This window comes from Leisingera thetidis, from assembly GCF_025857195.1.
In the GTDB taxonomy this organism is placed as follows: domain Bacteria; phylum Pseudomonadota; class Alphaproteobacteria; order Rhodobacterales; family Rhodobacteraceae; genus Leisingera; species Leisingera thetidis.
The window spans coordinates 3,303,762-3,356,784 of record NZ_CP109787.1 but is presented as its reverse complement, the minus strand read 5'-3'; the positions used below and the strand labels follow the sequence as shown (position 1 = coordinate 3,356,784).

At 66.2% G+C, this 53,023-nt stretch carries 61 protein-coding genes (2 of these 61 only partly in view); 39 read left to right on the top strand and 22 right to left on the bottom strand.

Going from position 1 to position 53,023, the window contains the following annotated elements; genetic code table 11:
- From ccoN to OKQ63_RS16170, 5 genes are all read left to right on the top strand, one after another.
- On the top strand, positions 1–1,120 hold the 3' portion of the coding sequence (gene ccoN / locus OKQ63_RS16190; RefSeq protein ID WP_264211076.1) for a cytochrome-c oxidase, cbb3-type subunit I. The gene continues 491 nt to the left of window position 1, outside the view; the window shows 1,120 of its 1,611 coding nt (coding positions 492–1,611); its start codon lies beyond the left edge, outside the window; its stop codon occupies positions 1,118–1,120.
- A 14-nt stretch (positions 1,121–1,134) separates the two neighbouring features.
- Entirely contained in the window at positions 1,135–1,863 is a 729-nt protein-coding gene (gene ccoO / locus OKQ63_RS16185; RefSeq protein ID WP_264211075.1) for a cytochrome-c oxidase, cbb3-type subunit II, read from the top strand.
- Positions 1,864–1,873: 10 nt separating this feature from the next.
- A complete protein-coding gene (locus tag OKQ63_RS16180) occupies positions 1,874–2,086 on the top strand; it encodes a cbb3-type cytochrome oxidase subunit 3 (protein WP_264211074.1) in 213 nt (70 codons plus the stop codon).
- The gene (gene ccoP / locus OKQ63_RS16175) at positions 2,083–2,952 is read left to right on the top strand and encodes a cytochrome-c oxidase, cbb3-type subunit III (protein ID WP_264211073.1); all 870 of its coding nucleotides are present in this window, start codon (positions 2,083–2,085) and stop codon (positions 2,950–2,952) included. The genes OKQ63_RS16180 and ccoP overlap by 4 nt, the downstream gene beginning before the upstream one ends.
- Positions 2,953–3,099: 147 nt before the next feature.
- A complete protein-coding gene (locus OKQ63_RS16170) occupies positions 3,100–3,918 on the top strand; it encodes a class I SAM-dependent methyltransferase (RefSeq protein WP_264211072.1) in 819 nt (272 codons plus the stop codon).
- Between the two features lie 116 nt (positions 3,919–4,034).
- On the opposite strand, the gene OKQ63_RS16165 is transcribed toward OKQ63_RS16170, so the two are convergent.
- Both OKQ63_RS16165 and OKQ63_RS16160 read right to left on the bottom strand, forming a co-directional pair.
- A complete protein-coding gene (locus tag OKQ63_RS16165; protein WP_264211071.1) occupies positions 4,035–4,727 on the bottom strand; it encodes a DUF2270 domain-containing protein in 693 nt (230 codons plus the stop codon).
- A 257-nt stretch (positions 4,728–4,984) separates the two neighbouring features.
- Positions 4,985–5,164 (bottom strand): hypothetical protein, encoded by a 180-nt coding sequence (locus OKQ63_RS16160; RefSeq protein WP_264211070.1) that lies wholly within the window; start codon positions 5,162–5,164, stop codon positions 4,985–4,987.
- A 98-nt stretch (positions 5,165–5,262) separates the two neighbouring features.
- Here OKQ63_RS16160 and OKQ63_RS16155 point away from each other — a divergent pair, with 98 nt between their 5' ends.
- From OKQ63_RS16155 to ccoS, 5 genes are all read left to right on the top strand, one after another.
- Positions 5,263–6,141, top strand: coding sequence for a LysR family transcriptional regulator (locus tag OKQ63_RS16155; protein WP_264211069.1), 879 nt, complete (start codon positions 5,263–5,265; stop codon positions 6,139–6,141).
- A gap of 404 nt (positions 6,142–6,545) precedes the next feature.
- Positions 6,546–7,976 (top strand): cytochrome c oxidase accessory protein CcoG, encoded by a 1,431-nt coding sequence (gene ccoG / locus OKQ63_RS16150; protein WP_264211068.1) that lies wholly within the window; start codon positions 6,546–6,548, stop codon positions 7,974–7,976.
- A gap of 3 nt (positions 7,977–7,979) precedes the next feature.
- Entirely contained in the window at positions 7,980–8,444 is a 465-nt protein-coding gene (locus tag OKQ63_RS16145; RefSeq protein ID WP_264211067.1) for a FixH family protein, read from the top strand.
- A 5-nt stretch (positions 8,445–8,449) separates the two neighbouring features.
- Positions 8,450–10,627 (top strand): heavy metal translocating P-type ATPase, encoded by a 2,178-nt coding sequence (locus tag OKQ63_RS16140; RefSeq protein ID WP_264211066.1) that lies wholly within the window; start codon positions 8,450–8,452, stop codon positions 10,625–10,627.
- A gap of 30 nt (positions 10,628–10,657) precedes the next feature.
- A complete protein-coding gene (gene ccoS, locus OKQ63_RS16135; protein ID WP_264211065.1) occupies positions 10,658–10,816 on the top strand; it encodes a cbb3-type cytochrome oxidase assembly protein CcoS in 159 nt (52 codons plus the stop codon).
- Between the two features lie 237 nt (positions 10,817–11,053).
- Here ccoS and OKQ63_RS16130 read toward each other — a convergent pair whose 3' ends face one another.
- The 3 genes from OKQ63_RS16130 to OKQ63_RS16120 all read right to left on the bottom strand — a co-directional run bounded on the left by OKQ63_RS16130 (position 11,054) and on the right by OKQ63_RS16120 (position 14,045).
- Entirely contained in the window at positions 11,054–12,676 is a 1,623-nt protein-coding gene (locus OKQ63_RS16130; RefSeq protein WP_264211064.1) for a D-alanyl-D-alanine carboxypeptidase family protein, read from the bottom strand.
- A 262-nt stretch (positions 12,677–12,938) separates the two neighbouring features.
- Positions 12,939–13,265: a hypothetical protein gene (locus tag OKQ63_RS16125; protein WP_264211063.1), complete on the bottom strand. Its 327-nt coding sequence runs from the start codon at positions 13,263–13,265 to the stop codon at positions 12,939–12,941.
- Between the two features lie 66 nt (positions 13,266–13,331).
- Complete coding sequence (locus OKQ63_RS16120) at positions 13,332–14,045, bottom strand: HAD family hydrolase (RefSeq protein ID WP_264211062.1); 714 nt, start codon at positions 14,043–14,045, stop codon at positions 13,332–13,334.
- A gap of 88 nt (positions 14,046–14,133) precedes the next feature.
- On the opposite strand from OKQ63_RS16120, the gene clpS reads away from it, so the two are divergent.
- The 5 genes from clpS (at position 14,134) to OKQ63_RS16095 (ending at position 18,267) form a co-directional block, all read left to right on the top strand.
- Positions 14,134–14,475: an ATP-dependent Clp protease adapter ClpS gene (gene clpS, locus OKQ63_RS16115; RefSeq protein ID WP_264213941.1), complete on the top strand. Its 342-nt coding sequence runs from the start codon at positions 14,134–14,136 to the stop codon at positions 14,473–14,475.
- A 12-nt stretch (positions 14,476–14,487) separates the two neighbouring features.
- On the top strand, positions 14,488–15,477 hold the full coding sequence (locus OKQ63_RS16110) for a class I SAM-dependent methyltransferase (RefSeq protein ID WP_264211061.1): 990 nt from the start codon (positions 14,488–14,490) through the stop codon (positions 15,475–15,477).
- Between the two features lie 79 nt (positions 15,478–15,556).
- The gene (locus OKQ63_RS16105; RefSeq protein ID WP_264211060.1) at positions 15,557–16,363 is read left to right on the top strand and encodes an SDR family NAD(P)-dependent oxidoreductase; all 807 of its coding nucleotides are present in this window, start codon (positions 15,557–15,559) and stop codon (positions 16,361–16,363) included.
- Positions 16,364–16,378: 15 nt separating this feature from the next.
- A complete protein-coding gene (gene hemF / locus OKQ63_RS16100; protein ID WP_264211059.1) occupies positions 16,379–17,272 on the top strand; it encodes an oxygen-dependent coproporphyrinogen oxidase in 894 nt (297 codons plus the stop codon).
- 179 nt (positions 17,273–17,451) lie between these two features.
- A complete protein-coding gene (locus OKQ63_RS16095) occupies positions 17,452–18,267 on the top strand; it encodes a glycoside hydrolase family 25 protein (RefSeq protein ID WP_264211058.1) in 816 nt (271 codons plus the stop codon).
- 147 nt (positions 18,268–18,414) lie between these two features.
- Here OKQ63_RS16095 and hemC read toward each other — a convergent pair whose 3' ends face one another.
- Positions 18,415–19,374: a hydroxymethylbilane synthase gene (gene hemC / locus OKQ63_RS16090; protein ID WP_264211057.1), complete on the bottom strand. Its 960-nt coding sequence runs from the start codon at positions 19,372–19,374 to the stop codon at positions 18,415–18,417.
- A gap of 183 nt (positions 19,375–19,557) precedes the next feature.
- Between hemC and hemE the strand changes: the two genes are divergently transcribed.
- Both hemE and OKQ63_RS16080 read left to right on the top strand, forming a co-directional pair.
- Positions 19,558–20,592, top strand: a complete 1,035-nt coding sequence (gene hemE / locus OKQ63_RS16085) for a uroporphyrinogen decarboxylase (RefSeq protein ID WP_264211056.1) — start codon at positions 19,558–19,560, stop codon at positions 20,590–20,592.
- 114 nt (positions 20,593–20,706) lie between these two features.
- On the top strand, positions 20,707–20,844 hold the full coding sequence (locus OKQ63_RS16080; protein WP_209320222.1) for a hypothetical protein: 138 nt from the start codon (positions 20,707–20,709) through the stop codon (positions 20,842–20,844).
- 2 nt (positions 20,845–20,846) lie between these two features.
- Here OKQ63_RS16080 and OKQ63_RS16075 read toward each other — a convergent pair whose 3' ends face one another.
- A complete protein-coding gene (locus OKQ63_RS16075) occupies positions 20,847–21,944 on the bottom strand; it encodes a CaiB/BaiF CoA transferase family protein (RefSeq protein WP_264211055.1) in 1,098 nt (365 codons plus the stop codon).
- Between the two features lie 45 nt (positions 21,945–21,989).
- Positions 21,990–22,850, bottom strand: a complete 861-nt coding sequence (locus tag OKQ63_RS16070; RefSeq protein WP_264211054.1) for a helix-turn-helix domain-containing protein — start codon at positions 22,848–22,850, stop codon at positions 21,990–21,992.
- A gap of 105 nt (positions 22,851–22,955) precedes the next feature.
- Between OKQ63_RS16070 and pobA the strand changes: the two genes are divergently transcribed.
- Positions 22,956–24,137 carry a 4-hydroxybenzoate 3-monooxygenase gene (gene pobA, locus OKQ63_RS16065; protein ID WP_264211053.1) on the top strand — a complete coding sequence of 394 codons (1,182 nt, stop codon included), beginning with the start codon at positions 22,956–22,958 and terminating at the stop codon, positions 24,135–24,137.
- 200 nt (positions 24,138–24,337) lie between these two features.
- Here the strand turns inward: pobA and OKQ63_RS16060 are convergent, their stop codons facing one another.
- Complete coding sequence (locus OKQ63_RS16060; protein WP_264211052.1) at positions 24,338–25,012, bottom strand: NAD(P)-dependent oxidoreductase; 675 nt, start codon at positions 25,010–25,012, stop codon at positions 24,338–24,340.
- 214 nt (positions 25,013–25,226) lie between these two features.
- On the opposite strand from OKQ63_RS16060, the gene OKQ63_RS16055 reads away from it, so the two are divergent.
- The 11 genes from OKQ63_RS16055 to OKQ63_RS16005 all read left to right on the top strand — a co-directional run bounded on the left by OKQ63_RS16055 (position 25,227) and on the right by OKQ63_RS16005 (position 34,373).
- Complete coding sequence (locus OKQ63_RS16055; RefSeq protein WP_264211051.1) at positions 25,227–25,763, top strand: SRPBCC family protein; 537 nt, start codon at positions 25,227–25,229, stop codon at positions 25,761–25,763.
- A gap of 147 nt (positions 25,764–25,910) precedes the next feature.
- Positions 25,911–26,870, top strand: coding sequence for an ABC transporter ATP-binding protein (locus OKQ63_RS16050; RefSeq protein ID WP_264211050.1), 960 nt, complete (start codon positions 25,911–25,913; stop codon positions 26,868–26,870).
- Positions 26,867–27,628, top strand: coding sequence for an ABC transporter permease (locus OKQ63_RS16045; protein ID WP_264211049.1), 762 nt, complete (start codon positions 26,867–26,869; stop codon positions 27,626–27,628). The genes OKQ63_RS16050 and OKQ63_RS16045 overlap by 4 nt, the downstream gene beginning before the upstream one ends.
- A 366-nt stretch (positions 27,629–27,994) precedes the next feature.
- Positions 27,995–28,792 carry a S49 family peptidase gene (locus OKQ63_RS16040; protein ID WP_264211048.1) on the top strand — a complete coding sequence of 266 codons (798 nt, stop codon included), beginning with the start codon at positions 27,995–27,997 and terminating at the stop codon, positions 28,790–28,792.
- A 1-nt stretch (position 28,793) separates the two neighbouring features.
- A complete protein-coding gene (locus OKQ63_RS16035; protein WP_264211047.1) occupies positions 28,794–28,967 on the top strand; it encodes a hypothetical protein in 174 nt (57 codons plus the stop codon).
- Positions 28,964–29,914 (top strand): calcium/sodium antiporter, encoded by a 951-nt coding sequence (locus OKQ63_RS16030; protein ID WP_264211046.1) that lies wholly within the window; start codon positions 28,964–28,966, stop codon positions 29,912–29,914. Before OKQ63_RS16035 ends, OKQ63_RS16030 begins: the two co-directional genes overlap by 4 nt.
- Positions 29,915–29,947: 33 nt before the next feature.
- The gene (locus tag OKQ63_RS16025) at positions 29,948–30,724 is read left to right on the top strand and encodes an SDR family oxidoreductase (RefSeq protein WP_264211045.1); all 777 of its coding nucleotides are present in this window, start codon (positions 29,948–29,950) and stop codon (positions 30,722–30,724) included.
- Between the two features lie 311 nt (positions 30,725–31,035).
- Positions 31,036–32,916 (top strand): excinuclease ABC subunit UvrC, encoded by a 1,881-nt coding sequence (gene uvrC, locus OKQ63_RS16020; protein WP_434086015.1) that lies wholly within the window; start codon positions 31,036–31,038, stop codon positions 32,914–32,916.
- Between the two features lie 137 nt (positions 32,917–33,053).
- The gene (gene pgsA, locus OKQ63_RS16015) at positions 33,054–33,677 is read left to right on the top strand and encodes a CDP-diacylglycerol--glycerol-3-phosphate 3-phosphatidyltransferase (RefSeq protein ID WP_264211043.1); all 624 of its coding nucleotides are present in this window, start codon (positions 33,054–33,056) and stop codon (positions 33,675–33,677) included.
- On the top strand, positions 33,677–33,922 hold the full coding sequence (gene moaD / locus OKQ63_RS16010) for a molybdopterin converting factor subunit 1 (protein ID WP_264211042.1): 246 nt from the start codon (positions 33,677–33,679) through the stop codon (positions 33,920–33,922). Before pgsA ends, moaD begins: the two co-directional genes overlap by 1 nt.
- A 4-nt stretch (positions 33,923–33,926) precedes the next feature.
- Entirely contained in the window at positions 33,927–34,373 is a 447-nt protein-coding gene (locus OKQ63_RS16005; RefSeq protein ID WP_264211041.1) for a molybdenum cofactor biosynthesis protein MoaE, read from the top strand.
- Between the two features lie 331 nt (positions 34,374–34,704).
- Here the strand turns inward: OKQ63_RS16005 and OKQ63_RS16000 are convergent, their stop codons facing one another.
- Genes OKQ63_RS16000 through ubiA form a run of 3 tightly spaced genes read right to left on the bottom strand, consistent with a single transcriptional unit; the run spans position 34,705 to position 37,943 of the window.
- Positions 34,705–35,019, bottom strand: a complete 315-nt coding sequence (locus OKQ63_RS16000; protein WP_264211040.1) for a hypothetical protein — start codon at positions 35,017–35,019, stop codon at positions 34,705–34,707.
- Positions 35,016–36,920: an OmpA family protein gene (locus OKQ63_RS15995; RefSeq protein ID WP_264211039.1), complete on the bottom strand. Its 1,905-nt coding sequence runs from the start codon at positions 36,918–36,920 to the stop codon at positions 35,016–35,018. Before OKQ63_RS15995 ends, OKQ63_RS16000 begins: the two co-directional genes overlap by 4 nt.
- Positions 36,921–36,980: 60 nt before the next feature.
- Positions 36,981–37,943 carry a 4-hydroxybenzoate octaprenyltransferase gene (gene ubiA / locus OKQ63_RS15990; RefSeq protein WP_264211038.1) on the bottom strand — a complete coding sequence of 321 codons (963 nt, stop codon included), beginning with the start codon at positions 37,941–37,943 and terminating at the stop codon, positions 36,981–36,983.
- Between the two features lie 12 nt (positions 37,944–37,955).
- On the opposite strand from ubiA, the gene OKQ63_RS15985 reads away from it, so the two are divergent.
- The 4 genes from OKQ63_RS15985 (at position 37,956) to OKQ63_RS15970 (ending at position 41,772) form a co-directional block, all read left to right on the top strand.
- Entirely contained in the window at positions 37,956–38,681 is a 726-nt protein-coding gene (locus tag OKQ63_RS15985; RefSeq protein WP_264211037.1) for a 16S rRNA (uracil(1498)-N(3))-methyltransferase, read from the top strand.
- 156 nt (positions 38,682–38,837) lie between these two features.
- Entirely contained in the window at positions 38,838–39,698 is an 861-nt protein-coding gene (locus tag OKQ63_RS15980) for a GNAT family N-acetyltransferase (RefSeq protein ID WP_264211036.1), read from the top strand.
- A 110-nt stretch (positions 39,699–39,808) separates the two neighbouring features.
- Positions 39,809–40,336 (top strand): hypothetical protein, encoded by a 528-nt coding sequence (locus tag OKQ63_RS15975; protein WP_264211035.1) that lies wholly within the window; start codon positions 39,809–39,811, stop codon positions 40,334–40,336.
- 65 nt (positions 40,337–40,401) lie between these two features.
- Complete coding sequence (locus OKQ63_RS15970) at positions 40,402–41,772, top strand: glutamate--cysteine ligase (RefSeq protein ID WP_264211034.1); 1,371 nt, start codon at positions 40,402–40,404, stop codon at positions 41,770–41,772.
- Positions 41,773–41,822: 50 nt separating this feature from the next.
- Here the strand turns inward: OKQ63_RS15970 and OKQ63_RS15965 are convergent, their stop codons facing one another.
- The 4 genes from OKQ63_RS15965 to OKQ63_RS15950 all read right to left on the bottom strand — a co-directional run bounded on the left by OKQ63_RS15965 (position 41,823) and on the right by OKQ63_RS15950 (position 44,916).
- Positions 41,823–42,695: a DUF805 domain-containing protein gene (locus OKQ63_RS15965; RefSeq protein WP_264211033.1), complete on the bottom strand. Its 873-nt coding sequence runs from the start codon at positions 42,693–42,695 to the stop codon at positions 41,823–41,825.
- A gap of 85 nt (positions 42,696–42,780) precedes the next feature.
- Positions 42,781–43,596, bottom strand: coding sequence for a fatty acid desaturase (locus OKQ63_RS15960; protein ID WP_264211032.1), 816 nt, complete (start codon positions 43,594–43,596; stop codon positions 42,781–42,783).
- A 187-nt stretch (positions 43,597–43,783) separates the two neighbouring features.
- On the bottom strand, positions 43,784–44,320 hold the full coding sequence (locus OKQ63_RS15955; protein WP_264211031.1) for a GbsR/MarR family transcriptional regulator: 537 nt from the start codon (positions 44,318–44,320) through the stop codon (positions 43,784–43,786).
- Between the two features lie 122 nt (positions 44,321–44,442).
- Positions 44,443–44,916: a YHS domain-containing (seleno)protein gene (locus OKQ63_RS15950; RefSeq protein ID WP_264211030.1), complete on the bottom strand. Its 474-nt coding sequence runs from the start codon at positions 44,914–44,916 to the stop codon at positions 44,443–44,445.
- Positions 44,917–45,156: 240 nt separating this feature from the next.
- On the opposite strand from OKQ63_RS15950, the gene lfb1 reads away from it, so the two are divergent.
- A complete protein-coding gene (lfb1, locus tag OKQ63_RS15945; protein ID WP_264211029.1) occupies positions 45,157–45,510 on the top strand; it encodes an LIC10280 family protein in 354 nt (117 codons plus the stop codon).
- Here lfb1 and OKQ63_RS15940 read toward each other — a convergent pair.
- Genes OKQ63_RS15940 through OKQ63_RS15915 form a run of 6 tightly spaced genes read right to left on the bottom strand, consistent with a single transcriptional unit; the run spans position 45,500 to position 49,552 of the window.
- A complete protein-coding gene (locus OKQ63_RS15940) occupies positions 45,500–45,772 on the bottom strand; it encodes a hypothetical protein (RefSeq protein WP_264211028.1) in 273 nt (90 codons plus the stop codon). The two genes, lfb1 and OKQ63_RS15940, sit on opposite strands and share 11 nt — an antisense overlap.
- Entirely contained in the window at positions 45,769–46,374 is a 606-nt protein-coding gene (gene plsY, locus OKQ63_RS15935; protein WP_264211027.1) for a glycerol-3-phosphate 1-O-acyltransferase PlsY, read from the bottom strand. The genes OKQ63_RS15940 and plsY overlap by 4 nt, the downstream gene beginning before the upstream one ends.
- Positions 46,374–47,684: a dihydroorotase gene (gene pyrC, locus OKQ63_RS15930; protein ID WP_264211026.1), complete on the bottom strand. Its 1,311-nt coding sequence runs from the start codon at positions 47,682–47,684 to the stop codon at positions 46,374–46,376. Before pyrC ends, plsY begins: the two co-directional genes overlap by 1 nt.
- Positions 47,681–48,064, bottom strand: a complete 384-nt coding sequence (locus OKQ63_RS15925) for a hypothetical protein (protein ID WP_264211025.1) — start codon at positions 48,062–48,064, stop codon at positions 47,681–47,683. The genes pyrC and OKQ63_RS15925 overlap by 4 nt, the downstream gene beginning before the upstream one ends.
- Positions 48,064–48,597 carry a hypothetical protein gene (locus tag OKQ63_RS15920; protein WP_264211024.1) on the bottom strand — a complete coding sequence of 178 codons (534 nt, stop codon included), beginning with the start codon at positions 48,595–48,597 and terminating at the stop codon, positions 48,064–48,066. The genes OKQ63_RS15925 and OKQ63_RS15920 overlap by 1 nt, the downstream gene beginning before the upstream one ends.
- Positions 48,598–48,601: 4 nt before the next feature.
- Positions 48,602–49,552 carry an aspartate carbamoyltransferase catalytic subunit gene (locus OKQ63_RS15915; RefSeq protein WP_264211023.1) on the bottom strand — a complete coding sequence of 317 codons (951 nt, stop codon included), beginning with the start codon at positions 49,550–49,552 and terminating at the stop codon, positions 48,602–48,604.
- Between the two features lie 205 nt (positions 49,553–49,757).
- On the opposite strand from OKQ63_RS15915, the gene OKQ63_RS15910 reads away from it, so the two are divergent.
- The 5 genes from OKQ63_RS15910 to OKQ63_RS15890 form a co-directional block, all read left to right on the top strand.
- Positions 49,758–50,522: a uracil-DNA glycosylase gene (locus tag OKQ63_RS15910; protein WP_264211022.1), complete on the top strand. Its 765-nt coding sequence runs from the start codon at positions 49,758–49,760 to the stop codon at positions 50,520–50,522.
- A gap of 9 nt (positions 50,523–50,531) precedes the next feature.
- Complete coding sequence (locus OKQ63_RS15905) at positions 50,532–51,131, top strand: metallophosphoesterase family protein (RefSeq protein WP_264211021.1); 600 nt, start codon at positions 50,532–50,534, stop codon at positions 51,129–51,131.
- On the top strand, positions 51,128–51,748 hold the full coding sequence (locus OKQ63_RS15900; RefSeq protein ID WP_264211020.1) for a LysE family translocator: 621 nt from the start codon (positions 51,128–51,130) through the stop codon (positions 51,746–51,748). The genes OKQ63_RS15905 and OKQ63_RS15900 overlap by 4 nt, the downstream gene beginning before the upstream one ends.
- Positions 51,749–52,291 (top strand): molybdenum cofactor biosynthesis protein B, encoded by a 543-nt coding sequence (gene moaB / locus OKQ63_RS15895; protein WP_264211019.1) that lies wholly within the window; start codon positions 51,749–51,751, stop codon positions 52,289–52,291. It abuts the gene before it with no gap.
- Positions 52,292–52,434: 143 nt separating this feature from the next.
- Positions 52,435–53,023 carry the start of an efflux RND transporter periplasmic adaptor subunit gene (locus OKQ63_RS15890; protein WP_264211018.1) on the top strand. Its footprint extends 866 nt past the window's final position, so 589 of the gene's 1,455 nt are visible here — the first part of the coding sequence; it begins with the start codon at positions 52,435–52,437; the stop codon falls past the right edge of the window.

The window sequence follows — 53,023 nt, the reverse complement described above, 5'->3', positions numbered from 1 at the left end:
CGTGCTGGCCGCGACCGGCTACCTGTTCGGCTCGACCCAGTCCAAGGAATACGCGGAACCCGAATGGCACGTCGACCTGTGGCTGACCATCGTCTGGGTTGCCTATCTGGCGGTGTTCCTGGGCACGGTCATCAAGCGCAAGGAGCCGCATATCTACGTGGCGAACTGGTTCTACCTGTCCTTCATCGTCACCGTGGCGATGCTGCACCTGGTCAACAACATGACCGTTCCGGTCTCCATCTGGGGCTCCAAGTCGGTGATCGTCTGGCCGGGCGTGCAGGATGCGATGATCCAGTGGTGGTACGGCCACAACGCCGTGGGCTTCTTCCTGACCGCGGGCTTCCTCGGCATGATGTACTACTTCATCCCCAAGCAGGCCGAGCGTCCGGTGTTCTCCTACAAGCTGTCGATCATCCACTTCTGGGCCTTGATCTTCCTCTACATCTGGGCCGGTCCGCACCATCTGCACTACACCGCGCTGCCGGACTGGGCCTCGACCCTGGGCATGGTGATGTCGGTGATCCTGTGGATGCCCAGCTGGGGCGGCATGATCAACGGTCTGATGACGCTGTCTGGCGCCTGGGACAAGCTGCGCACCGATCCGGTGATCCGGATGATGGTGATCTCGGTCGGCTTCTACGGCATGTCCACCTTTGAAGGCCCGATGATGTCGATCCGCGCGGTGAACTCGCTGAGCCATTACACCGACTGGACCATCGGCCACGTGCACTCCGGCGCTTTGGGCTGGAACGGCATGATCACCTTCGGCGCGCTCTATTACCTGGTGCCGGTGCTGTGGAAGCGCGAGCGGCTCTATTCGCTGAGCCTCGTCTCCTGGCACTTCTGGCTCGCCACCATCGGCATCGTTCTCTATGCCGCGTCGATGTGGGTGACCGGGATCATGGAAGGCCTGATGTGGCGTGAAGTGGATGCCAACGGCTTCCTGGTGAACTCCTTTGCCGACACCGTGGCAGCGAAGTTCCCGATGTATGTGGTGCGCGGTCTGGGCGGGGTGATGTTCCTCACCGGCTCGATCATCATGTGCTACAACCTGTGGATGACTGTCCGTAAGGCCCCGGCAAAAGAAGCCAGCCTGACGGTTCCGGTCCCGGCTGAATAAGGAGCCAGGCAGCTATGTCCATTCTCGACAAACACAAGATCCTCGAGACCAACGCGACCCTGCTGCTGATCTGCAGCTTCCTGGTCGTGACCATCGGCGGCCTGGTGCAGATCGCACCGCTGTTCTACCTGGAAAACACCATCGAAGAGGTGGAGGGCATGCGCCCCTACACCCCGCTGGAGCTGGCGGGCCGGGACATCTACATCCGCGAGGGCTGCTATGTCTGCCACAGCCAGATGATCCGCCCGATGCGCGACGAGGTCGAACGCTACGGCCACTACTCGCTGGCAGCGGAATCGATGTATGACCGTCCGTTCCAGTGGGGCTCCAAGCGGACCGGGCCGGACCTGGCCCGCGTCGGCGGCCGCTACTCGGACGACTGGCACGTCGACCACCTGCGCGACCCGCAGGCGGTGGTGCCGGAATCGGTGATGCCGAAATACGGCTTCCTCGAGGAAAAGCGGATCGACGGCAAATACATTGGCGACGTGATGGCCACCAACGCGCTGCTGGGCACGCCCTACAGCGACGACATGGTCGCGGCCGCGCAGGCCGACTTCCGCGCCCAGGCGGATCCCGACAGCGACTATGACGGGCTGCTGGAGCGCTATGGCGAGAAGGTCAACGTGCGCAACTTCGACGGCCAGCCGGGGGTTTCCGAGGCCGATGCGCTGATCGCCTATCTGCAGATGCTGGGCACGCTGGTCGATTTCTCGACCTTCACCCCGGACGCGAGCCGCTGAGGAGGGACAGATGGAACTCTATACACTCCTCAGGCAGTTCGCGGACAGCTGGATGCTGCTGTTCCTGTTCACCTTCTTCATCGGTGTTGTGGTCTGGGCGTTCCGCCCGGGCAGCACCAAGGTCTACAAGGACACCGCCAACATCCCGTTCCGGCATGATGACGCACCCGCGCCCGACACGGGCGCCGGCCAACCCGCCGCGACGAAGGAGGCGAGGGCATGAGCAAGAAATCGCAGAAGTTCGAGGGCGATCCGAACACCACCGGCCATGAGTGGGACGGGATCGAGGAATTCGACAACCCGATGCCGCGCTGGTGGCTGTGGACCTTCTACGCCACCATCATCTGGGGTGTTCTTTACACCATCGCCTATCCGGCCTGGCCGCTGATCAACGGCGCCACAGCCGGGGTGCTGGGCTGGTCGACCCGTGCCGACGTGGCGGCTGAGATCGCGTCGGTGGAGGAGGCCAACGCGCCGGTCAATGCCAAGCTGGAAGCGGCAGAACTGACCGCCATCGCGGAAGACCCGGAACTGGGTTCCTACGCGGTGTCGGCAGGTTCCGCCGTGTTCAAGACCTGGTGCGCCCAGTGCCACGGCTCCGGCGCCGCAGGTGCCAAGGGCTACCCGAACCTCCTGGACGACGACTGGCTCTGGGGCGGCTCGGTGGAGGACATCCACACGACCGTCACCCATGGCATCCGCAACGAGGACAGCGACGATGCGCGCTATTCCGAGATGCCTGCCTTCGGCCGCGACGAGCTGCTTGAGAAAGAAGAGATTTCCCAGGTAGTGAACTACGTGATGTCGCTGTCGGGCGCGCCGCAGGATGCCTCCAAGGTTGCGGCCGGCGCGGCGGTCTTTGCCGACAATTGCGCCTCCTGCCACGCCGGGGACGGCACCGGCGACCGCGCGCAGGGCGCGCCGAACCTGGCCGACGCGATCTGGCTCTATGGCGGCGACTACGCCACCCTGACCGAGACCGTGACCAATTCGCGCTATGGCGTGATGCCGGCCTGGAACACCCGCCTGACCGAGGCTGAGATCCGCGCGGTATCGTCTTATGTCCACCAGCTGGGCGGCGGCGAATAAGGCTGAAGCCGGTCTTCAGGAACATCGACAGGGGCTGCCTTCGGGCGGCCCCTTTTGCTGCGTGGGCATTTCTTCCCGGCTTGATCCTGGCTTTGGGTTCCGGCATCGTTCCGGTAATTTGATCAAATATTTCTTTGGGGGCCTCCCATGAGTGATAAATGTATTGAGTTGGAACAGGCGGTTTCTGCCAACCGCCGGGCCTGGGATGACTCGGCCCGACTGCACCGGGACAATGCCAGCTGGCGGGCCCTGACCGCCGGATTTGCGGTGCCCGGCTATTCAACATTTGACGCGACAATGACGCGGACACTGGAGGGGCTGAGGCTGCAGGGGCAGTCCGGCGTTCAGATCGGCTGCAACAACGGGCGCGAGACGCTGTCTCTGGCCGCCTTCGGAGCAGAGCGCTGCCTGGGGATTGACCAATCGGCGGAGTTTCTCAAGCAGGCAGAGATCCTGAAGGGCATCGCCGGGTCGGATTGCGAATTCCTGTGCAGCGATATCTACGCGCTGCCGCCCGGCGTCCGGCGCGGCTTCGATTTTGCCGTGATAACCATTGGCGTGCTGAACTGGATGCCGGACCTGGGCCGGTTCTTTCAGGCCGTGACCGGGCTGCTGCGTCCGGGCGGCCGGCTGGTGATCTATGAAACCCACCCTGTGCTGGAGATGTTCGAGCCGGAATCGGAAACCCCGCATCTGCCCGCCTATTCCTATTTCAGCACGGCACCAACAGTGGCGGAGCAGGCGATCACTTATGACGGCAGCTCCGGTCAGGCTGCGCCGCCGTCCTATTGGTACAGCCACACGATGAGCGGTATTGTCATGGCGGTGATCCGTTCCGGGATGGCAATCACCGGCTTCGAGGAACACCCCCATTCCAACCGGGAGACCTGTTTCGATGTCTACGAAAACCGTCAGGCGCAAGTGCCGATGAGCTTTACCCTGGCAGCAGTGCGGGAGGCGGGCTGAGAGCTGCCCGGCCTGAGAGGCGGCGCGCGCAACATGCCCGCCGCCGCTTGAAAACGGCGGCCTGTAAACGCACGTCCGCGCTGGAGGCTTGCCGGCTTCCCCAGCCGCCGCCAGTCTCAGCCCATCGAGGTTGAGGAGCCGCGCACGCTGGCCCGGGCTTCATCCGACCAGCCGCTCCACAAGGCGATGCCGCTCCAGGACAGCACGTAGACAAGGCCGGCTGCTATCACCAGTTCGCCCGGAAACGGGCCGATATCGGCGCGTGTCACCGCCTGGTCGAAGGTTTGGATGCCGCTGGGGTGCACCGCCAGCTTGCCGCCATAGGCAAGCGACTGGATCAGCAGGATCCACAGGTAGTTGCGCCGGATCCGGCGGCCAATGGATGTCATGTAGCCGACATGATACTGCGGGTTCAAATAATCGGCGGCCAATACCAGCTGCCAGTTCTGCTCCAGATGCAGATCGCCTTCCTGCAGCATCAGCGCATAGAAATGGGTCTCCAGCCAGCGGGCGCGGGCGCGGAATACGTTGAAGTAGCGGTAGCGGCGGGCTTCCAGCATCAGGAAGAAGATGACCAGCACCCCCACCAGCAGCAGCGGCAGCGGCGACGCCTCGGGCGAGGAAAAGGAAATCGACAGCGCGACCCCAAGTGTCACCACTGCCCAGTTGGTGGTGGTGTCCAGCCGGGTGCGCCAGATCGTGCTGCGGTAGATTTCACCCCGGTACAGATGCGCAATTGCGCCGATTTCCGCGGATGTCAGCGTTTGGCGCGTTCTGGTTCCGGCAGTGCCGCTGTCAGTCTGTTCCATGGAACTCAGAGTAGCTTTTTTTGCCGGAAGCGGGAAAGTTTTTGTGCCAATTTGATCCGTGTCAAATTGCCGGGCCGCAATCCGCGCTACACACGCAGGTGAAAGAGATTGCTGCTTGGCTCACACCCCCTCCCGGGCAGCAGGATATCCCGCAAGGCCGACGTGCAGGCCGAGCGGGCCATGCGCCGGTTTTCCGATCTGTTCGCGCGTTTCCTGGAAAACCGGCGCATTTTCATTCCACCGCAACGGGCCGTGACTCAGATTTCTCGCGGATGAATGCACCGCGTTTTCCGGGGTTTGACGGCCAGCCAGCGCATCAGCCGGGTTATCGTTCCTGCCGGGCGGGGCAGCGGCTCCGGCGGCGGCAGATCCCGCAGGATCACACAGTCCTGGCGGCTCGCGGTCAGCATCGAGCGGGCATAGATATTCATCAGCATTTCAGTGCCTCCTATCCTGGCGTCTGACCCTGATACTTGCGCGAAAGAGCGATTCCTGCGAGTTAAGAAGAATGACAATATGTAAGGCTTGATTACATATGGATTGGTTGCGGATGCCGCCGCTTGCGGCGCTCAGGGCCTTTGCTGCCTTTGCCGAGGCCGGCAATGTTGTGCAGGCGGGGGCGGCACTGAATGTCAGCCATGCTGCCATCAGCCAGCAGCTGCGGGCGCTGGAAGCCTATCTGGGCGCGGCATTGCTGCACCGCGGCGGCAGGGCGCTGGCGCTGACTGCGGACGGCGAGCATCTGGCCCGCGCGCTGCAGCTTGGCTTTGGCGCGATCGAGGCCGCCGTGCAGGAGATCTCCGCAGCCGGCGCCGCGCGGCCGCTGCATGTCACCTGCACGCCGATGTTTGCCGCGCACTGGCTGATGCCGCGGCTGGCGGGCTTTCAGGCGGAGCACCCGGAGATCGATCTGGTGCTGGACCCCAGGGGGGAGATCGTCGAGCTGAAGCCGGGCGGCATCGACATTGCCATCAGGTACGGGGACGGCAGCTGGCCCGGTCTGGAGGCCCGGATGCTGCTGGTCTCGCCGATGGTGGTGATTGCCGCGGACAGCCTTCTGGCAGGGCGGCCCGTGGCGGCGCCGGAGGATCTTCTGGATTTGCCCTGGCTGGAGGAGCTGGGCACCACGGAGGCCTCCCGCTGGCTGGAATCGCGCGGCGTCCGGGAATCCCTGCGCGGCTCCCGGACCCAGCTGCCAGGCAATCTGCTGATGCAGGCGGTGCGTGCCGGCCAGGGGGTGGCGGTCAGCGTGCAGGAATTCGTCATCGAGGATCTGCAAAGCGGCCGCCTGTGTGCCTTGTTCACCGAAGGCGAGGGCCGGGGCTATCACATCGTCACCCGCCAGGGCGTGCAGCGCCCGGAAGCCCGCCGCTTCATTGCCTGGCTCCGGCGGGCAGGGGCCGCGGAAGGGTAATGCCGGCCGGAGCTGTTGCGCAGCCCCGCCGGTCCCGGTCTGGACGTGCGCCGGGAACCGCATGGCTTTCGCGGAATTCGGCAGGCAGCTTCCGGGCGGCTTCGGAGCCGCTGCAATCCATAGCCGCGGGCGGCACCTGCCGGGCCGGCATTATGCGGTTTCCGGCCCGCCGCAGCGGTTCATGGGGCCTCCTGTTGTTCAGGACTGGCGAAGGGCTTCGGCCGATGCGGCAACTTGCCTCTGGCGGCGCCGGGCGGGCAGGCATAGGTGGCGGTTTGCCCTGACACGGCGCCGAAGCGGGCTTTAAAACATGATTGTGCGATGCGCTTTTTGATCCACGTCAATGTTCCGGCCGCCCGCTTCTGTGACAAGGGCGCCAGACAGCCACAAGACGGAGAAAGTCCGTGAGCGATTCCAATCCCGCCCCAAGCCTGTACGCGGCCAGGGAACCGATTTTCCCGCGGCGCGTCTCCGGACCCTTCCGGAACCTGAAATGGTACATCATGGCGGTGACGCTGGGGATCTACTATCTGACGCCGTGGATCCGCTGGGACCGGGGGCCAAGCCTGCCGGATCAGGCGGTGCTGCTGGATCTGGCCAACCGGCGGTTCTATTTCTTCTGGATCGAGATCTGGCCGCATGAGTTTTACTTCGTGGCGGGCCTCTTGATCATGGCGGGGCTGGGGCTGTTCCTGTTCACGTCCGCCTTGGGCCGGGTCTGGTGCGGCTATGCCTGCCCGCAGACCGTCTGGACCGACCTGTTCATCCTGGTCGAGCGCTGGATCGAGGGCGACCGCAACGCCCGCCTGCGCCTGCACCGGCAGAAAAAGCTCGATTTCCGCAAGGCGCGCCTGCGCATCACCAAATGGACCGCCTGGTTCCTGATCGGCCTCGCCACCGGCGGCGCCTGGGTGTTCTACTTTGCCGATGCGCCAACCCTGGCCTATGACCTGGTGACGCTGAACGCGCACCCCATTGCCTATTCCACCATGCTGGTGCTGACCGCCACCACCTTCCTGTTCGGCGGTTTCGCGCGCGAGCAGATCTGCATCTACGCCTGCCCCTGGCCGCGCATCCAGGCGGCGATGATGGATGAGGACACGCTCACCGTCGGCTACCGCGACTGGCGCGGCGAGCCGCGCGGCAAGCTGAAAAAGGGCAAAGTGGCCGAGGGGCAGGGCGACTGCATCGACTGCATGGCCTGCGTCAACGTCTGCCCGATGGGCATCGACATCCGCGACGGCCAGCAGATGGAATGCATCACCTGCGCGCTGTGCATCGACGCCTGTGACGACGTGATGGCCAAGATCGGCAAGCCGCGCGGGCTGATCGACTACATGGCGCTGTCGGACGAGGCGCAGGAGCGCGCAGGCAAACCGCCCCGGAACATCTGGAAACACATCCTGCGGCCGCGCACCCTGATGTACACCGGCCTGTGGTCGCTGGTCGGCGTCGGGCTGCTGTTTGCCCTGTTCATCCGCGCCGACATCGAACTGACCGTGGCGCCGGAACGCAACCCGACCTATGTGACGCTCTCCGACGGCTCGATCCGCAACACTTACGACGTGCGCCTGCGCAACAAGCACGGCGAAGAGCGCCCGTTCCAGCTGTCGATCAAGGGCGATCCGGCGATGCGGATCGCACTGGAGGGCACCGAGGGCGTGACGGTGATGGTGCCCGCCGACACGGCGCTGCTGCAGCGGGTCTATATCGTGGCGCCGAAAGACGCCGCCCCGTCCAGCGCAGGCTCGACTCCGGTGCGTATTTGGGTGGAAGATCTGAGCAGCGGCGAACGAGCCCACAAGGACACCAGCTTTAACGGCAAGGGGAGCTGAACCATGGCCAAGCGCGAACGCGAATTTACCGGCAAGCACGCCCTGATGGTGTTCGGCGGCGCCTTTGCGGTGATCATCGGGGTGAACATTGCCCTGGCCGTGAATGCGGTGAAGACCTTTCCGGGGCTGGAGGTGAAGAACTCCTATGTCGCCAGCCAGGAGTTTGACCAGCGCCGCAGCGCGCAGGAGGCGCTGGGCTGGTCGGTCTATGCCTCCTCGCAGGGCGATCGGGTCAAGCTGGAGATCACCGATGCCGGAGGCAACCCGGTGGAAGTGGCCAGGCTGAGCGCCACCCTGGGGCGGGCCACCCACGTGCAGGACGACCAGCAGCCGGAGTTCACCTTTGACGGCCGGGCCTATGTGGCGCCGGCCGATCTGGGGCCGGGTAACTGGAATATCCGCATGGCGGCGCGGGCCAAGGACGGCACCGAATTCACCCAGCGGGTGATCCTGCATGTGAAAGGCTGACCGTCATGACCGCCCAGCTCCGCCCCGCTCTTGCAGCCTGCCCGGCCTGCGTTGCCGCCCCGCATGACAGCGCAGACCAGGCGCCCGCCGAGGCGCGGCTGGCGCTGTCGCTGCCGGGCATCCACTGCCAGGCCTGTATCTCGGCGGTGGAGCGGACGCTGAACGCGCATCCCGGCATCCATTCGGCGCGGGTGAACCTGACCCTCAAGCGCGCTTTGATCGAGGCGGAGCCGGACCTGCGTGCCGCCGATCTGATCCCGCTGCTGGAAGGCATCGGCTATGAGGCGCACGAGCTGGATCTGGCTGCCCTTGCGGCGACCCGGAACGACAAGGCCGGGCGCGACCTGCTGATGCGGCTGGCGGTGGCGTTCTTTGCCTCGATGAACGTGATGCTGCTGTCGATTTCGGTCTGGTCCGGGGCGTCGGATGCAACACGGGACATGTTCCATTGGATCTCCGCGGCGATCACCTTCCCGGCGGTCATCTTCTCGGCGCAGCCGTTCTTTGCCAACGCCTGGAGCGCGCTGCGGGTCAAGCGCCTGAACATGGACGTGCCGATTGTGCTGGCGCTGGTGCTGGCGCTGATGACCTCGCTGTGGGAAACCTTCCTGTCCGGCGAGCACGCCTATTTCGACGCCGCGCTGACGCTGACCTTCTTCCTGCTGGCGGGCCGGTATCTGGACTACCGCACCCGTGCGGTGGCGCGCTCGGCGGCCGAGGAGCTGGCGGCGCTGGAGGTGCCGCGCGCGATCCGGCTGCTGGACGGCGACGAATACGAGGTGCCGGTGGCGGATCTGGCCATTGGCGATTTGATCCTGGTGCGCCCCGGCGGCCGGATGCCGGTTGATGGCGAGATCGTGGGAGGGCAGTCGGAACTGGACCGCTCGCTGCTGACCGGCGAGACGCTGCCGGTGTTTGCCGCGCCGGGGCTGGCGGTCTCAGCAGGCGAGGTGAACCTGACCGGCCCGCTCACCGTCCGGGCCACGGCGGTGGGCGCGGACACCTCGCTGCACCGGATGGCCGATCTGGTGGCCATCGCCGAGTCGGGCCGTTCCCGCTACACCTCGCTGGCGGACAGCGCCGCCAAGCTTTACGCGCCCGGTGTGCATATCCTCTCGGCGCTCGCCTTTGCGGGCTGGTATCTCTACACTTTCGACATCCGCATGGCGCTGAACATTGCCGCCGCGGTGCTGATCATCACCTGCCCCTGCGCGCTGGGCCTTGCGGTGCCCGCGGTGACGACAGCCGCCTCCGGCCGGCTGTTCAAGAAGGGCATGCTGATCAAACACGCCACCGCGCTGGAGCGGCTGGCGGAAGTGGATACCGTGGTGTTCGACAAGACCGGCACGCTGACCGCGGGCACGCCGGAAGTGACCAACCTCGGCGATCATGCCCGCGCGGAGCTGGAAATCGCGCTGGCGCTGGCCGAGGGGTCTTCGCATCCTTTGTCGGTGGCGCTGTCCCGCGCAGCCCGGGACGCCGGGATCAGGCCCGCCAGCGTTCAGGAGATCGCCGAAGTGCCGGGCTATGGCACCGAAGGCACGTTCCGCGGCGCCCGCGTGCGGCTGGGCCGGGCGGCCTGGGTAGGGGCGGAACAGGGCAGCCGGACGGCGGCCTGGCTGGATACCGGGACAGGGGAGGCCAAGGCGTTCCTGTTCACCGATGCGCTGCGCCCCGGTGCTGCCGAAGCCGTGGCAGCGCTGCAAGAGGCAGGCAAGGATGTGCTGCTGATGTCCGGTGACAGCACTGGCGCGGTCGAGGATCTGGCCCGGCGGCTGGGGATTGCCAAATGGGTGGCCGAGGCGCTGCCGGCGGACAAATCCGCCCGGGTGCGGATGCTGGCCGATCAGGGCAAGAAGGTGCTGATGGTGGGCGACGGGTTGAACGACACCGCGGCCCTGGCGGCGGCGCATGTGTCGATCTCCCCGGCCTCGGCGCTGGATGCGGCGCGGGTGGCGTCGGATATTGTGCTGCTGGGCCAGGACCTCGGCCCGATTGCCGAGGCCTGCGGTGTGGCGCAGAAAGCCACCCGCCGGATCCGCGAGAATTTCCGCATAGCCACGGTTTACAACGTGATTGCGGTGCCCCTGGCGATTGCCGGCCTGGCCACGCCCTTGATTGCGGCGCTGGCGATGTCTACCTCTTCGATAACCGTCTCCCTCAACGCGCTGCGGCTGCGCTGAGCCTGCGCCTGCAATACTGGTCCTGAGCCCATGAGTGTCCTCGCCTTTCTGATCCCGATTTCTCTGATCCTCGGCTTGGTGGGGCTGGCGGCCTTCGTCTACACGGTGCGCAGCAACCAGTATGACGACCCCGAAGGCGACGCCCGCCGCATCCTGAGCGATGAGTGGGACGACAATCCCAAGCCCTGAGGTTCTGCCCGGATACAAGGCGCTCCCGCCCCCGCAGCTGCCCTGGCTGGCGCCAGAGCCGCTTGGCGGCGTTGGGCGTGGCACCGCGCCATGCGCGGTGCCACGCCCAACGGGAGGAGGGGGTTTCGCAGGAAAACCCTGACGGCGGGCGGGAGCGGCTGGCCGATGCCGGGCGCGCGGCACGAAAAAAGGCGCCTCGGGGCGGCGCCTTTGCTGCTGGCGGTCAATGGGTCCCGGTCAGGACGGGCCGATCGGGCTGCAGGTCACGTTGCGGGCGTTCAGGCGGCGGCAGGCCAGTTCCGCCTGCTCCTGGCTCATGCCGAGGAAATTCGCCTCGAACCCACGGCGGGTCTTGGCCACCTTGCGCAAGGATCCATCCAGCGTTTCCAATTCCGACAGCGCGGTGCGCAAGAGCACCTTCTCGGCCTGGTAGCGGCTTGCATAGAGCCCCACATTGACGCCCCAGTAGCGCCCGCCGGAGGTGGAGAGGCGGGTGACCACAACCGGCTCGGACTCAGGCGAGGCGCCCGCCAGCGCCAGGCTGGCAGGCCGGGCTGCGGGCCGGAGGCTGGCAAAGGGCACTTTCTGCACCGCGGCGATGACCGGAGCGGCTGCGGCCGGGGCGGCGGGTTCCGGTTCGGCCTCTGCTTCGGCCAGGGCAACGGCGATGCTCTCGCGCAGGGCATCGCCCTGCAGGGCGCCGTCGGCGCTGACTGTCTGCAGGTGTTCGATCTGCCCGGTTTGAAAAGCGGTATCCGCAGCATCAGCTGCTGCGGCATCTTCTGCAGGCGGCGTCTGCAGCGCTTCCTCCAGCGCCGCGACCAGCACCGGCGATTCGCTGCCGCCGGGGCGCAGCTTCGGCCGCAGGCTGGTGCCGACCTGGCCGGTGACCCGGATGGTCTTGCCCGCAACACCGTGGGAGGGGCCGTCATCGGCATCGGCGATCACCACATTGCCGGCGCCCTGGTAGGCGGGCCGCTGCGGCTTGCGCAGCGCGGCGCGCGACGGCGCCCGGCGGAAGCCGAGATCCAGCAGTTCAGCCACCTTGGCATTGCGCGCGGCGGTGGAGCTGCCGCCGAACACGGTTGCGATGATCCGTTCGTCGCCGCGCCTGGCCGAAGCCACCAGGTTGAAGCCCGCGGCGCGGGTATAGCCGGTCTTGATCCCGTCGGCGCCCTTGTAGGCGGCCAGCAGGCGGCGGTTGGTGTTGGGCACTTCGCGCACGCCGGCGTTGGTCGAGCGCCGCGAGAACAGGTTGTAGTATTCGGGGTAATCATACAGCAGATGCCGTCCCAGCGTGGTCATGTCGCTGGCGGTCGACAGATGCCCGCTGGCGGTGAGGCCGTGGGCGTTCTTGAAGGTGGTGCGGCTCATCCCCAGCGCCTTGGCGGTGCGGTTCATCCGGCGGGCAAAGGCGGCCTCGGAGCCGGACAGCGTCTCGCCGATGGCGGTGGCGGCGTCATTGGCGGATTTCACCGCAGCCGCGCGGATCAGGTAGCGGAAGGCGATCTTCTGACCGGATCTCAGCCCCAGCTTGGAGGGCGGCTCGGCGGCGGCGTTGCGGGAGATGGTGACCTTGGTGTCGAGGGTGATCTCGCCGTTCCGCACGGCTTCGAAGGCGATGTAGAGCGTCATCATCTTGGTCAGCGATGCCGGATGCAGGCGGGTGTCGGCATTGCGCGAATGCAGCACTTCGCCGGTGCGGGCGTCGATCACCATGGCCGCATAGGGGGCCGCGGCGGCCCGGTGCGGCTGGAGCGCCAGCACCATGGCTGCTATAAGAAAAACCGCGGCTGCCCTCAGGAAGCGGGTATGGAAATACCGGCCTGACGCCGGATGGACCTGCGTGATCACTGCCATGTTTGCCTCATGCCGCCGGTTTTCCGGCTGACGTTTTTGCCTGTGGGCGCAAGCCTAGCACAGGGTTGCCGCGGAATAAACCGCGGCGAAGGGGCAGGGATTGAGCCATGCGCGCAAATTGGCCGGCATCTTGTAGGGCAGTCAGAAGGTTCCGCTAGATGCGGTAAATGCTAATAGAAAGTTACCAAAAAAACTTGCAATTCACCGGGCTTGGGCAAGGCGAATTCCGCCCCGGCACGCGGTGCGGGCCTGGTCCGGGCCGTCAAACGGCATGAAAATTGGTCACGTAAAAGGGCGTTGAATAGCTGAGTCCGAGTGAGAATACACACGCCTGGGTCAGCCGCGCCTTGATGCGGGATTCGAGGCTGGCCAGCAGGGCCCGGGAAAACGCCTCGTCCCGGTGCGGCTTGGTCAGCAGCGCCACGCTGACGGTGATATGGCTGTGATGGTACTGCCCGGCGGGGTAGGCCCGTCCTTTGCAGGCGCCGGCGCCGCTGTCGTGTTCCAGAATCACGGCCTCGATCTCGGCAAGGATCGCGGCGGCGTCGATTTCCAGATCGCTGGAGTATTTCAGCTCGGCATGCGGCATGTTCCGGTATCTCCCCGTTGCTTTGCCACAGGGATAGCTGGCCGCAGCAGACCCGTCCAGCGCCGGTCAGCCAAGCTGCTCCACCAAATCCGCCAGCCCGCCCAGATCGGCGATCTCGGTATAGCGGGGGTTGTGGTCCGGGGCCTCGGCATGCTCGACCTCCCAGACCAGCCCGTGCGGCACGTAGGTGCCCCAGCCGCCGGCCTCGATCGGGGCCACCACGTCCGAACGCATCGAATTGCCCACCATCATCGCGCGGGACGCGCCGTCGCCGTGGCGGGCAAAGATGCCGCGGTACACTTCCGGCGTCTTTTCCGACACCACCTCGACCGCGTCGAACAGATCGCCCAGGCCGGACTGCGCCAGCTTGCGCTCCTGATCCAGCAGGTCGCCCTTGGTGATCAGCACCAGCTTGTAGCGCCCGGCCACCGCCTCCACCGCCTCGCGGGCGTGGGGCAGCAGTTCGATCTGGTAGGACAGCATCATCTGGCCCGCGGTGATCAGCTCCTTGACGACTGCAGCGGGCACCCGTTCGCCGGTGACTTCGATGGCGGTTTCGATCATCGACAGGGTAAAGCCCTTCACCCCGTAGCCGTAGCGCCCGAGGTTGCGCTTTTCGGCGTCCAGCAGCTGCCGTTCCAGCTGCTCGGGGCCGACGTCGGCGGGGGTGTGATCCATCAGCAGTTCCGCGAATCTTTCCTGCGTGATGCGGAAAAACCGTTCGTTGTGCCAGAGGGTGTCGTCGGCATCAAAGCCGATTGTCGTCAAATTACGTGTCAATCTGCGGGTCTCAGTCTCTTTTCCTGAACAGCTAAGAGGCTATATAAGCGTCACAGGAAATTCCATGCTTCACTGGATCAAATTGCTTATGCTGCTGCAGCCGACAATGATGACCGATCATTCAGACGACGATACAGAATCCGGCGTCCTGACCAAGACGCGGCCGAAAACCAAGCGCCCGCCGCGCTACAAGGTCTTGCTGCTGAATGACGACTACACGCCGATGGAATTCGTGGTGATGGTGCTGGAGCGGTTCTTTGGCATGACCCATGCGCAGGCGTTCGAGATCATGCTGACGGTGCACAAAAAGGGCGTGGCCATTGTCGGCGTGTTCAGCCATGAGGTGGCCGAGACCAAGGTGGGACAGGTGATGGATTTTGCCCGCCGCCACCAGCACCCGCTGCAGTGCACCATGGAAAAAGAAGAATAAAGAGGCCCTTATATGTCCGTTCGCCTGTCCCTGGCCGCCCAATCGGGCGGCTTTGCTGTGCCGTCCGAGGGCCGCATTGCCATCTTCCACCCGCGCGCCGGGCACGATCTGTCGTCGCTGCCCAAGGACCAGCTGCGGATCATCCAGCCGTTCCGCCCGGACCACGATCATTTTGCCGGGCAGGGGTATGATTGCACCCCGGTGCCGGAGGCGGGCGAAGACTTCGCCGCCGCCGTGGTGTTCCTGCCGCGGGCCAAGGCGCTGGCGCGGATGCTGGTGGCGCAGGCCGCTGCCGCCACCTCGGGCCAGGTGCTGATCGATGGCGCCAAGACCGAAGGCATTGATTCGCTCCTGAAGGACCTGCGCAAACGCTGCGCGCCGTCGGCACCGGTCTCCAAGGCGCATGGCAAGGTGTTCTGGATCGAGGGCGGCACCGATCTGTCCGATTGGCTGCCCGCGGGGCCGCAGCAGGTGGAGGGCTTTGTGACCGCGCCGGGCGTGTTCTCGGCGGACGGGATCGATCCCGCGTCAAAGCTGCTGGCAGCGGCGCTGCCGCAGAAGCTGGGCCGCTGCGTCGCCGATCTGGGCGCGGGCTGGGGCTATCTCTCGGCCGAAGTGCTGAAGCGCGAGGGCGTTGAAGAGCTGCATCTGGCGGAGGCGGACTTTCACGCGCTCGCCTGCGCGCGGCAGAACGCGGCGGACGGCCGGGCGCAGTTCCACTGGGCCGATGCCCGCAGCTGGAAGGCGCCGGGGCTGGTGAACACCGTGGTGATGAACCCGCCATTTCACACAGGCCGCGCGGCAGAGCCGTCGCTGGGTCAGGCCTTCATCGGCGCGGCCGCCGCGATGCTGGCGCCGGGCGGCAGCCTGTGGATGGTGGCCAACCGTCACTTGCCCTATGAGACGGCGCTGGCGGACCGCTTTGCCCAGGTGCGCGAGGAGGGCGGCGACAACCGCTTCAAGATCCTGCACGCGGCCAAACCGAAACGCGCCCGCAAGTAACCGCGCGCGGCCGCAATGCCGGTTTTCAAACCGGCAGGCCCGGTCTAACGTGCGGTCCAAACGGCCAGGGAGTGCCCAAATGTCCTTTTCCATCTCCGGCAAGACAGCCATCGTGACCGGCGCTTCCAGCGGCATCGGCCTGGCGATCGGCAAGCAGTTTGCCGACGCCGGCGCCAATGTGATGTTTGCCGACATGCAGGAGGCGCAGCTGGTGGCCGAACTGGGCGAGCAGGCGGAGGAAAGCAACATCCGCTATTTCGCCGGCGACCTGCGCGAGCGGCTGACCATCGCCAACCTGCTGTCGGCCACCATCGACGCCTTTGACGGGGTGGACATCCTGGTGAACGGCGCCCGTCAGATGGTGGCCACGGACCCGCTGGATCCGGCGGACGACACGCTGGACCAGCTGCTGATGCAAAGCCTGCTGCCCACCGTCCGGCTGTCGCAGCAGGTGGCCAAGCGGATGATCAAGCAGGGCGAGGAAAGCGAGGACAGCGGCGGTCCGCTGGGCAGCATCATCAGCCTGTCTTCGATCGCGGCGCGCCGCACCCACCCGGACCTGATGGCCTATTCGGTGGCCTCCGCCGCGCTGGATCAGGCCACCCGCTCGCTGTCGGTGGCGCTGGCGCCGCATCGGATCCGGGTGAACTCGATTGCGTTCGGCTCGGTGATGAGCGCGTCGATGCAGACCACGCTGAAGGACAACCGCAGCTACCGCCAGGACATCGAGGCGCATACGCCGCTGGGCCGCATCGCCTCGCCCACCGAACTGACCGAGACAGCGCAGTTTCTGGCTTCGGATGCCTCCGGCTTCATGACCGGCCAGGTGCTGACGCTGGACGGCGGCCGCACGCTGCTGGATCCGGTTGCGGCCCCGGTTCACTGATTGGAAAGACGACCCATGACGCCTGAGATGACAGAGGAAAAGGCCAAGGCCGCCGCCTGGTTCCGGGAACTGCGCGACCAAATCGTCGCTGCCTTTGAAGAGCTGGAGGACAGTCACAGCGAAGGCCCGTTCTCGGACCTCGCACCGGGCCGGTTCGAGGTGACAGAGACCAAGCGCACCTCGGACGACGGCGCGGACGCGGGCGGCGGGCTGATGAGCGTGATGCGCGGCGGCCGGGTGTTCGAGAAGGTCGGCGTCAACATCTCCGAGGTCTACGGCACCCTGGGCGAGCGGGCGCAAAGCGCGATGGCCGCGCGCAAGGGCATACCGGGGATGAAGGAGGATCCGCGGTTCTGGGCCTCGGGCATTTCGCTGGTCGCGCATATGCGCAACCCGCATGTGCCCGCGGTCCACATGAACACCCGCATGTTCTGGACCCCGCACGCCTGGTGGTTCGGTGGCGGCTCGGACCTCAATCCTTGCATCGAATACGATGAGGACACTGCGCATTTCCATGGCGTGCAGAAGCAGCATCTGGACCCGCACGGGGAAGACCAGTACCCGCGGCTCAAGGCATGGGCGGATGAGTATTTCTACATCCCCCACCGCAAGCGCGCCCGCGGGGTCGGCGGCATCTTCATGGACGACCGCAACTCCGGCGACTGGGCGGCGGATTTTGCCCTGACCCGGGATATCGGCCGCGCCTTCCTGCCGGCCTTTGCGCCGCTGGTCGAGAAACGCCGGGCGCAGGATTTCGATGAGGGTGACAAGGACGCCCAGCTGATCCACCGCGGCCTCTATGCCGAATACAACCTGGTCTATGACCGCGGCACCAAATTCGGGCTGGAAACCGGCCACGACGCCAATGCGGTGCTGATGAGCCTGCCGCCGCTGGCGAAATGGGTCTGAGCCCGCCGCAGCCGTGACATTGCAGACGCGCCGCCGGAAAGCGGCGCGTTTTTTCTTGCGGCGGATTTCTGCTGATCTGCCGCCTTGGGACGCGACATCCCGCCCGCCTGCGCTACACTGTCTGGATAAAGGCAAGAAAACGGGCAGCACACCACATATAGAGGCAGGGAGCAGATAACATGCGCAGGCTGGTAGTTGGTATTCTGGCAATGGCCCTTATCGCGGGATGCGGCGGGCCGCGGGACAGGGCAGTGAACACCGCGGCGGTCACCCGCACCGAACCCGCCAATGCGCGGCTGGAGGGGCTGCGGACCTATCCCCGCTTCGGCGACCGCGACCCGCACGACTGGGACGGGCGCAAGCCCTGGTCCTATCCCGTCCACGGCATCGACGTGTCGCGCTATCAGGGCGATATCGATTGGCACAGGGTGCGCCGCTCCGGCGTGTCTTTTGCCTATGTCAAGGCCACCGAAGGTGGTGACCACACCGATACAAAATTCAGCGGCAACTGGCGCGGCGCCCACGCGGCGGGTCTCAAACGCGGCGCCTATCACTACTATTATTTCTGCCGCCCGGCCGCCGAGCAGGCGCGCTGGTTCATCCGCAATGTGCCGCGGGACGCCGATGCGCTGCCGCCGGTGCTGGACATGGAGTGGAACCACCGCTCCCGCACCTGCAGGACGCGGCCCGACGGCGCCACGGTGCGGGCCGAGGCGCGCAAGTTCCTGAATATTCTGGAACGCCACTACGGCAAGCGCCCGGTGGTCTATACGACGGTGGATTTCTACCGCGACACCGGCATCGGACAGCTCAGCGGCACCGAATTCTGGCTGCGCTCGGTGGCGGGCCATCCGCAGAAGGTCTACCCGGGCGAGAACTGGAGCTTCTGGCAGTATTCCGGCACCGGCCAGGTGCCGGGGGTCGCAGGTGACGTGGACCTCAATACCTTCCGCGGCAGCCCGGAAAGCTGGCTCAGGTGGTCCGGGCAGATCTGACGCCGGGCAAAGGGGGGCTTTGCCCCCTCGCGCCCCGGGCGCTCACCCCCAGGATATTTTCAGCCAGATGAAGAGCGGATCCCGTGTTCATCCGGCCATGAATATCCCGGAGCGCGAGGCAGAGCCTCGCAAACAGCAGGGACCCGGTTAAGCCCTCCAGTCGAAAAAGCCCTTGCCGGCCTTCTCCAGCAGCTTTGCCGCCATCTCCCGGCCCAGCTTGGCGCCATCCTCGACCGGGCAGGACTGATCATCGCTGATCGCTTCCGAGCCATCCGGGCGCAGCACCTCGCCGCGCAGGCGCAGGGTGGGGCCGTCGAGTTCCGCAAGACCGGCAATCGGCGTCTCGCAAGACCCGTCGAGCGCAGCCAGAAAGGCCCGTTCCGCCGCCAGCCGCTGGCCGGTCGCGCCGTCATGGATTGCCGCCAGCAACTCTGCCGCGCGGCTGTCATCCGCGCGGCGCTCGATGCCGATGGCGCCCTGGGCCACCGCGGGCAGCATGTCCTCGGTCTCAATCGGGGTGGCAGGCACATCCGCCATCGCCAGCCGGTTGAGGCCTGCCATCGCCAGGAAGGTGCAGTCCGCTACGCCGTCCGACAGCTTGCGCAGGCGGGTCTGCACATTGCCGCGGAATTCCACCACATTCAGATCCGGGCGGCGGTTCAAGAGCTGTGCGCGGCGGCGCAGCGACGAGGTGCCGACCACCGCGCCCTCGGCCAGGTCACGCAGCGATTTCAGCGCCGGGGAAATAAAGGCATCGCGCACATCCTCGCGCGGCAGATAGGTGTCCAGCAACAACCCCTCCGGCTGCGCGACCGGCATGTCCTTCATCGAATGCACCGCAATGTCGATGGCGCCCGACAGCAGGCCCTCTTCGATCTCCTTGGTGAACAGCCCCTTGCCGCCCAGTTCCTTCAGCGGCTTGTCCGCGGCGATCAGCGCCTGATTGTCGCCGGTGGTCTTGATCACCACAATCTCGAACGCCTCCTGCGGCAGGCCGAAAGCAGCAGCGAGGCGCGCGCGGGTCTCATAGGCCTGGGCCAGCGCCAGCGGCGATCCGCGGGTGCCGATTTTCAGGGGCGAGGCGGGGGTGGGCAGGGTCAGTGTCATGGGGAAAGCCTTAAATCAGTTTGCGCCCCGGTGGAAACCGGTTTTTGCCTTTCCCACAAGGCTGGCGAGGCGGCATTGACATAGAACAAGGCACAAAGAGGCCAGGCGCGGCACATCGCCCCTGCTCTTGACATTCCGCCCTGCAGGCGTGACCTCAGAGGGCGACCCAAAGCGAGGATGACCATGGCTGGACAAAAGAAGCTGCTGCGCGCACTGGCTGGCGAAAAACAGGATGTGCCGCCGATCTGGATGATGCGCCAGGCGGGCCGCTACCTGCCGGAATACCGCGCCACGCGGGCCAAGGCCGGGGATTTCCTGAGCTTGTGCTACAATTCCGACCTGGCCGCCGAAGTGACCCTGCAGCCGATCCGCCGCTATGGCTTTGATGCGGCGATCCTGTTTGCCGATATCCTGCTGATCCCGCAGGCGCTGGGTGCTGATTTGTGGTTCGTGACCGGCGAGGGCCCGCGGCTGTCGACCATCACCACGGACGCCGATTTTGCCAAGCTGGGTCCGGCAAGCGATATCCACCAGACGCTGAACCCGGTTTATGACACCATCCGCATCCTGTCGCGGGAATTGCCGGCTGAGACCGCGCTGATCGGTTTTGCCGGCGCGCCCTGGACGGTGGCGACCTATATGATTGCCGGCCGCGGCACCCCGGATCAGGGGCCGGCCCACGCCCTGCGCGCGGAAAACACCGCGCTGTTCGAGGCGCTGCTGGCGCGGATCACCGAAGCGACCATCGATTACCTCTCCAGGCAGATCGAAGCGGGTGCTGAAGTGGTCAAGATCTTTGACAGCTGGGCCGGCTCGCTGAAGGGCGAGGCGTTCCGCAAATACGCGCTGGACCCCTGCCGCCAGATCACCGCGGCGCTGAAGGAGCGCCATCCGGGCATTCCGGTTATCGGTTTCCCGCGGGAAGCCGGCGAGAACTACGTGGGCTTTGCCAAGGCCACCGGCGTGGACTGCGTGGCGCTGGACAATTCTGTGGACCCGGAATGGGCCGCGGCCCATGTGCAGGCGGACGGCTGCGTGCAGGGCAACCTCGCCTCCCGTCACATGGTGACAGGCGGGCAGGATCTGGTGGACGACACCCGGCGCATTGTCGAGGCCTTCAGGAACGGCCCGCACATCTTCAACCTGGGCCACGGCATCACCCCGGATGCCGACCCGGACAATGTGCAGCTGATGATCGACACGGTCAGGGGCGGCTGATCTGTAACACGCTGCCCGGCCTTGTGCCGGGCGGTGGTTTCGGGCATCAGCGCAGCAATACGCGCCGCGAATGAGGACATAACGGTGGATTACGGTAAATCTGGAGCACCCAAGATGGGCAAGAACAAACCACGTCACGCCGAACATAATGCCAAGGGCACCAAGAAGAACCCCTTTGGCAAGCAAGCGGACAAGAGCGATCTGCTCAAACGCATGAAGGCGGCAGCCGACAAGGCCAAGAAAGAAGACTGAGCCTAATCCCGGCCAAGGTCCGCCAGGATCTCTTCTGTATGCTGACCGCGTCCGGGGATGTCCGGCGGCGTCCAGTCCGGCTGTCCGGAAAACCGCGGGGCAGGGGCGGCCTGCAGAGCCCCCTGCGCCTCCACCCAGGTGCCGCGGGCGTTCATCGGATGCGCCAGGGCCTCCTCCGGGTTCAGAACAGGTGCCACGCAGGCATCCGACCCTTCGAACAGCGCCGCCCAGTGATCGCGCGGCCGGCTGGCGAAGATCCCGGCGAGGCGGCCGGTGAGGGCAGGCCAAAGCGCCTTGTCGAACTGCTGCTGGAACTCCGCATCCTCGGCCAGACCCAGGGTCTCCAGAAACAGCGCATAGAACTTCGGCTCCAGGCACTGCACTGAGACATGGCCGCCGTCCGCGCAGGCATAGGTGCGGCTCCAATGCGGCCCGTCGAGCAGGTTTGCTCCACGTGTGACGCCGAAATTCCCGGCCTGGCGGATGCTCATCAACAGGTTCATCATATGGGCCGAGCCGTCATAGATCGCGGCATCGACGACGCAGCCCTCGCCGGTGGTCTTGGCCTTGAGGATGCCCGCCAGCATTCCGGCCACCAGATACATCGCGCCGCCGCCGATATCGCCCACCAGCGTGGCGGGTGTCAGCGGCACGTCGCCGGGGTTTGAGGCGTACCACAGCGCGCCGGACAGGGAGATGTAGTTGAGGTCATGCCCTGCCGCATGAGCCAGCGGGCTGTCCTGTCCCCAGCCGGTCATCCGGCCATAGACCAGGCCTGGGTTCACCGCGCGGCAGGCTTCCGGGCCAAGCCCCAGCCGCTCCATCACGCCGGGGCGGAAGCCCTCGATCAGCCCGTCGGCAGTGGCGGCCAGCGCCAGGAAGGTCTCCGCATCCGCAGGGTCCTTCAGGTCCAGGGCAATCGACCGTTTGCCGCGGTCCAGCAGCGATTTTTCCGGCATCCCCGGTGCGCGCGCCGGTGTCCGGGGGGTGTACGGGCGGTGCACGCAGATAACCTCCGCCCCCAGGTCCGCCAGCGTCATCGCGGCAAATGGGCCGGGGCCCAGGCCTTCGACCTCGAGAATGCGGATTCCGTGCAGCATGTGATGTCCCCTTTGGTTGCCCTGCACTGGGCAGTCTGCGGCGGGTCAGCCGCCTTCGGCAAGCTGCTGGCGGAATTTCCGTGGCGGCAGTCCGGTGCCCCTGGCAAAGACCCGGCTGAAATGGGCCGGATCGTTAAACCCCAGCTCATAGGCGACCTGCGCCGCGGTCAGGCTGGTATAGATCAACAGCCGCCGCGCCTCGCGCAGGACGCGGGCGGTGATCAGCGCCGAAGCAGGCTGGCCGGTGGCCTGATGGGCGATGCGATTGAGATGCGTCGGGGACACTGCCAGTTCCTGCGCATACTCCGCCAGCGGGCGGCGCAGGCGGAAATCGCGCTCCACCAGCGCTTCAAAGCGGGTGAACAGCGGGCTGGACTGGGCTTGCGGGCCTTGTTCCCGGGCCTCGGCAATGGCGCGGGCGGCCAGCGCGGTGACCGACAGCGCCAGCCCGCGCAGCATCTGCGCACGGCCGAATTCTCTGCGGCCGTATTCGCGGAAAAGCTGCTCTGCCAGGTCTTGCAGCCCCGCGGGCAGCGCCAGCACGGCGGGCTGCTCCAGCGGTGCGCGCATCCCTTCGCCCGGGGCCAGGATCTGGTCCAGCAGATCGGAGGCCAGGGTGATCACCCAGCCGCCGGTGCCGCTGCCGAAGCGGAAGCCATGCACCACGCCGCGGGGCACATTGATCAGGCAGGGCGGGGTCAGCGCGTGGCTGTTTCCGTCAAGGTCTGCCTCCCCCTCGCCGCCGGTCAGCACCAGAAGCTGATGCAGCCGGGCATGGCGGTGCGGCCGCAATTCCCAGTCATGCAGCTCGGAACGGGCGCGGATTGTCTCGGCATGCAGCACATCGGCCAGTTCGGCGGTTTCGCCAAACAGGTTGTAGCTGTCGATGCGGGGCGGGGCCTTCATGTGCGGAATGTACAAGAACCGGCGCGTTGGGTCCATTCGCAAACAGGCGCGCACGGCGCATAATTCCCCTCGCACGGCTACATCGAACGATCATGGGGAACGCGCATGTCCACGCATCAGACGCAGGTTGTCATCATTGGCGGCGGGCCTTCGGGGCTGCTGCTGTCGCAGCTTCTGCACCGCAAGGGGATCAGCTCCATCGTGCTGGAAAAACACAGCCGCGCGCATGTGCTGGGCCGGATCCGGGCGGGCGTGCTGGAGCATGGTTTCGTCAATCTGATGCGCGAGGCGGGCTGCGGTGCCCGGATGGACCGCGAGGGGGAGATCCACGAGGGCTTCCACATCGCCCATCAGGGACAGCTCGACCGGATCGATCTGGCAAAGCACACCGGCGGCGACACGGTGATGGTCTATGGCCAGACCGAAGTCACCCGTGACCTTTATGAGGCGCGCGATGCCATCGGCGGGGTGGTCATCCACGAGGCTCGGAACGTGCAGCCGCATGCGCTGACCGAAGCACGCCCTTACGTGACCTGGGACCACGGCGGCGCGGCGCGGCGGGCCGAGTGCGATTTCATCGTCGGCGCCGATGGGTTCCACGGGGTCAGCCGCACGTCGATCCCGGCGGATGTGCTGAAGGAATACGAAAAGGTCTATCCCTTCGGCTGGCTTGGCGTTCTGTCGGAAACGCCGCCAGTGGCCGAGGAGCTGATCTATGCCCGCCATGAGCGCGGCTTTGCCCTGTGCTCGCTGCGCAGCCGGGTGCTGAGCCGCTATTACATCCAGGTGCCGCTGACCGACCGGGCGGAAGACTGGAGCGACGCGGCCTTCTGGGAAGAGCTGAAGCGGCGCCTGCCGGAGGACGTGGCCGCCGGTTTGCACACTGGCCCCTCGATCGAGAAATCCATCGCCCCCTTGCGCAGTTTCGTGGCCGAACCGATGCGCTATGGCAACCTGTTCCTGGCAGGCGACGCTGCCCATATCGTGCCGCCGACCGGCGCCAAGGGGCTGAACCTGGCGGCTTCGGATATCCATTACCTCTATCACGGATTTCTGGATCACTATCTGAAGGGCGACAGTGCCGGGCTGGATGCCTACTCGGAAAAGGCGCTGGCACGGGTCTGGAAGGCGGAGCGGTTCAGCTGGTGGATGACCAATCTGCTGCACCGCGCGCCGGAAGGCACGGCAACCGATCTGCGGCTGCAGCGGGCGGAGCTGGATTACCTGTTCTCCTCGGAAGCAGCACAGATCTCGCTGGCGGAGAATTATGTCGGGTTGCCCTATTGAAGGCGGGACCTCCCATGCGGATCGCCAAGCACAACGGCTGAGCAGGGAACGGCGGGCTCCCGCGCCTTTGCCATGCATCGGGGATGCAAGGCAAAGCCTTGGGCCGGGCGCCGCGCTGGCGCGCGGCGCCTGCCGGCGGCACGCCACCCCGGCAGCGTGCGCAGCGCGCTGCCGGGCCCAACGCTGCCCAAGGCCCGGCATCAGCCGGCCGCCAGGGCAGGGGCGGGAGTGCGCCAGGCAACCGTCAGCCTGGGGCCGGAGCGGCGCGGGTTTTCGGCCAGATCCAGCAGCGCTGCGCCGAAATCCGCAATGGAGATCTGCGAAACACCTGCCGCATCCGTCAGCAGCGTATCGGTGCCGAGTTGATATTGGCCGGTCAGCGGGCCCTCTGTCAGCAGCGCAGGCGGGCGCAGGCAGGTCCAGTCGACTCCGGTTTCCAGGTCCAGCATCGCGTCCTGCGCCGCGCAGGCTTCGGCAATCGGGCGGGCGCTTTCGGGCAGGAAGCCCGGCGCACTCAGCACTGTCTGGCCGCTGCCATCCGCCAGCTTCAGCAGTGCCGCGCCGCCGGTAATCAGGACCGGAACCTTGGCGCTGCGCGCCGCCTCTACCGCAATGCGGGTCAGCGGGATCAGGTCGGTTTCACGCCCGGCGGGCGGGCGCAGGGCGCTGATGACCAGATCGTGGCCTTGCGTTGCCCTGGCTGCGGCCTGCGAATCCGTCAGCAGATCCAGCGGCAGCGGGGTCACCGATGGGTTGCTTGCTGCAAGTGCCGAAGGATTGCGTGAAACCGCGGTGACGTGATGGCCGCGCCGTGCTGCCGCTTGAACCGCCGCGCTGCCGACATCGCCGGTGGCGCCGAAAACGATGATCTTCATAGTGTGCTCCATGTTTTTATATTGATATCGAGATAATAAACAAAAATCTCGATATCAAGATAAAATTACGCAGCTAGACGCCACGGCAGCCATTGCCGTGCGTCGGTCTGAGCGCTGCGGATCCGGGCGAGCCGTCCACTGCCGGCTTGGCAGGGGGCGGCGGCGGGGCTAGGTCTGAGAGGAACCGGAACAGAACGCCAGGGAGGCCTAGCCCATGCAGATGAGTGACCAGAAAGAGATCGCCGCCGATCCCGCAACCGTTTATGCGGCGCTGCTGAGCCCGGATGTGCTGCAGGCCTGCGTGCCCGGCGCCCAGGACGTGACCGGCACGCCGGAGCAGGGGTTCGAGGCCACCGTCACCCAGAAGGTCGGCCCGGTCAAAGCCACCTTCAAGGGGCAGGTCACCTTGTCGGATCTGGTGGAAAACGAGAAACTGACCATCAGCGGAGAAGGCAAGGGCGGTGCCGCGGGGTTCGCCAAGGGTGGCGCCATGGTGACGCTGGCGCCTTCCGGAACCGGCACGCTGCTGTCCTATGACGTCGAGGCCAAGGTCGGCGGCAAGCTGGCGCAGCTGGGCAGCCGCATCATCGATGGTTTTGCCAAGAAGATGGCGGATCAGTTCTTTGCCAACCTGCAGGCGCATCTGGCGCCGGACGCGGACGCTGGCGAAGACCCTGCCGGCGAAGCGGCGGAGACGGCCGCAGAGGAGGGCAAAAAGGGCTGGTTCAGCAAGGTGACCGGCCGCGGCTGAGCCGCATTGGCGCTGCGCCGGACCTGATGCAGGGCCTGCGGTTGCGGCCCCTGCGCAGGCGCACACGCGCGTCTGCGGGCCGGGGGCTGGCAGATGCGGCAAACCGCCGCTAGGGTGGCCGCGATTTGAAGCCATCCCGGAGGCACCATGGCGGCCATCCTGTCCATCCGCGACCTGCGCAAGGTTTATGACGGCGGTTTCGAGGCGCTGAAAGGCGTCTCGCTCGATATTGAAGAGGGCGAGATCCTGGCCCTGCTTGGTCCCAACGGGGCCGGCAAGACCACGCTGATCTCCACCGTCTGCGGCATCACCACTGCCACCTCGGGCAGCGTCAGCGTCGGCGGCTTCGACAATGTGACGGAATTCCGCGCCGCGCGCTCCCTGATCGGGCTGGTGCCGCAGGAGATCACGCTGGAGCCCTTTGCCAAGGTGCAGGACACCGTCAGCTTCTCGCGCGGGCTGTTCGGCAAATCCGCGGACCCGGCGCGGATCGAAGCGGTGCTGCGCAAGCTGTCGCTGTGGGACAAGCGCGACTCCAAGATCATGGAACTGTCGGGCGGCATGAAGCGCCGGGTGCTGATCGCCAAGGCGCTGGCGCATGAGCCGCGCATCCTGTTTCTGGACGAGCCGACCGCAGGCGTCGACGTGGAGCTGCGCAAGGACATGTGGCAGATCGTGGGGGAGCTGAAGGCAAGCGGCGTCACCATCATCCTGACCACCCATTACATCGAAGAGGCCGAGGCGATTGCCGACCGGGTCGGGGTGATCGCCGGCGGCGAGCTCTTGCTGGTCGAGGCAAAGGAGCAGCTGATGGCCCGGATGGGACAGAAGCAGCTGGAGGTGCAGCTGACCGCGCCGGTGCAGGAGATCCCCGCGGCGCTGGCGCGGCACAATCTGCAGCTGGTCAATGGCGGCGATGCGCTGCTTTACACCTATGACACCCGCGCCGAGCGCACCGGCATCACCACGCTGCTCAATGATGTGGCGCAGGCCGGGCTGGTGCTGGCCGACGTGCAGACGCGGGAATCCAGCCTGGAAGACATCTTTGTCGGCCTTGTTTCAAAGGAGGCGGACGGGACGGGCGCAGCCAAGGGGGACGCGGCATGAACTGGACAGCGGTTGCCACCATCTACAAGGCGGAAATGGCGCGGTTCTGGCGCACCTTCCTGCAAAGCTTCCTCTCTCCGGTGCTGTCGACCTCGCTGTATTTCGTGGTGTTCGGCAGCGCCATCGGCAGCCGGATCCAGGAGGTCGACGGAGTCGAATACGGCGCCTTCATCGTGCCGGGGCTGATCATGCTGTCGGTGATCACCCAGAGCATCTCCAATGCTTCTTTCGGGATCTACTTCCCCAAGTTCATCGGCAACATCTACGAGATCCTCTCGGCGCCGATCAATTTCCTGGAGGTGGTCGCCGGATTCGTCGGCGCGGCGGCGACGAAATCGCTGTTCATCGGCACGGTGATCCTGTGCACCGCGTCGCTGTTTGTCGATCTGAACATCCAGCATCCCTTAGCCATGGCAGCCTTTCTGGTGCTGACCTGCCTCAGCTTCTCGCTGATGGGGTTTATCATCGGCATCTGGGCGGGGAATTTCGAGCAGCTGCAGCTGGTGCCGCTGCTGGTGGTGACGCCGCTGGTGTTCCTGGGCGGCTCGTTCTACTCGATCTCGATGCTGCCGCCGGTGTGGCAGACCATTACCCTGTTCAACCCGGTGGTCTATCTGGTGTCGGGCTTCCGCTGGGCGTTCTTCGGCCAGGCGGATGTGCCGGTGCTGCTGAGCCTCTGCGCCATTGGCGGCTTTACCCTGGCCTGCGTGGGCGTGATCTGGTGGATCTTCAAAACCGGCTGGCGCATCCGGGCGTGATCCGGGGCCGGTGCCGCGAAACGGATCGCTCCCGCCCGCTCGGCAACATCCTGGCGGATGTCCCCTCCCGGTTGGGCCCGGCACGCTGCGCGTGCCGGGCCTTTGCGCACCTCCGCCGGCGTTGTTCATCCCGCCGGCCTCACGCGCCGCGCCGCGCCGCGCGTCAGCGCGGCGCCCGGCCCAACGGGAAGGCGGCATCCGCAGGATGCTGTCCTGACGGGCGGGAGCGTCCCCTCCCCCCTTGCCATTCCCGCGGCGCAAGGCAGCGTTGCAATTATGCCCGCGGCTGTGCGGTTTTTGCATTCCGCAAAAATTCCCCGGGCGGTGCACCTTGTTTCACCCCGGGCGGCCCTCTACATCGGCGCCATGAGATTTCACCTGCCTTTCCTGAAAAGACAGCCGCTGGTGGCAGTGGTGCGCCTCAATGGCGCCATCGGCATGCCGGGCCGCGGCTCGCTCAGCGATACCGCCTTGGCGCCTGTGCTGGAGCGCGCCTTCCGCAAGGGCAGGCCCGCTGCCGTGGCGCTGGAGATCAACTCGCCCGGCGGCTCGCCGGTGCAAAGCTCGCTGATCGGCGCCCGCATCCGCAGCCTGGCCGAAGAGCTGGGCATCCCGGTCTATGCCTTTGTCGAGGATGTCGCGGCTTCGGGCGGCTACTGGCTGGCGGCGGCCGCGGATGAGATCTGGGCCGATGCCAGTTCGGTGCTGGGTTCGGTCGGGGTGATCTCCGCAGGTTTCGGCGCCCATGTGCTGCTGGCCCGTCAGGGGGTGGAGCGCCGGGTCTATACTGCCGGCGAGAGCAAGTCGATGCTCGACCCGTTCCGCCCCGAAAATCCCGGGGACGTGCAGCGTCTCAAGGTGATCCTGAACGACATCCATGCCAATTTCATCGATCATGTCACCGAACGGCGCGGGTCCAAGCTGACGGGCGACGAGAATCTGTTCACCGGCGAGATCTGGCTGGCGCGCCGGGCCGAGGAACTGGGGCTGATCGACGGCATCGGCCACCTGAAGCCCAAGATGCAGGAGCGCTATGGCGAGAAGGTCCGCTTCCGCCGCTATGGCCTCAAGAAGCCGCTGCTGAGCCGGTTCGGTCTGCGCATCGCGCAGGACGCGCTGGCCGGGATCGAGGAGCGGGCCGAATACGCGCGTTTCGGGCTCTGACGTGCTGTTCAAGATCGTTGCAATTTTTCTGGCGGTCATGGCGGTGCTCGCCATGTTCGGGAAGCTTCGGTTTCCCGGCCGGAAACAACTGAATTCCAGACGCTGCCCGTCCTGCGGCCGCTTCCGGATCGGCAAGGGCCCTTGTGCCTGCAAGAAAGGGGATCGCGGCAAATGATGCCATGGCTGTATTCGGCACTGGGCCTGGTGATTCTGCTGCTGGCGGGCGATGCGCTGGTGCGCGGCGCGGTGAACCTCAGCCTGCGGCTGGGGGTGCCGGCGCTGATCGTCAGCCTGACCATCGTCGCCTTCGGCACCTCGGCGCCGGAGCTGCTGATTGCCATCAGCGCCGTGCATGAGGGCGCCGACGGCATCGCGATGGGCAATGTGGTCGGCTCCAACACCGCCAATATCCTGCTGGTGCTGGGCATCCCCGCCATGATGCGGGCGCTGCACACCAGCGAGTGCAGCACCCGCCGGAATTACATGTTCATGCTGGGCGCCTCGGTCCTGTTCATCGGGCTGGCCTTTTGCGGCACTTTCACCGTGTGGTCCGGCCTGATCCTGCTGGCGGCGCTCGCCGGGGTGCTGGTCGTGGCCTTCCGCGACGCCCGCGACCACCGCCGCAACGGCTGTGCCGCCGAGGCCGATCTGGAAGAGATCGAGGAAGCCGATCCGGACATGCCCTACTGGCGCGTCGGCACCTATCTGCTGCTGGGGCTGATCGGCCTGCCGCTGGGGGCTGACCTGCTGGTCGACAATGCCACCATCATTGCCCGCCTTTACGGGATCAGCGAAACCGTGATCGGCCTGACGCTGGTGGCGGTCGGCACATCGCTGCCGGAACTGGCCACCACGGTGATGGCCGCGCTGCGCCGCCAGGCGGATGTCGCGCTGGGCAATGTGATCGGCTCCAACATGTTCAACCTGCTGGCCATCATCGGCATTGCCACCTTTATCGGCCCGATCAGCGTGGCCCCGGAGTTCCTGCGCTTTGACCTTTGGGTGATGCTGGCGGCCTCGCTGCTGCTGATCCCCTTCGTCTTCTTCAAACAGGACATTACCCGTACCTGGGGCGTCATTCTCAGCGCGCTCTATCTGGCTTATATGTTCGTGCTGTTCTAACTCTGTGTCTGCAGCAGCAGCAGGGAGGCGCAGATGCGGGCATTGGTGACCGGAGCGGGCAGGCGGCTGGGCCGGGCGATGGCCCTGGAGCTTGCTGCGCGGGGCTATGATGTTGCCGTGCATTGCGCCTCCTCGGCAAAAGATGCGGAAGACACGGCCCGGGCGATCCGCGCTTGCGGGCGCCAGGCGGCGGTGCTGCAGGCGGATCTTTTGGATGAGAACCAGGCCCAGGCGCTGCTGCCCCGCGCGGCAGAGGCGCTGGGCGGGCCCGTCACCTGCCTGGTCAACAATGCCTCGGTCTTCGAGCATGACACCCTGGCCACAGCCACAAGGGCCAGCTGGGACCGGCACCTGAACAGCAATCTGCGGGCGCCCTTCGTGCTGCTGCAGGCGATGGCAGCGCAGGACGTGCCGTCGCAGCAGGATGGCGGCGGCGAGCCGCAGGCCTGGGGGCTGGCGGTCAACATGATCGACCAGCGGGTGCGCAAGCTGACGCCGGAGTTCATGAGCTACACGCTGGCGAAATCGGCACTGTGGACGCTGACCCGGACTGCGGCCCAGGCTCTGGCGCCGCATATCCGGGTCAACGGCATCGGCCCGGGGCCCACTTTGCCGGGCCCGCGGCAAAGCCCGGAGCAGTTTGCCCGCCAGCGCCAGGCGACAATTCTGCAGCGCGGCGCGGATGCGGAGGACATCACCGCGGCGCTGTCCTACCTGCTGCGCGCAAAGGCGGTCACCGGCCAGTTGATCTGTGTGGATGGCGGTCAGCACCTGGGCTGGCGGACCCCGGACAGCGAGGGGCTGGAGTGACGCAAACCGGGACTGAACCATCCCGGTCCCCGCAAGTTTTGCACCGGCTCACATGCCGTCACGGAAGCGTTACAAAAGTGTCTTTGTTTTCAGAACCTTGACAGGGGAGAAGAAAAATTTACATTAAAAACAGAGTGTTACCAAACAGCCTAATTTTTAGGCATTCGTCCGAAACCTCCTCAAAATAAGGGAAAAGGCGGGATAGCCCAAAGATATCTCCGTAGTTATCCACAGCTTCCGTGGATTTCCCCGCTCTTGATCCGGGCAGGCAAACATTGCAGCCGAAGGCGGGGAATCATATGTCTGGGCGCATGACTGACCAGCCAGCCGACCCCCCCTCGGATTCGCCCGCCCGCACCGGCTATGCCGTGATCCAGGACTACGTGAAGACACTGGACGCATCGCCCGGCGTCTACCGGATGCTGGATGCCGACAGCCGGGTGCTGTACGTGGGCAAGGCGCGCAATCTCAAGGCGCGGGTGTCGAACTATACCCGCCCCGGCAACAGCCCGCGGATCGAGCGGATGATCGCGCTCACCGCCTCGATGATGTTCCTGACCACGCGGACCGAGACCGAGGCGCTGCTGCTGGAGCAGAACCTGATCAAGCAGCTGAAGCCCAAGTACAACGTGCTGCTGCGCGATGACAAAAGCTTCCCGAATATCCTGGTCGCCAAGGATCACGGGTTTCCGCAGATCATGAAGCACCGCGGCGCCCGCAAGCAGAAGGGCAGCTATTTCGGCCCCTTCGCCAGCGCCGGCGCGGTGAACCGCACGCTGAACCAGCTGCAAAAGGCGTTCCTGTTGCGCAATTGCTCGGATTCGATGTTCGAGACCCGCACCCGGCCCTGTCTGCAGTATCAGATCAAGCGCTGCTCGGCGCCCTGCACCGGGCTGATCACGGAAAGCGAATATGCCGAAAGTGTGCGCGACGCTGAACGCTTCCTGTCCGGCCGCTCCACAAAGATCCAGGAGGAACTGGCAGAACAGATGATGGCGGCGTCCGAGGCAATGGAGTTTGAGCGCGCTGCCGCCCTGCGCGACCGGATCAAGGCGCTGACCCAGGTGCAGTCGAGCCAGGGCATCAACCCGCGCGGCGTGGCCGAAGCGGATGTGATCGGGCTGCATCAGGAGGGGGGGCAGGCCTGCGTGCAGGTCTTCTTCATCCGCGCCAACCAGAACTGGGGCAACCAGGATTTCTATCCGCGGGTGGATGCCGACAACAGCCCGGCCGAGGTCATGGAGGCGTTCCTCGGCCAGTTCTACGGCAACAAGGTGCCGCCGCGGCAGCTGATCCTGTCGGACGCCATCGAAAACACCGACCTGATGGAGCAAGCGCTGAGCGGCAAGGCGGAGCGCAAGGTCGAGCTGCTGGTGCCCCAGCGCGGCGAAAAGACGGAACTGGTGGCCTTTGCGGTGCGCAACGCCCGCGAAAGCCTGGCCCGCCGCATGGCCGAAAGCGCAACACAGGCCAAGCTCCTGCGCGGGATTGCCGAGGCGTTCGGGCTGGACGGGCCGCCGCAGCGGATCGAGGTCTACGACAACTCCCACATCCAGGGCACCAATGCCGTGGGCGGCATGATCGTGATGGGGCCCGAGGGCTTCATGAAAAGCGCCTACCGCAAGTTCAACATCAAGGGCGACGACCTGGTGCCCGGCGACGATTTCGGCATGATGAAGGAAGTGCTGAACCGCCGCTTCTCGCGCCTTCTGAAAGAGGACCCGGACCGGGACAAGGGGCTGTGGCCCGATCTCCTGCTGATCGACGGCGGTGCCGGCCAGGTTTCTGCGGTGGCAGAGATTATGGAACAGCACGGCGTGCAGGACATTCCAATGGTGGGGGTGGCCAAGGGCGTCGACCGCGACCACGGCAAGGAGGAATTCCACCGCACCGGTGAACGGGCCTTTGCCCTGCAGCGCAACGATCCGGTGCTCTATTTCATCCAGCGGATGCGGGACGAGGCGCACCGCTTCGCCATCGGCACCCACCGCGCCAAACGCGCCAAGGCGATGAGCGCAACACCGCTCGACGAAGTGCCCGGCGTCGGCGCCTCCCGCAAGCGGGCGCTGCTGGCCCATTTCGGCAGCTCCAAGGCGGTGAGCCGTGCCAATCTGGCCGACCTCAGGGCGGTGGAAGGCATCTCGGATGCGCTGGCGGAACGCATCTACGACCATTTCCACGGCAGCAGTTGAAATAACCCATTGAAAACCGGCACACTCTCCTGTTCTTCTGGCCGGAAATATCCCCGCCGGAGGCATCCGCCCCCGCGGGGCGGATTTTTGTCTGCCATCTGCTTCCCACGCGCCAGCCAGCCGGATAATGTGCCCGCATGAAATGGACCCTGCCAAATATTCTCACCCTGCTGCGGCTCGTTGCTGCGCCCGGCCTTGCGGTGATGTTCCTCTACTTCTCGCGGCCTTATGCGGACTGGTTCGCGCTGCTCCTGTTCATCACCGCCGCGGTGACTGACTGGTTCGACGGCTACCTGGCCCGGGCCTGGAAACAGGAGACCAGGATGGGCGCGATGCTGGATCCGATTGCCGACAAGGCGATGGTGGTGATCGCGCTGATGATCCTGGTGGGCTACTCGACCGAGCACTGGACCCCCTGGCTGGTGCTGCCCGCCACGGTGATCCTGTTCCGCGAGGTGTTTGTCTCCGGGCTGCGTGAATTCCTTGGCGACACGGCGGGCACGCTCAAGGTCACCAAGCTGGCGAAATGGAAGACCACCGCCCAGATGCTGGCCATCGCGACCCTGTTCTCGCAGGGCATCTTCGAGCATTATCTGTCCAAACGGCCCGAGGATTTCGCCGGACTGAACTGGGTCGACGCGGGCGTCGTCTGGTCCGGCCGCCTCGGCCTGTGGCTGCTGTGGGTGGCGGCGGCCCTGACGATCATCACCGGCGCCGATTACCTGCGCAAGGCGATGCCGCATCTGAAGGAGGCCCATTGATGGATATTCTCTATTTTGCCTGGGTGCGCGAGCGCATCGGCCTGCCGCGCGAGCAGGTGGAGACTTCTGCCGCCACGGTGGCGGATCTGGTCGAAGAGCTGCGCGCCCGCGAGGCGCGCTATGCCGCCGCCTTTGCCGATCTGTCCGCCCTGCGTGTGGCGCTTGATCAGGAGCTGTCGGAGTTCGACGCGCCGCTCGCTGGCGTGCGCGAGGTGGCGTTCTTCCCGCCGATGACTGGAGGTTGAGGCAGTGCGGATCAGCGTCCAGGAAGCCCCGTTCGAGCTTGGCGCCGAAAGCGATGCCTTTGCCGCGGGCGTGGCCGGCGCGGGCGCGGTTGTGACCTTTACCGGCGTGGTGCGCGATGCCGATCAGGGCGGTCTGGAGGCAATGGAAATCGAGCATTACCCCGGCATGACCGAAAAGGCGCTGGCCGCCATTGCCAAGGACGCCGTGAAACGCTGGTCGCTGGCCGATGCGCTGGTGATCCACCGGCATGGCCGCCTGGCTCCGGGCGAGCGGATCATGATGGTCGCCACCGCCGCCCGCCACCGCAAGGATGCATTCGAGGCGGCGGAATACCTGATGGACTATCTGAAATCCCGCGCGCCGTTCTGGAAGAAGGAAATCCTGACCGGCGGCGGCTCGGACTGGGTGGCTGCCAAGGACACGGACGAAGACGCCCTCAAGCGCTGGTGATCTGTGGCGCCGGGGCAGGGCTCCCGCCAGGTGTTCAATCATCAAAGATGATTTCCGCCTGTTGGGCCGGGCGCCTCGCAAGGCTCGGCGCGGCTCTGCCTGCGGGCGGCAGGTCAGGGAGGCCGAAGGCCCCGCGCCAGCAGCTTGCCCCGGACGTGCGGTGCATTCCGAAAGATCACTAATGGCCCCGGCGGGCAGGCCCGCCCGTCAGGGCCATCTCAGTAGAAATCATGCGCCGTGCGCCAGCACGGCGCTACGCCCAAGGCTGGCCGGGTAGTGCTGGCGCAGCCGGCGCTATCTGCAGGCTCGGGAGTGCCCCGCTGTCCGAAGCTCAATGCGGGATCTGGCTGCGCAGCTCCTCGGCCTCGCGGCGGGCCTCGCGCAGACCTTCCATCGCGGCGCGCAGTTCTGCTTCGGTCTGGGTGAGCTGGTTGGTCAGCTCCGCCTCGCGCTGCTGCAGATAGGTGATCGCCTGGTCACGGGTTTCTTCGGCCTCGTGCAGCTCCTGGCTCATCCGGTCGAGATCGGCTACATCGCTCTGCCGCACACGGGTGAAGCGATGAACCAGCCAGTTGGCGAACCAGCCCAGGGCAAAGGCCGCAAACAGGATGATCGCGGTGGTGATGATGAACTCGGTTCTGTTCATTGCTCGGTGGTCTCCTGTGCGTCTTCTGCGCTTTCGGCGGCCTCTTCGCCAGTGGCCTCATCGGGGCTGTCTTCACCAGCGCCCGCCGCCGCTGCCGGGCGGATCAGCTTGAATTCGATGCGGCGGTTGGCCTCGCGGCCCTCTTCGGTGCCGTTGTCGGCAATCGGATCGCTTTCGCCATAGCCCCTGGCGGCAAAGGTCGAGGTCACCACGCGCCGCGCGCGCAGCTCGTTCAGCACCGACTGGGCCCGCCCCTGGCTCAGATTCTGGTTCATCGCCTCGCGGCCCTGGCTGTCGGTGTGGCCCTGGATCTCCAACCGCACCGGGCCGCAGCGGGCCAGGATTGCAGCAATCCGGTCCATTGTTCCGGCGCTCTCGGAGGCGATGGTGGCCGAGCCGGGTTCAAACGCGATCTTGGCCTCGCTCTGGGCGCTGGCCAGCTGCGCCTCGCACAGCTCCGGCGGCAGCGGTTTGTCCTTGGGCTCGGGCGGCTTTTCATATGAAATGTCGAGACCGTAGGTCTCGGCCTCACCCAGCTTGGCAGAGAGGTAGCGGGCAATCTCGGCCGGGGCGTTCTTGCGGTAGCTCATGCCGCGCAGCTCCAGGTTCTCCGGCGTCACGGTGACCGCGCCGCGCTGCAGGTAGGAGAGCGCCTCGAGCCCGGCCAGCACCCGCACCGGCCAGTCGGCGGGCAGGCCGGAAGCCACCCGGGCGGCGGAGTGCACATTGCCCGAGCCGAACCGCGCCTTGGCATAGCTGTCTGCCACCGCGCGCAGGGCCGCATCGGACAGCCGGCCGCGCAGCTGCACCTGGCCTTCAGGGCTGAGCGTGGCGGTGAATTCCGGGATGCCGCCGGCATCCTGCGCCTCCGGCACCGGCAGCACCGCATGCAGGGCAAAGACCCGGGGCAGGGCGCTTTCCAGCTCGCCGACGACATGGTCGAACCGCCCGTTCTCCGTGCCTTCGGCCGCCACCAGGGTGATATCGGCATTGGCAATGGTGACGGAACCGCCGCCAAGCTCGGCGAGCCCCGCAATGCTCAGCTCTGCCGCGCGCGCCCAGTTGGGCGAGGGCACGCCCATGCCGATCACGCAATCCGCCTCGCCCTGCAGCCCGGCCTTGCGGGCAGCCGCCAGGATGCGGACGCGGCTTTCCTCGCTTTCGGCAGAACAGGCGTCGAACTCGGCGCCGTCCTTATCCAGCAGAAAACGCAGGGTGAACGGGGTGATCACCGGCCGCGGCGCGGCGATGTCCAGCGCCAGCCGCAGCCCCGGCGGCGCCAGGCGGCCGAGCTGCTCTTCCAGCCGCGCCTTGGCGTCCTCGCTGCCGGAAATGGCAGTCACCGAAACCTGTCCGGCGGCAACCGAGATCTTGGCGCGGGGCATCAGCTTCAGCGCCTCCACCGCAAAGCCCATGGCGTCCTGCCAGCCCTCGGGCATGGTGTATTTGGCGGTTTCCAGCAGGTCGGCGACATTCTCGGCGCCAGCCAGCTCGTTCAGCTCCTTGACCAGCGCCTTGCGGCCCGATCCGGCGGGGATCAGCCCGATGATCGAGATGCCGCCGTCATTGCGCAGGATTTCCGCCGAGAACCGCGGCGGCGCCAGGCCGCCGGCGGGCGGCACCTCCATTCCGTCAACGATCCGTGCCGCATCGACAACGGTCCCGGCGAGAGACTTCACGGAAAACCGCGTCGCCTCATCCGGAGCGGTGCCTTCCAGCAGCACCTGCAGCCCGTCTGCCGTGACCTCGGCCCAAGCAAAGCCGCCGTCATCCAGCGCCCGCCGCACGCCGCGTTCGGTGCTCCGTTCCACGGCAGTGACGGCAAATCCGGCGGCAACAAGGCTCAGCCCGGCAGCGGCGGCAAAGGCCAGGCCCGGGATCATCAGCTTAGACAGGCGCATATGGCGGCATCTTCCCAGTTTGCGTTAAGCGCTCATACCCTGCAGGCGGTCCCGGTTCAATCACACGAACATGGCCAGCACAAAGAAGATAAGCGGGATCAGGCCGGTATCCCGGTTGAGCCGGAACAGCTGCAGAAGCCTCCGGTTGTTGTCCGCGTCAAAGGCGCGCAGCTGCCAGGTCATGTGCCAGCCCATCGCCCAGGGGGCGGCCAGCGCCAGCACCAGAGCCATCACCGAGGCGCTGTCCTGAACCGCTGTGATCACCGCCAGCGCCATCAGCCCGACAAAGGCGGTGATGAAGCGGCGCAGCCACATCGGCGTCTGCGTGCCGAACAGCCGGGCGGTGGATTTCACCCCGATCAGGGCGTCGTCCTCGGTGTCCTGATGGGCATAGATGGTGTCATAAAACAGCGTCCAGGCGATGCCGGCCAGATACAGCAGCACCGGCGGCCAGCTTAACGAACCGGAATGCGCCACCCAGGCCAGCATGGCGCCCCAGTTGAAGGCGAGCCCCAGAAACGCCTGCGGCCACCAGGTGAACCGTTTGGCAAAGGGATAGACCGCCACCGGCAGCAGCGCCAGGATGCCCATGGCAATGGCCGCCTGGTTGAAGGTCAGAAGGATCATCAGGCCTGCCAGGCACTGCAGCCCCATCCAGACCAGCGCGCCCTTGACCGTGACCTGGCCCGAGGGGATGGGGCGTGAGCGTGTGCGCTCCACCTGTCCGTCGAAGTTGCGGTCGGTGATGTCGTTCCAGGTGCAGCCGGCGCCGCGCATCAGCCAGGCGCCTGCGGCACATCCGGCGGCGATCCACAGATCCTGCCAGCGCGGGCTTTGATCCGCCAGGATGGCCAGCGCCAGCCCCCACCAGCAGGGGATCAGCAGGAGCCAGGTGCCGATCGGCCGGTCGGCGCGGGACAGCCGCAGATAGGGGCGTGTCCATTCCGGGGCATGCCTGTCGACCCAGTTTCCCGTGACCGCATCCGCGACCTGACCCTCTGGCGCTGGCTTCTGGCCTTGCATATGTAGGACCCCATGAGTGCAAAAATCAGACTGTATGTAGAGCACCCCTTGGGGGCAGGGCAAACGGTTCCTTTGGACCGGGATCAGGCGCATTACCTGTTCGGGGTGATGCGGCTGTCCGTGGGCGCCCCCGTGGCGCTGTTCAACGGCAAGGACGGCGAGTGGCTGGCCGAAGTTGCAGACGCCGGCAAGCGCGGCGGCGTGCTGGCCTGTCAGGAGCAGAGCAAACCCTTGCAGCTGCCGCCTGACCTGTGGCTGATGTTCGCCCCGATCAAGAAGGCGCGTACCGATTTCATCGTTGAAAAGGCGGCTGAAATGGGCGCGGCCCGCATTCTGCCGGTGCAGACCGAATTCACCAATTCCGAACGCATCCGCCAGGACCGTCTGCAGGCCCACGCGGTGGAAGCGGCCGAGCAATGCGGCGGCACCTATGTGCCCGAGGTGGCGGAGCTGCAGAAGCTTTCCCGCCTGCTGGATCACTGGCCCGCTGAGCGCCAGCTGATGTTCTGCGACGAGGCGGAGGCGGGCAATGCCTTGCAGCTGGCCGCGCAGACGCTGACGGGCGCGCCCTGGGCCATTCTGATCGGCCCCGAGGGCGGCTTTTCCGAAGCGGAACGCAAGCGCCTGCACGCCCTGCCGCAGTCCCATGTGGTCAGCCTCGGCCCCCGCATCCTGCGCGCGGACACGGCGGCGGTGGCCGCCATGACCCTGTGGCAGCAGGCGCTCGGCGACTGGTAGCGGTCCGGAAAACCGCGCCCCGATCAGACTCTGGAAACCACTTCCTGTCAAATTGGCAGCAACCCGGAGTTGAATCAGCCCTGCTGCCATCGGATGCTTGGCCCGGGCTTCATCCGGAGGCCATTGCAGGAGCGGCAACCGATCATGGAGGGCAACTTGATTCGCAAAGCGTCACAGGGGGATTTGCAGGCCATCGAGAGGTTTCTGGCGCCGCGGGCGGCAACCTCCATGTTCCTGGCGGGCAATATCCGCGACCACGGGCTGAACGCCAGCGGCCACCCCAAGGCCACCACCGTCTGGCTCAGCCGCGATGACGGGCAGGTCACCGGCGTGTTCGGTCTGACCGAGGCAGGCTATTTCATATTCGATGCACCGGAGGTCCCGCCGGCCGAGGCTGCCGCACTGCGCCGGGCTTTGGCGGGGCGGCGGATCTCATCGCTGACCGGCGAGGCGCGGCAGGCGGAGGCCATGCTGGCCGCGCTGGAGCTGGACCGCAGCCAGATCGGGTTTTCCGATGAGGAGCCGCATTTCCGGCTGCAGCTGCGCGACCTGCAGATGCCTTCCGGCGGCAGCACCCTGCGCCCGATGCACCCTGAGGATGTGCCGCTGATCACCGAATGGCGTCATGCCTACGACAAGGAAATTTTCGGCTCGCAGAACCTGCCGGAGATCCGCCGGCGCTCCACCGCGCGGGCGGAGGCGCTGGTGGACAGCGGCCGCGGCCGGATCCTTGAACTGGGCGGACTGCCGGTGGCGATGACGGCTTTCAACGCGGTGCTGCCAAGGACCGTGCAGATCGGCGGCGTCTACACGCCGCCGGGCCAGCGCAGCCGCGGCTTTGCCCGCCGCGCGGTGGCGCTGCATCTGGCGGAAGCGCATGAAAACGGGGTGCAGGAGGCAATCCTGTTTGCCTCCGGAACCGCCGCCATCCGGGCCTACCGGAAACTGGGCTTCCAGCGCATCGGCGACTACCGGATTGTCGAGTTTTCGCAGCCTGTGGCGGTCGGCGGCCAATAGGACCGGTTGGCAATCGGTGCGCTGCCCATTGCATCCGCGGGCCGGGCCGCACAAATAAGGAGGGCACGGCAGGCCGCTGCGCCTGCCAGACGTTTTAAGAGGCGAAACACATGAGTTTCATCCGCCCGGAAGCCCGCGCCATCCTTTGGCAATGGCGCGAGGTCCTCGCTGCCGCGATGATGTTCCTGCTGGGTCTGAAGTGGGCCTTCTCCTCGGCCGGCTTCACGGCCATCACCGGCTGGGCTTTTGTGGCGACCGGCCTGGTGACTGCGGTCATCGGCGCCCAGCGGATGCGCTTCCGGCGCGGCACCGGCGGACCTGGCGTGGTGCAGGTGGACGAGGGGCAGATTGCCTATTTCGGCCCGCTCACCGGCGGCGCGGTGGCGGCTTCGGAACTGGAGCGGCTGGCGTTGGATCAATCCGCCAAACCGCCGCATTGGCTGCTGGAGCAGCCGGGCCAGCCGCCGCTGGCGATCCCTGTGAATGCCGAAGGCTACGAGGCGCTGTTCGACGTTTTTGCAGCGCTTCCGGGGCTCAAGACCGAACGGATGCTGACGGAACTGCGCCGCAAGGGCGGTCACCAGGTCGTGATCTGGGAACGCCGTTCCAGCCGGCCGGAACATCAGCGCCTGCATTGACACTGGCGGCGATTCCGCCCACCACTGACCGTTCAAGACAGACCTAACAGGACGGAGTGCCAGGCATGTCCATTCCCCAGTCCGGCGGCGGGCCGATCGAACGTCACGAGCAGCTTGCCGAATATCTGGCCGACGGCTGCAAACCCAAGCACGCCTGGCGCATCGGCACCGAGCACGAGAAGTTCGGCTATTGCAAGGACACGCTGAAGCCGCTGCCCTATGCCGGCGCGCGCTCCATCCAGGCGGTTCTGGAGGGCCTGCGCGACGGCCACGGCTGGGCGCCGCTGACCGAAGGCGGCAACCTCATCGGCCTGACCAAGGACGGCGCCAATATCTCATTGGAGCCGGGCGGGCAGCTGGAGCTGTCCGGCGCGCCGCTGGAAACCATTCACGAGACCTGCGACGAGGTGAACGCCCACCTGCGCGACGTCAAGGATATCGCCGACAGGATCGGCGTCGGCTTCATCGGCCTGGGCGCCGCCCCTGTTTGGCGCCATGAAGACATGCCGCTGATGCCCAAGGGCCGCTACAAGCTGATGGACGGCTACATGCAGGACGTCGGCACCATGGGCACCACCATGATGCGCCGCACCTGCACCGTGCAGGTCAATCTGGATTTCGAATCTGAGGCCGACATGGTGCAGAAGCTGCGGGTGGCCTTGGCGCTGCAGCCCGTCGCCACGGCGCTGTTTGCCAATTCGCCGTTCCTGGATGGCAAGCCGAACGGCCACAAATCCTGGCGCGCCCGGGTCTGGCGCTCGCTGGATGCCGACCGCACCGGCATGCTGCCGTTTGTGTTCGAGGAGGGCTTCGGGTTCGAGGCCTGGGTGCAGTATGCGCTCGATGTGCCGATGTATTTTGTCTACCGCAACGGCGAATACATCAACGCGCTGGGCATGTCCTTCCGCGATTTTCTGAAGGGCGAGCTGCCGGCGCTGCCGGGCGAGATCCCGACGCTGAGCGACTGGGCCGACCATCTGACCACGATTTTCCCCGAGGCCCGGGTCAAGAAATTTATCGAGATGCGCGGCGCTGACGGCGGCCCTTGGCGCCGCCTGTGCGCGCTGCCGGCCTTCTGGGTCGGCCTCACCTATGACCAGAGCGCGCTGGACGCGGCCTGGGATCTGGTCAAGGGCTGGGATGCCGAGACCCGCGAAGGCCTGCGCGTGGCGGCCTCCGAGCAGGGTCTGCAAGCCAAGGTGAACGGCATCGGCATGCATGAGCTGGCGCGTGAAGTGGTGGCGATTTCGGAGAGCGGCCTCAAGGCCCGGCACAAGCCCGGCGCGGGCGGCCTGGTGCCGGATGAGACCCATTTCCTCAACGCGCTGAAGGACAGTCTTGAGAGCGGCAAGGTCCCGGCGGATGAGCTGCTGGAGCGCTACAGCGGGGCCTGGGGCGAGGACCTCAGCCGCATCTACGGCGAGTTCGCCTACTGAAACAGCAAAGGCCGCGCTCCGGGCGCGGCCTTTTTTTGGCAGGGGGGCTGTTAGCCGTTTGTCTTGCCCAGCACCCGACTTTGATAGAGCTCGCGGATCTGCGCTTTGCGGGCGGCCTGCAGCATCTTTTCTTCATCTCCCGTGCGCTTGGTCAGATAGGCATAGCCGGCATAGGCGTTGCGCTTGCTGTCCTGGTTGGCGTGCGCGGGCGCTTGCGCGCTGCTGGCGCCGTGGATGTTATCATCGCGTTCTGACGGCAGCCGCATGAAATAGAGATGCACCAGAATGGCAAGAGCCGGCACCAGCCCAAAGAACACCGAGTAGAACAAGAACTGCAGCTCTACGGCCGGGTTCTGCAAGCCGGTTGCCTGGGCGGTTTGCAGGCCAGCACTCACGTCCGCCTTTGCGGCGGCACCAAGCAGCGTGCCCAGGACGGCGTCCCAATTCACGGCATTGGCAATGGCCGCGAAGTTGAACATCGTTTCCCAGAAACCGCCTGACAATGCGGCGACCACTGCGCCGCCTGCGATAACCGCAACGCCCAGGCCGCTTTGATCCGCCGTCGGCAGCGAGGTGGCAAAACCAAAGCTCATCATCAGCCCGAGGGAAACGGCAACAAAGGGCAGCCTGGCCCATCTGCCGCTGCGCCCGGCATCATTCAGCCTGCGCACGGTCAGCGAAAGCCTGGGGAGGAAGGTGAACAGAAACAACCCGAGCGAGCCATAATGGAAAGGGTTCAGCGGCGGCACTTCGCGGCGCGACAGATGCCCCCGGACTTCGGCGGCCTCGCCAGGCAGCATCAGGAAAATGAGCAGCCAGACCACCGGGATAACACACCAGTACTCCAGGCGGGTGGCGCGGTCGCCAAAGTCGAGAAACTTGAAGGCAAAGCTTTCAAAAGCGGAAGGAATGCGGGGGATCATTGGAAACCTGCTGTGAAATAATCTCCCTTGGGTTGCGTGTCAGCTGAGGCGGAATTCGAGTCGGATTCGGGCCGGATCCGAGGTGTCAGCCGCGGTCCAGCCAGGGCACCACCGGGAGGCGGCTGGAAGCATAGCCGGGCACCTGTGCGTCCAGCAGCGCGGCAAGTTCCGGCAGGCGGCTCACGGGCACCTTGGGGAACAGGTGGTGCTCGCGGTGGTAGAACATCAGATACGCAGCCCTGGCCAGCACGCCGCGCTGGCTGCGTGCCGCCAGACCCGACGCCGCGGTGCCCTGATGGGTGATCCAGACCGCGAAGAAGGCGGTCAGGCATTGCGCCGCACCCATCGACGCCAGATGCAGCAGCAGAAAGCGCTGTCCGCTCCACAGGACCAGCCCGGCGGCCAGCCCCGCGCAGAGCCCGTCCCGCAGCATCCGCCGCCGCCATTTGGCACCGCCTTGCGCCCAGCAGGCGCCGATCAGGTCAACCGGAAACCGCGGCCCGTAGCGCAGCACTTCGCCTGCGCTCATATGGCCGCAGTGCCCCTCGATATCGCCGGGGCCCATGGCATGCCGGTGGTGCTGCATATGGCTCCAGGCGACCGAGCAGTTGCAGCCGCACATCAGCGCGCTGAGGGCATGCAGCACGGCGATGTCCCCGCGCCGGGGCAGGCCGAGATTGCTATGGATCGCCTCATGGTTCAGCCGCAGCGCGCAGAGGAAGAACAGGAAGCCCGCTGCCGCCCCCAGCGGCCAGAGCGGCGAGGCATAAAGCCCCCAGGACAGAGCCAGCCAGGGCAAGGGCAGGCTCAGCTCCACCCAGCGCTGGCGGCGGGTGACCGGCAGCAGATCCTGCCATGCGGCATCGCGCGGGGCGGCTTCACGGGAAACAGGCGGGCACATGGCAGCCTCCTTTGCCGGCGGCAACTTGGCGGGACGCTGCAGCAAAAGGTGCCGCGCGCCGGGTGTCCGGAGCGTCAGGCAGGTCCACCGCGGGCAGGGCTTTGGTGCCGTTAATTGCAGTTATTTCTGTCATCAGTGAAACTCCCTCGTAAAAATTTTTCCGCCAGGGGCCGCCTGCGGCCCGTTTTCACTCTGTCTGCTTGCCGCCAGGCAGGAACCGCGCCACCTTGGCGCCCAGCTTCAGCACCGCCAGATGCACGGATCGGGGCAGGCGGGAGAAATCCATGTACCAGTCATCAAACATCCGCATTACCCGCAGGGTCTCGCCCATGCGGTCCTTGACCGGTTTGGGGGTTCCGTCGGCCCCGGCCTCCTTCATCACCTCATCCAAGGCTTTCAGCGTCGGGGCAAACTCCCGCTCGCGCCGGGCGGCAATCACCGCATCGACCAGATCGAACATGTCGCGGACCGAAGTGAAGTGATCGCGCCGGTCGCCCAGCTGGCGGCTGACCTTGACCAGTCCCTGCGCCTGCAGCTCCTTGAGCCCGTTCGACACATTCGAACGCGCCAGCCCCAGCACCTCGCAGATCTCATCCGCGGTCATCGGGTCCGTTGCGATGTGCAGCAGCGCATGGATCTGGGCTACCGACCGGTTCACGCCCCAGCGGCTGCCCATCTCGCCCCAATGAAGGATGAAGCTCTGCATCGCGGGGGTCAGTTTCATCACGGCATCCTGAAATTTCTGTAACGACAGAAAACCCTGAAACCTTGAGCCGTGTCAAGCCAAACAGACACCGGCGGCAGATTGCCCTGCCGCCGGCTGTTCGCCCGTGAGGGGGCGTTGTGTTACTGCTGCAGCGCTGCCGGATCCTTATCGGCGATGTCGTCCCAGTTCGTGTCGGCTTTTTCGATGAAACCGGGGATGTCGCCTTCCCAGCGGGTCTGAATGTCTTTTGCCAGGTTCAAATACAGCTTGTCGTCGACGATGTTCCACAGGGTCGGGTCGCCGTCGAACTTGAAGCCCATGGCCGCGCCAAAGGCACAGTAGCCGCCATATTCAGGCAGGTAGGCTTCCGGGTTCTTTTCAAATTGGGCCTTGTTCTCTTCTGAGGCAAAGCGGTACAGCGCGTCGTTATGCGTCGCGGTGATTTTCCAGTTGCCCGGAGTCGGCTCCCCAACCGTGAAATAGGCCACCGGGTCATAGCCCTGCAGCGCAAGGCCGGTGGAAGAGGCGTTGATTTCAACGCCGGCCGCCAGGGCCGAGGTGGCCATGGCAACCGACAGTGCCACACCGCTGATCAGTGCTTTTACTTTGTTCATGGTCCCGTCCTTTCAAATCCCGGCCGCGGCGTTCCCGAATGCCTGCCCGGCCGGCGTTTCACCATGTGTGCCGCGGTATGCCGCGGGTCACGGCACCGATGTGGCGGGTCCGGCGATCACGTTCAAAACAACTCAAATTGACTGTGCATCGGGCTGCAGCGCGCTGTGCATCCCCGCGCAGAACAGGTGACAGTCTGCGCTGCCGCGGGCAGTATGGGCCCAGGTAAACTGGAGGTACGGATGACACGCCCATTCCCCACCCGCCGCGCGCTGTTCTGCGGGCTGGCCGCGGTCTTGATGGCGGCGGCAGTGCCGGCCGCCGCCCAAAGCATCAGCGGCAGCTACCGCGCCGAGGGCCGCAACCCTGACGGCAGCAGCTATTCCGGCACCGTGCAGATCCGCGACAGCGGCGGCGCGGTCGAGATGCATTGGCAGGTCGGCGCCCAGGCCTATGCCGGCAGCGGCACCCGCAATGGCGATGTGGTCTGGGTGAACTGGGGCGACACCTATCCGGTGGTCTATGTGCGCATGCCCAGCGGCGAGCTGCACGGCACCTGGTCCAATGGCCGGGCGCTGGAGCGTCTTATTCCATAACTTTCAGGGCCAGAACGAAGCGGATCACTTTGTCTGCGGGCATCTCGCAGGGCTTCAGCCGCGCCCCGGACGCCAGCCGGTAGAGGTTGAGGCTGATACAGTCGCTGCCGCCCAGTTCCCGCGCCACCAGTTTCTGCGCCTTGCCCGCGGCCAGGTTCTGCCGGGTGACGGTGTATTTGCGCCCGCCGGCACGGCCGGTGAAGGCGCCCAGCGGCAGCGCGTCAAAAGCTGCAAGGAAGGCTTGCAGCTTTTCGTCTGTCACTTCTGCCCGATCCTCGGCTCGGTGCCCGCCCGCAGCCGGGCGATATTGGCCGAGTGGCGGACAAGGACAATTGCCGCCAGCAGCACTGACAGGGCAATCGCCGGCTGATAGCCCAGCACAAAGGCCCATAGCGGCGCCGACACCGCCGAGACCAGCGCCCCCATCGAAGAAATCCGGCTGGCCGCCGCCGCTGCCAGCCAGGTCAGGCAGCAGGCAATGCCCACCGGCCAGGCCAGCGCCAGCATCAGGCCGAGGAATGTGGCCACGCCCTTGCCGCCCTTGAACCCCAGCCAGACCGGAAAGCAATGGCCGAGGAAAGCCATCAGCCCTGCCGCCTGCGCCGCATCTTCGCCGGCCAGGGAGCGGGCCAGCAGCACCGCCGCAGCGCCCTTGCCGCCATCCAGCAGGAGCGTCAGTGCCGCGGCGGATTTGCTGCCGGTGCGCAACACGTTGGTGGTGCCGATATTGCCCGATCCGATCTGGCGCAGGTTGCCGAGCCCGAATGCCTTGGTGACCACCAGGCCGAAGGGCACCGAGCCGAGACCATAGCCGGTCAACGCCCAGAGGATCAGAACCGCAGCAGAGCTTTCGAAAACTGGCATCAGCCCCTCCGGTAGACGGGTTCGCCCGCCACGTAAGTTGCCTCGACCCGGCCCTGCATCCGCTGGGTGTCATAAGGCGTGTTCTGAGACTTCGAACGCAGCTTGAACCGGTCGAGCACAAAGGGCACGTCCGGGTCGAACAGCACCAGGTCCGCAGGCGCGCCTGCCGCAATGCGGCCGCTCTTCAGGCCCAGCCGCTTGGCCGGGTTCAGCGACATGGCGCGGAACAGGGTGGGCAGGTCCAGGAGTTCGGCATGGTACAGCCGCAGCGCCGCGGGCAGCAGCGTTTCCAGCGCCACAGCGCCGGCCGCGGCTTCCTCAAACGGCAGGCGCTTGCTTTCCTCGTCCTGCGGCGTGTGCATGGAGCTGATGATGTCGATCAGCCCCGTGCGCACCGCTTCGACCACCGCCAGCCGGTCATCCTCGGAGCGCAGCGGCGGCTTCACTTTGAAGAAGCTGCGGTAGCCGGCCACGTCCAGCTCGTTCAGCGTCAGATGGTGGATCGAGGTGCCGGCGGTGATGTCCAGCCCGTTCTTCTTGGCGCGTTCCAGCGCGGGCAGGGCGCGGGCGGTGGTGATCTGGTCCGCGTGATACCTGGCGCCGGTCATTTCCAGCAGCGCGATGTCGCGGTCCAGTCCCATCCGCTCGGCCATTGGCGACACGGCAGGCAAGCCGTAAAGCGCGGCGAATTTGCCGCTGGTGGCCGCGGCCCCCTTGCTCAGGCCCGGCTCCTGCGGGTGGGCAATGACCAATGCGCCGCAGGACCGGGCGTAACTCAGCGCGCGCTGGAACACCTTGGTGTTCTGCACCACGTGGTCGCAATCGGAAAAGGCCACTGCGCCGGCATCCATCAGGAAGCCGATCTCGGTCATCTCGCGCCCCTCGCGCCCCTTGGTCAGCGCCGCCATCGGCAGCACGTTCACCGGCGTTGCGGCCTGGGCCCGGCGGGTGACGAATTCCAGTGTTTCCGGGCTGTCGATCGCAGGCGTGGTATCGGGACGGGTGACGATGGTGGTGACGCCGCCGGCCGCCGCCGCCAGCCCTGCGGACTTGTAGCTTTCCTTGTGCCGCTCGCCCGGCTCGCAGACCTTGACGCCGATGTCGACGATCCCCGGCGCCAGGCATTTGCCGCCGCAGTCGACAAGGGTCACATCTTCCGGCCGGATGTTTCGCGCGTGCAGCAAATGGTCAGCATCGGTGGCGTTCTTTTCAACCGCCGCGATCCGTCCGTTTTGGACCAGAACCATGCCCGGTGACTCGCTGCCGCCCTCCGGGTCGATCAGGCGGGCGTTGGTGAAGAGAGTGCTCATGCCTTGGCTCTTTCGATTGAATTGCGGGTCGCGGCCGGATCGGCCTGGTACTTGATCAGGTGCTTGTCGCCGCTCTTGGTGATCACTTGCACGTAGCTGCCCATGGTGCGGACGGTTTCGATCCCGGCAAGCGGGATGCTGCGGCCGGCCGGGCCGGTGAGGGCGGTCTCCGTCAGGGTCCAGACCACCGCCAGCTCCTCGCTGGCCATGTACCAGCCGCGCAAGGCAATGGCTGCCAGCCCGCCGGCGGCGCCGGTCCAGATGTGCGGGCTGCCCATGATCCACAGCACCGCCATGGCGCCGCTCATGCCGATTGCCGCCATCCAGGCGTGGGCGCGGATGTAGGCGCCGCGGTCCGGTTTGAGGTCGGTTGCTGCCATCAGGCCACGAGCACCCAGATCAGCAACAAGAACAGCAGCATCACCACGGCAAACAGCACCGCACCGATGCGGCGGGCCTGGGAACGGGCCGCCCGCGGGGGAAGTTTCGGAGCAGAATAGGGCTTGGCGCTGTCGGCGGTTGCGGGCGGGGCGCTCCAGTCGGTCTGCCGCTCGCCGTAGGTTCCGGCCAGGGTGATCTGATCCGCCGGAGTCAGCCGGGTCTCCGCATCGCTGAACGCCCGCGAACGGATCAGCAGCACATGGCCCTCCAGCGTCTCCAGCATGCCGCGGTCTTCCTCGACCTGGGCGCGGGGCACGCCGCAGCCGTCGGTGAGGTAGCCGGTCAGGCCGATGTCCTCGAGGTCGGACACCGGGAAGATCTCCACCTGCTCCATGTCGAGCGCCTCGATCCCCAGGACCTGCGCCAGCGCGCCGGGTTCCTTGAGAAAGGCCGCCTGTTCGGGCCGCATGTCCAGCGCGAACAGCCGGATCACACCGCGCTCGCCCGCCGGGATATGGATCGCACCGGTCATCCGCTCAGCCCGCCTTGGCCTGACGATCGGCGCGCAGGTTGCGGGCCAGGAGGTCCATCGCCGCCATCCGCACCGCAACACCCATTTCGACCTGCTCCTGGATCACCGAGCGGTTGATATCGTCGGCCAGGGTGCCATCGATCTCCACCCCGCGGTTCATCGGGCCGGGGTGCATGACAATGGCGTCGGGCTTGGCCAGCGCCAGCTTGTCAGCATCAAGGCCGTAGCGGTGGTAATACTCGCGCTCCGAGGGGATGAAGCCGCCGTCCATGCGCTCTTTCTGCAGCCGCAGCATCATGACGACGTCGACGTCCTTCAGGCCCTCGCGCATGTCGTCATAGATCTCGGCGCCGAACCCGGCGAACTGCTGCGGCACCAGCGTCGGCGGGCCGATCAGGCGGATGCGGTTTTCCATCTTGCCAAGCAGGATCAGGTTGGAGCGCGCCACGCGGCTGTGTGCGATGTCGCCGCAGATCGCGATGTTGAGCCGGTGCAGCCGGCCCTTGGAGCGGCGGATGGTGAGCGCGTCCAGCAGCGCCTGGGTCGGGTGCTCATGCTTGCCGTCGCCTGCGTTCAGCACCGCACAGTTCACCTTCTGCGCCAAGAGGTCCACCGCGCCGGAATGCGGATGCCGCACCACCAGCAGATCCGGGTGCATCGCGTTCAGCGTCATCGCGGTGTCGATCAGGGTTTCGCCCTTTTTGATCGACGACGCCTGCATCGCCATGTTCATCACATCCGCGCCCAGCCGCTTGCCCGCCAGCTCGAACGAGGCCTGGGTGCGGGTGGAGTTTTCAAAGAACATGTTGATCTGGGTGAGACCCGCCAGCACGTCGGAATGCTTTTCGGCGCGGCGGTTCAGCGCCACGTAGCCGTCGGCCAGATCGAGGATCGCGGTGATCTCATGCGGATTCAGCGGCTCGATGCCAAGCAGGTGGCGGTGTTCGAAGGACATATGGGGCGGCTCCGCTTGATTTGCCGGTTGTTATAGGCGGGGGAGCCGGGTGCGGCAAGGCGGTCGCGGGCGTCCGGTGTCTTGCAGGCGAGGGGCCGGCCCCTCGCGCTCCCCGGAGTATTTGCGCAAAGAAGAAAGTCTTGAATTTGCAGGATGACGGCGGAGAGGTGTTCCGCTTGCGCTGCGGGCGGAGTAGCTTGGGCGCATGGAATCGGCATTGGATTACTGGAGCGCGCGGGCGCTGTTGGAGTGGCAGGCGGAGCTTGGCGCCACCGAGGCGCTGTGCGACGCGCCCGTCGACCGCTATGGGCTGGAACAGGCGGTGCCGCGGCCAAAGCCCGGTGCCGCGCCTGCGCCGCCGCCCAAGCCCAAGGAAGCGGACCCCGCCGATGTGGCCGGAAAGGCGGCCAGGGCGGCCGCGTCGCTGCCGGCTTTGCGCGACGCCATGCAGGGTTTCAGCCATTGCGAGCTGAAGCGCGGCGCCCGCAATCTGGTGTTCTCCGACGGCCGGCCCGGGGCGCGGGTGATGATCATCGGCGAAGCGCCGGACCGCGATGAAGACCTTCAGGGCACACCTTTTGCGGGCCGGGCCGGGCAGCTGCTGGACCGGATGCTGGAGGCGATCGGCCTGAGCCGCACCGAGAGCGTCTATCTCACCAACGTGCTGCCGTGGCGGCCGCCGCAGAACCGCGACCCGCTGCCTGCGGAAATCGGCATGCTGACGCCGTTCCTGGCGCGCCATGTGGCACTGGCGGAGCCGGAGATCCTGGTGCTGATGGGCAATATCAGCTGCCAGGCGGTGCTGGGCAAGCGCGGCATCACCCGGCTGCGCGGCAAGTGGGACCAGGCCTGGGGCAAGCCGGTCATTCCGATGTTCCACCCCGCCTATCTGCTGCGCCAGCCGCAGCAGAAGCGGCTGGCCTGGGCCGACCTGCTGGAGCTGAAAGCGCGGCTGGCCGCGGTGGCCTGAGGAGGGCGCATGAAAATTCTCGCGTTTTCCGATCTGCATCTGTCGGGCCGCCATGCGGCGGATATCGTTGCCGCCAGCGCGGGGGCGGATCTGGTGATCGGTGCGGGCGATTTCTGCAACATGCGGCAGGGGCTGGACCGGGTGGCGGCGATGCTTGCGGGGCTGCAGGCGCCGATGGTGGCGGTGCCTGGCAATGGCGAAAGCGCCGATGAGCTGCGGGCCGCAGGGTTCCCGGAGACAACGGTGCTGCATGGCGGGGAAATGGAGTTCGAAGGCCTGCGCCTGTTCGGGCTGGGGTACGGGGTGCCGGAGACCCCGTTTGGCAGCTGGTCCTGTGATCTGAGCGAGATGCAGGCGGCGGCGATGCTGGCGGCTTGCGGCCATGCGGACATTCTGATCTCGCATTCACCGCCCAGAGGGCTGGGGGATGTGACCTCGGGCGGCCTCTCCGTGGGCTCCGACGCGGTCCGGGCCGCGGCAGAGCGGGTGCAGCCGCAGCTGCTGCTGTGCGGCCATGTGCATGACTGCTGGGGCTTCCGCGGCAATTTGGGCAGGACGCAGGTGGCCAACCTTGGCCCTATGGTGAGCTGGTTCGAGGTTGAGCCATGATCGATGCGGTGTCCTTGCTGGGCTTCATCCCGGCGGCGCTGGCGCTGAACCTGACCCCGGGAGCGGACATGATGTTCTGCCTTGGCCAGGGCTTGCGTGCCGGGCGCGGGGCGGCGGTGGCGGCCAGCGCCGGGATCTCGGCGGGCAGCATGGTGCATGTGACGCTGGCCGGGCTGGGGCTGGGCGCGGCGGTTTCTGCCATGCCGGGGCTGTTCGACGTGATCCGCTGGGCGGGCGTGGCCTATCTGCTGTACCTGGCCTGGGGCGCCCTGCGCGGCGGGCTGGCGGCGGAAGAGCTGCCCGGGCGGTGCGGCGCCAATGCCTTTCGCAGCGGGCTGCTGGTGAATCTGACAAACCCCAAGGTGATCCTGTTTGTGCTGGCCTTTGTGCCGCAGTTCGTGCAGCCGCAGGCCGGCCCGGTGCTGGCGCAGTTCCTGATTTTCGGGATGATCCTGGCGGCAGGCGGGTTTTTCATCAACGCGCTGGCGGGCATCTTTGCAGGCCAGGCCGGCCGGCGGCTGGCGGGCTCACCGGTGTTCGCGCGCTGGCTGGGCAGGGTTTCGGCCGGGATTTTTGCAGGGCTGGCCGTGCGGCTGGCGATTATGGAGAGGGCGTAGATGTCCCGGATTGACGAAAGCATGGAATTCATCCCGGTCCGCATTGCGGTGCTGACGGTCTCGGATAGCCGCAAGCTGGAGGATGACCGTTCCGGCCAGGTGCTGGTGGACCGGCTGCGGGACGCGGGCCATGTGCTGGCCGGCCGCAAGATCATCCCCGACGAGCGGGCAGCAATTGCCGCCCAGCTGCGCGCCTGGGTGGCGGATCCGGCGGTGGATGCGGTGATCTCGACCGGCGGCACCGGGCTGACGGGGCGCGACGTGACGGTGGAGGCGCACCGCGACGTCTATGAAAAGGAGATCGAGGCCTTCGGCACCGTCTTCACCCTGGTCTCTATGCAGAAGATCGGCACCAGCGCGGTGCAGTCGCGCGCCACCGGCGGTGTTGCGGGCGGCACCTATCTGTTTGCGCTGCCCGGCAGCCCCGGCGCCTGCAAGGACGGCTGGGATGAAATCCTGTCAAAACAGCTCGATTACCGCCACCGGCCCTGCAATTTCGTGGAAATCATGCCCCGATTGGAGGAACATCTGCGCCGGAAGTGATCCTGCGCGGCGTGTAACCTCGCAAACCCGTGCGGAAAATCGTATATTTCCAAGCGGGCGAAATAGATGCGCCATCTGGGCATTTGCGCTTTGGCAGGCCGCACGGGCGGCCCCGGCAGCAGCCGCCACCGGAAGGGAGAGACATGCGCTTTTTGCGTCAGAGTGTGACAGGGATATTCCTGGCGGCGGTAACAGCGGCGCTTCTGCTTTATGCCGGGCAGCTGGTGTTCGGCGCGATCGAGGCGCAGCTGACCGCCGAGCGCAAGGCGCCGCCAGTGCGCGAGCGGGTGTTTGCAGTCAACGTGGTGACGGCGGACCTGCAGACGGTGGCGCCGGAGCTGACCGCCTTTGGCCGGGTTGAAAGCCGCCGGACGCTGGAACTGCGCACCGCCGCCGGCGGCCGTGTGGTGCAGCTGGCAGAGGATTTCGAGGAAGGCGGCGCGGTCCGCGCGGGCGAGGTGCTGGTGCAGATCGACCCGGCGGATGCGCAGGCGGCGCTGGACCGGGCCGAGGCCGACATGATGGATGCCCGCGCCGAGGAGCGCGATGCCGGCCGGGCGCTGGCTCTGGCGCAGGATGAATTGCAGGCCACGCAGGATCAGGCGCAGCTGCGCGAACGCGCCTTTCAGCGGCAGCTGGATCTGCAGCGGCGGGGCGTCGGCACCGCCGCCGCGGTGGAAACCGCGGAGCTGGCCGCGGTGCAGGCGCGCCAGGCGGTGATCTCGCTGCGCC

What these genes read in the sequence shown, in the direction of transcription:
- ccoO (WP_264211075.1), top strand. Translation starts at nt 1,135, where the DNA reads ATGTCCATTCTCGACAAACACAAGATCCTCGAGACCAACGCGACCCTG.
- OKQ63_RS16180 (WP_264211074.1), top strand. Translation starts at nt 1,874, where the DNA reads ATGGAACTCTATACACTCCTCAGGCAGTTCGCGGACAGCTGGATGCTG.
- ccoP (WP_264211073.1), top strand. Translation starts at nt 2,083, where the DNA reads ATGAGCAAGAAATCGCAGAAGTTCGAGGGCGATCCGAACACCACCGGC.
- OKQ63_RS16170 (WP_264211072.1), top strand. Translation starts at nt 3,100, where the DNA reads ATGAGTGATAAATGTATTGAGTTGGAACAGGCGGTTTCTGCCAACCGC.
- OKQ63_RS16165 (WP_264211071.1), bottom strand. Translation starts at nt 4,727, where the DNA reads ATGGAACAGACTGACAGCGGCACTGCCGGAACCAGAACGCGCCAAACG.
- OKQ63_RS16160 (WP_264211070.1), bottom strand. Translation starts at nt 5,164, where the DNA reads ATGCTGATGAATATCTATGCCCGCTCGATGCTGACCGCGAGCCGCCAG.
- OKQ63_RS16155 (WP_264211069.1), top strand. Translation starts at nt 5,263, where the DNA reads ATGGATTGGTTGCGGATGCCGCCGCTTGCGGCGCTCAGGGCCTTTGCT.
- OKQ63_RS16145 (WP_264211067.1), top strand. Translation starts at nt 7,980, where the DNA reads ATGGCCAAGCGCGAACGCGAATTTACCGGCAAGCACGCCCTGATGGTG.
- OKQ63_RS16140 (WP_264211066.1), top strand. Translation starts at nt 8,450, where the DNA reads ATGACCGCCCAGCTCCGCCCCGCTCTTGCAGCCTGCCCGGCCTGCGTT.
- ccoS (WP_264211065.1), top strand. Translation starts at nt 10,658, where the DNA reads ATGAGTGTCCTCGCCTTTCTGATCCCGATTTCTCTGATCCTCGGCTTG.
- OKQ63_RS16130 (WP_264211064.1), bottom strand. Translation starts at nt 12,676, where the DNA reads ATGGCAGTGATCACGCAGGTCCATCCGGCGTCAGGCCGGTATTTCCAT.
- OKQ63_RS16125 (WP_264211063.1), bottom strand. Translation starts at nt 13,265, where the DNA reads ATGCCGCATGCCGAGCTGAAATACTCCAGCGATCTGGAAATCGACGCC.
- clpS (WP_264213941.1), top strand. Translation starts at nt 14,134, where the DNA reads ATGCTGCTGCAGCCGACAATGATGACCGATCATTCAGACGACGATACA.
- OKQ63_RS16110 (WP_264211061.1), top strand. Translation starts at nt 14,488, where the DNA reads ATGTCCGTTCGCCTGTCCCTGGCCGCCCAATCGGGCGGCTTTGCTGTG.
- OKQ63_RS16105 (WP_264211060.1), top strand. Translation starts at nt 15,557, where the DNA reads ATGTCCTTTTCCATCTCCGGCAAGACAGCCATCGTGACCGGCGCTTCC.
- hemF (WP_264211059.1), top strand. Translation starts at nt 16,379, where the DNA reads ATGACGCCTGAGATGACAGAGGAAAAGGCCAAGGCCGCCGCCTGGTTC.
- OKQ63_RS16095 (WP_264211058.1), top strand. Translation starts at nt 17,452, where the DNA reads ATGCGCAGGCTGGTAGTTGGTATTCTGGCAATGGCCCTTATCGCGGGA.
- hemC (WP_264211057.1), bottom strand. Translation starts at nt 19,374, where the DNA reads ATGACACTGACCCTGCCCACCCCCGCCTCGCCCCTGAAAATCGGCACC.
- hemE (WP_264211056.1), top strand. Translation starts at nt 19,558, where the DNA reads ATGGCTGGACAAAAGAAGCTGCTGCGCGCACTGGCTGGCGAAAAACAG.
- OKQ63_RS16080 (WP_209320222.1), top strand. Translation starts at nt 20,707, where the DNA reads ATGGGCAAGAACAAACCACGTCACGCCGAACATAATGCCAAGGGCACC.
- OKQ63_RS16075 (WP_264211055.1), bottom strand. Translation starts at nt 21,944, where the DNA reads ATGCTGCACGGAATCCGCATTCTCGAGGTCGAAGGCCTGGGCCCCGGC.
- OKQ63_RS16070 (WP_264211054.1), bottom strand. Translation starts at nt 22,850, where the DNA reads ATGAAGGCCCCGCCCCGCATCGACAGCTACAACCTGTTTGGCGAAACC.
- pobA (WP_264211053.1), top strand. Translation starts at nt 22,956, where the DNA reads ATGTCCACGCATCAGACGCAGGTTGTCATCATTGGCGGCGGGCCTTCG.
- OKQ63_RS16060 (WP_264211052.1), bottom strand. Translation starts at nt 25,012, where the DNA reads ATGAAGATCATCGTTTTCGGCGCCACCGGCGATGTCGGCAGCGCGGCG.
- OKQ63_RS16055 (WP_264211051.1), top strand. Translation starts at nt 25,227, where the DNA reads ATGCAGATGAGTGACCAGAAAGAGATCGCCGCCGATCCCGCAACCGTT.
- OKQ63_RS16050 (WP_264211050.1), top strand. Translation starts at nt 25,911, where the DNA reads ATGGCGGCCATCCTGTCCATCCGCGACCTGCGCAAGGTTTATGACGGC.
- OKQ63_RS16045 (WP_264211049.1), top strand. Translation starts at nt 26,867, where the DNA reads ATGAACTGGACAGCGGTTGCCACCATCTACAAGGCGGAAATGGCGCGG.
- OKQ63_RS16040 (WP_264211048.1), top strand. Translation starts at nt 27,995, where the DNA reads ATGAGATTTCACCTGCCTTTCCTGAAAAGACAGCCGCTGGTGGCAGTG.
- OKQ63_RS16030 (WP_264211046.1), top strand. Translation starts at nt 28,964, where the DNA reads ATGATGCCATGGCTGTATTCGGCACTGGGCCTGGTGATTCTGCTGCTG.
- OKQ63_RS16025 (WP_264211045.1), top strand. Translation starts at nt 29,948, where the DNA reads ATGCGGGCATTGGTGACCGGAGCGGGCAGGCGGCTGGGCCGGGCGATG.
- uvrC (WP_434086015.1), top strand. Translation starts at nt 31,036, where the DNA reads ATGACTGACCAGCCAGCCGACCCCCCCTCGGATTCGCCCGCCCGCACC.
- pgsA (WP_264211043.1), top strand. Translation starts at nt 33,054, where the DNA reads ATGAAATGGACCCTGCCAAATATTCTCACCCTGCTGCGGCTCGTTGCT.
- moaD (WP_264211042.1), top strand. Translation starts at nt 33,677, where the DNA reads ATGGATATTCTCTATTTTGCCTGGGTGCGCGAGCGCATCGGCCTGCCG.
- OKQ63_RS16000 (WP_264211040.1), bottom strand. Translation starts at nt 35,019, where the DNA reads ATGAACAGAACCGAGTTCATCATCACCACCGCGATCATCCTGTTTGCG.
- OKQ63_RS15995 (WP_264211039.1), bottom strand. Translation starts at nt 36,920, where the DNA reads ATGCGCCTGTCTAAGCTGATGATCCCGGGCCTGGCCTTTGCCGCCGCT.
- ubiA (WP_264211038.1), bottom strand. Translation starts at nt 37,943, where the DNA reads ATGCAAGGCCAGAAGCCAGCGCCAGAGGGTCAGGTCGCGGATGCGGTC.
- OKQ63_RS15985 (WP_264211037.1), top strand. Translation starts at nt 37,956, where the DNA reads ATGAGTGCAAAAATCAGACTGTATGTAGAGCACCCCTTGGGGGCAGGG.
- OKQ63_RS15975 (WP_264211035.1), top strand. Translation starts at nt 39,809, where the DNA reads ATGAGTTTCATCCGCCCGGAAGCCCGCGCCATCCTTTGGCAATGGCGC.
- OKQ63_RS15970 (WP_264211034.1), top strand. Translation starts at nt 40,402, where the DNA reads ATGTCCATTCCCCAGTCCGGCGGCGGGCCGATCGAACGTCACGAGCAG.
- OKQ63_RS15965 (WP_264211033.1), bottom strand. Translation starts at nt 42,695, where the DNA reads ATGATCCCCCGCATTCCTTCCGCTTTTGAAAGCTTTGCCTTCAAGTTT.
- OKQ63_RS15960 (WP_264211032.1), bottom strand. Translation starts at nt 43,596, where the DNA reads ATGTGCCCGCCTGTTTCCCGTGAAGCCGCCCCGCGCGATGCCGCATGG.
- OKQ63_RS15955 (WP_264211031.1), bottom strand. Translation starts at nt 44,320, where the DNA reads ATGAAACTGACCCCCGCGATGCAGAGCTTCATCCTTCATTGGGGCGAG.
- OKQ63_RS15950 (WP_264211030.1), bottom strand. Translation starts at nt 44,916, where the DNA reads ATGAACAAAGTAAAAGCACTGATCAGCGGTGTGGCACTGTCGGTTGCC.
- lfb1 (WP_264211029.1), top strand. Translation starts at nt 45,157, where the DNA reads ATGACACGCCCATTCCCCACCCGCCGCGCGCTGTTCTGCGGGCTGGCC.
- plsY (WP_264211027.1), bottom strand. Translation starts at nt 46,374, where the DNA reads ATGCCAGTTTTCGAAAGCTCTGCTGCGGTTCTGATCCTCTGGGCGTTG.
- pyrC (WP_264211026.1), bottom strand. Translation starts at nt 47,684, where the DNA reads ATGAGCACTCTCTTCACCAACGCCCGCCTGATCGACCCGGAGGGCGGC.
- OKQ63_RS15925 (WP_264211025.1), bottom strand. Translation starts at nt 48,064, where the DNA reads ATGGCAGCAACCGACCTCAAACCGGACCGCGGCGCCTACATCCGCGCC.
- OKQ63_RS15920 (WP_264211024.1), bottom strand. Translation starts at nt 48,597, where the DNA reads ATGACCGGTGCGATCCATATCCCGGCGGGCGAGCGCGGTGTGATCCGG.
- OKQ63_RS15915 (WP_264211023.1), bottom strand. Translation starts at nt 49,552, where the DNA reads ATGTCCTTCGAACACCGCCACCTGCTTGGCATCGAGCCGCTGAATCCG.
- OKQ63_RS15910 (WP_264211022.1), top strand. Translation starts at nt 49,758, where the DNA reads ATGGAATCGGCATTGGATTACTGGAGCGCGCGGGCGCTGTTGGAGTGG.
- OKQ63_RS15905 (WP_264211021.1), top strand. Translation starts at nt 50,532, where the DNA reads ATGAAAATTCTCGCGTTTTCCGATCTGCATCTGTCGGGCCGCCATGCG.
- OKQ63_RS15900 (WP_264211020.1), top strand. Translation starts at nt 51,128, where the DNA reads ATGATCGATGCGGTGTCCTTGCTGGGCTTCATCCCGGCGGCGCTGGCG.
- moaB (WP_264211019.1), top strand. Translation starts at nt 51,749, where the DNA reads ATGTCCCGGATTGACGAAAGCATGGAATTCATCCCGGTCCGCATTGCG.